At 28.4% G+C, this 56592-nt stretch carries 74 protein-coding genes and 1 riboswitch (2 of these 75 running past the window's edge); of the genes, 64 read left to right on the top strand and 10 right to left on the bottom strand.

Features of this window, described 5'->3' with window-relative positions; all coding sequences use genetic code 11:
- On the top strand, positions 1-67 hold the final stretch of the coding sequence (locus tag ABHC41_RS08790) for an N-acetyltransferase (RefSeq protein WP_166505458.1). The gene continues 461 nt to the left of window position 1, outside the view; 67 of the gene's 528 nt are visible here — the last part of the coding sequence; the start codon falls outside the window, past its left edge; it ends in the stop codon at positions 65-67.
- An 88-nt stretch (positions 68-155) separates the two neighbouring features.
- Here ABHC41_RS08790 and ABHC41_RS08785 read toward each other — a convergent pair whose 3' ends face one another.
- The gene (locus tag ABHC41_RS08785; RefSeq protein WP_092925754.1) at positions 156-1436 is read right to left on the bottom strand and encodes a DEAD/DEAH box helicase; all 1281 of its coding nucleotides are present in this window, start codon (positions 1434-1436) and stop codon (positions 156-158) included.
- Between the two features lie 173 nt (positions 1437-1609).
- Here ABHC41_RS08785 and ABHC41_RS08780 point away from each other — a divergent pair, with 173 nt between their 5' ends.
- Together ABHC41_RS08780 and ABHC41_RS08775 are read left to right on the top strand one after the other, a co-directional pair.
- The gene (locus ABHC41_RS08780) at positions 1610-2428 is read left to right on the top strand and encodes a MerR family transcriptional regulator (protein WP_092925755.1); all 819 of its coding nucleotides are present in this window, start codon (positions 1610-1612) and stop codon (positions 2426-2428) included.
- 71 nt (positions 2429-2499) lie between these two features.
- Positions 2500-3684 (top strand): MFS transporter, encoded by a 1185-nt coding sequence (locus ABHC41_RS08775; protein WP_166505457.1) that lies wholly within the window; start codon positions 2500-2502, stop codon positions 3682-3684.
- Positions 3685-3808: 124 nt separating this feature from the next.
- On the opposite strand, the gene ABHC41_RS08770 is transcribed toward ABHC41_RS08775, so the two are convergent.
- The 3 genes from ABHC41_RS08770 to ABHC41_RS08760 form a co-directional block, all read right to left on the bottom strand.
- Positions 3809-4138, bottom strand: a complete 330-nt coding sequence (locus tag ABHC41_RS08770; RefSeq protein WP_092925758.1) for a hypothetical protein — start codon at positions 4136-4138, stop codon at positions 3809-3811.
- A complete protein-coding gene (locus ABHC41_RS08765; protein WP_092925760.1) occupies positions 4138-4488 on the bottom strand; it encodes a PqqD family protein in 351 nt (116 codons plus the stop codon). Before ABHC41_RS08765 ends, ABHC41_RS08770 begins: the two co-directional genes overlap by 1 nt.
- Before the next feature lie 105 nt (positions 4489-4593).
- On the bottom strand, positions 4594-6513 hold the full coding sequence (locus tag ABHC41_RS08760; protein ID WP_092925762.1) for an oligopeptide transporter, OPT family: 1920 nt from the start codon (positions 6511-6513) through the stop codon (positions 4594-4596).
- 347 nt (positions 6514-6860) lie between these two features.
- Between ABHC41_RS08760 and ABHC41_RS08755 the strand changes: the two genes are divergently transcribed.
- Positions 6861-7547, top strand: a complete 687-nt coding sequence (locus tag ABHC41_RS08755; protein WP_092925764.1) for a ferric reductase-like transmembrane domain-containing protein — start codon at positions 6861-6863, stop codon at positions 7545-7547.
- Positions 7548-7770: 223 nt separating this feature from the next.
- The gene (locus tag ABHC41_RS08750; RefSeq protein ID WP_092925766.1) at positions 7771-8568 is read left to right on the top strand and encodes an HAD family hydrolase; all 798 of its coding nucleotides are present in this window, start codon (positions 7771-7773) and stop codon (positions 8566-8568) included.
- Between the two features lie 62 nt (positions 8569-8630).
- On the opposite strand, the gene nhaA is transcribed toward ABHC41_RS08750, so the two are convergent.
- From nhaA to ABHC41_RS08730, 4 genes are all read right to left on the bottom strand, one after another.
- Positions 8631-9815, bottom strand: a complete 1185-nt coding sequence (nhaA, locus tag ABHC41_RS08745) for a Na+/H+ antiporter NhaA (protein ID WP_271893060.1) — start codon at positions 9813-9815, stop codon at positions 8631-8633.
- A gap of 438 nt (positions 9816-10253) precedes the next feature.
- Positions 10254-11372 (bottom strand): tyrosine-type recombinase/integrase, encoded by a 1119-nt coding sequence (locus tag ABHC41_RS08740; RefSeq protein ID WP_271893058.1) that lies wholly within the window; start codon positions 11370-11372, stop codon positions 10254-10256.
- A complete protein-coding gene (locus ABHC41_RS08735) occupies positions 11362-11886 on the bottom strand; it encodes an ImmA/IrrE family metallo-endopeptidase (RefSeq protein WP_271893056.1) in 525 nt (174 codons plus the stop codon). Before ABHC41_RS08735 ends, ABHC41_RS08740 begins: the two co-directional genes overlap by 11 nt.
- An 81-nt stretch (positions 11887-11967) precedes the next feature.
- Positions 11968-12348, bottom strand: a complete 381-nt coding sequence (locus ABHC41_RS08730; protein ID WP_166505454.1) for a helix-turn-helix domain-containing protein — start codon at positions 12346-12348, stop codon at positions 11968-11970.
- A gap of 161 nt (positions 12349-12509) precedes the next feature.
- Between ABHC41_RS08730 and ABHC41_RS08725 the strand changes: the two genes are divergently transcribed.
- From ABHC41_RS08725 to ABHC41_RS08660, 14 genes are all read left to right on the top strand, one after another.
- Positions 12510-12704: a helix-turn-helix transcriptional regulator gene (locus ABHC41_RS08725; protein WP_271893053.1), complete on the top strand. Its 195-nt coding sequence runs from the start codon at positions 12510-12512 to the stop codon at positions 12702-12704.
- Positions 12705-12787: 83 nt separating this feature from the next.
- A complete protein-coding gene (locus ABHC41_RS08720) occupies positions 12788-13648 on the top strand; it encodes an ORF6N domain-containing protein (RefSeq protein WP_271893052.1) in 861 nt (286 codons plus the stop codon).
- Between the two features lie 15 nt (positions 13649-13663).
- Positions 13664-13972: a hypothetical protein gene (locus ABHC41_RS08715; RefSeq protein WP_166505451.1), complete on the top strand. Its 309-nt coding sequence runs from the start codon at positions 13664-13666 to the stop codon at positions 13970-13972.
- A 219-nt stretch (positions 13973-14191) separates the two neighbouring features.
- Positions 14192-15175: a lambda-exonuclease family protein gene (locus ABHC41_RS08710; RefSeq protein WP_271893051.1), complete on the top strand. Its 984-nt coding sequence runs from the start codon at positions 14192-14194 to the stop codon at positions 15173-15175.
- A gap of 23 nt (positions 15176-15198) precedes the next feature.
- Positions 15199-16023, top strand: coding sequence for a recombination protein RecT (gene recT, locus ABHC41_RS08705; RefSeq protein WP_271893050.1), 825 nt, complete (start codon positions 15199-15201; stop codon positions 16021-16023).
- 175 nt (positions 16024-16198) lie between these two features.
- Positions 16199-17035, top strand: a complete 837-nt coding sequence (locus ABHC41_RS08700) for a hypothetical protein (RefSeq protein WP_271893048.1) — start codon at positions 16199-16201, stop codon at positions 17033-17035.
- 16 nt (positions 17036-17051) lie between these two features.
- The gene (locus ABHC41_RS08695) at positions 17052-17192 is read left to right on the top strand and encodes a hypothetical protein (RefSeq protein WP_271893047.1); all 141 of its coding nucleotides are present in this window, start codon (positions 17052-17054) and stop codon (positions 17190-17192) included.
- Positions 17189-17767 carry a sigma-70 family RNA polymerase sigma factor gene (locus ABHC41_RS08690; protein ID WP_271893045.1) on the top strand — a complete coding sequence of 193 codons (579 nt, stop codon included), beginning with the start codon at positions 17189-17191 and terminating at the stop codon, positions 17765-17767. Before ABHC41_RS08695 ends, ABHC41_RS08690 begins: the two co-directional genes overlap by 4 nt.
- A 6-nt stretch (positions 17768-17773) precedes the next feature.
- Entirely contained in the window at positions 17774-17905 is a 132-nt protein-coding gene (locus tag ABHC41_RS08685) for a hypothetical protein (RefSeq protein ID WP_271893043.1), read from the top strand.
- A gap of 4 nt (positions 17906-17909) precedes the next feature.
- Positions 17910-18407, top strand: coding sequence for a dUTP diphosphatase (locus ABHC41_RS08680; protein ID WP_271893041.1), 498 nt, complete (start codon positions 17910-17912; stop codon positions 18405-18407).
- 12 nt (positions 18408-18419) lie between these two features.
- Positions 18420-18560: a hypothetical protein gene (locus ABHC41_RS08675; RefSeq protein ID WP_271893039.1), complete on the top strand. Its 141-nt coding sequence runs from the start codon at positions 18420-18422 to the stop codon at positions 18558-18560.
- A complete protein-coding gene (locus ABHC41_RS08670; RefSeq protein ID WP_271893038.1) occupies positions 18542-18799 on the top strand; it encodes a hypothetical protein in 258 nt (85 codons plus the stop codon). Before ABHC41_RS08675 ends, ABHC41_RS08670 begins: the two co-directional genes overlap by 19 nt.
- A gap of 19 nt (positions 18800-18818) precedes the next feature.
- Positions 18819-19034 (top strand): hypothetical protein, encoded by a 216-nt coding sequence (locus tag ABHC41_RS08665; RefSeq protein WP_271893036.1) that lies wholly within the window; start codon positions 18819-18821, stop codon positions 19032-19034.
- A 142-nt stretch (positions 19035-19176) separates the two neighbouring features.
- Entirely contained in the window at positions 19177-19359 is a 183-nt protein-coding gene (locus ABHC41_RS08660; protein ID WP_271893035.1) for a hypothetical protein, read from the top strand.
- Positions 19360-19612: 253 nt separating this feature from the next.
- Here the strand turns inward: ABHC41_RS08660 and ABHC41_RS08655 are convergent, their stop codons facing one another.
- Positions 19613-20065, bottom strand: a complete 453-nt coding sequence (locus ABHC41_RS08655; RefSeq protein ID WP_271893033.1) for a hypothetical protein — start codon at positions 20063-20065, stop codon at positions 19613-19615.
- Positions 20066-20301: 236 nt separating this feature from the next.
- Here ABHC41_RS08655 and ABHC41_RS08650 point away from each other — a divergent pair, with 236 nt between their 5' ends.
- From ABHC41_RS08650 to ABHC41_RS08450, 41 genes are all read left to right on the top strand, one after another.
- Complete coding sequence (locus tag ABHC41_RS08650) at positions 20302-20673, top strand: hypothetical protein (RefSeq protein ID WP_271893031.1); 372 nt, start codon at positions 20302-20304, stop codon at positions 20671-20673.
- Between the two features lie 10 nt (positions 20674-20683).
- The gene (locus ABHC41_RS08645; RefSeq protein ID WP_330678007.1) at positions 20684-21115 is read left to right on the top strand and encodes a DUF1064 domain-containing protein; all 432 of its coding nucleotides are present in this window, start codon (positions 20684-20686) and stop codon (positions 21113-21115) included.
- A gap of 23 nt (positions 21116-21138) precedes the next feature.
- Entirely contained in the window at positions 21139-21642 is a 504-nt protein-coding gene (locus ABHC41_RS08640; RefSeq protein ID WP_271893029.1) for a hypothetical protein, read from the top strand.
- Positions 21643-21924: 282 nt separating this feature from the next.
- Positions 21925-22071 (top strand): hypothetical protein, encoded by a 147-nt coding sequence (locus ABHC41_RS08635; protein WP_271893027.1) that lies wholly within the window; start codon positions 21925-21927, stop codon positions 22069-22071.
- Between the two features lie 51 nt (positions 22072-22122).
- Positions 22123-23166, top strand: coding sequence for a hypothetical protein (locus ABHC41_RS08630; protein ID WP_271893026.1), 1044 nt, complete (start codon positions 22123-22125; stop codon positions 23164-23166).
- A 139-nt stretch (positions 23167-23305) separates the two neighbouring features.
- Positions 23306-24064, top strand: a complete 759-nt coding sequence (locus ABHC41_RS08625; RefSeq protein WP_271893025.1) for a hypothetical protein — start codon at positions 23306-23308, stop codon at positions 24062-24064.
- Between the two features lie 55 nt (positions 24065-24119).
- Positions 24120-24563: a terminase small subunit gene (locus tag ABHC41_RS08620; RefSeq protein ID WP_271893024.1), complete on the top strand. Its 444-nt coding sequence runs from the start codon at positions 24120-24122 to the stop codon at positions 24561-24563.
- Positions 24556-25818 (top strand): PBSX family phage terminase large subunit, encoded by a 1263-nt coding sequence (locus ABHC41_RS08615; protein WP_271893022.1) that lies wholly within the window; start codon positions 24556-24558, stop codon positions 25816-25818. Before ABHC41_RS08620 ends, ABHC41_RS08615 begins: the two co-directional genes overlap by 8 nt.
- Positions 25819-25829: 11 nt before the next feature.
- Complete coding sequence (locus tag ABHC41_RS08610) at positions 25830-27281, top strand: phage portal protein (protein WP_271893020.1); 1452 nt, start codon at positions 25830-25832, stop codon at positions 27279-27281.
- Positions 27274-27525, top strand: a complete 252-nt coding sequence (locus ABHC41_RS08605) for a hypothetical protein (RefSeq protein WP_271893018.1) — start codon at positions 27274-27276, stop codon at positions 27523-27525. Before ABHC41_RS08610 ends, ABHC41_RS08605 begins: the two co-directional genes overlap by 8 nt.
- Positions 27525-28460 carry a phage minor head protein gene (locus ABHC41_RS08600; RefSeq protein WP_271893016.1) on the top strand — a complete coding sequence of 312 codons (936 nt, stop codon included), beginning with the start codon at positions 27525-27527 and terminating at the stop codon, positions 28458-28460. Before ABHC41_RS08605 ends, ABHC41_RS08600 begins: the two co-directional genes overlap by 1 nt.
- A gap of 41 nt (positions 28461-28501) precedes the next feature.
- Positions 28502-29068: a phage scaffolding protein gene (locus tag ABHC41_RS08595; RefSeq protein WP_271893014.1), complete on the top strand. Its 567-nt coding sequence runs from the start codon at positions 28502-28504 to the stop codon at positions 29066-29068.
- Positions 29069-29088: 20 nt separating this feature from the next.
- Positions 29089-30012, top strand: a complete 924-nt coding sequence (locus ABHC41_RS08590; RefSeq protein ID WP_271893012.1) for a phage major capsid protein — start codon at positions 29089-29091, stop codon at positions 30010-30012.
- Positions 30013-30144: 132 nt separating this feature from the next.
- The gene (locus ABHC41_RS08585) at positions 30145-30393 is read left to right on the top strand and encodes a hypothetical protein (protein WP_271893010.1); all 249 of its coding nucleotides are present in this window, start codon (positions 30145-30147) and stop codon (positions 30391-30393) included.
- Entirely contained in the window at positions 30390-30746 is a 357-nt protein-coding gene (locus ABHC41_RS08580) for a hypothetical protein (protein ID WP_271893008.1), read from the top strand. Before ABHC41_RS08585 ends, ABHC41_RS08580 begins: the two co-directional genes overlap by 4 nt.
- Entirely contained in the window at positions 30746-31087 is a 342-nt protein-coding gene (locus tag ABHC41_RS08575) for a hypothetical protein (RefSeq protein WP_271893006.1), read from the top strand. The genes ABHC41_RS08580 and ABHC41_RS08575 overlap by 1 nt, the downstream gene beginning before the upstream one ends.
- A gap of 9 nt (positions 31088-31096) precedes the next feature.
- Complete coding sequence (locus ABHC41_RS08570) at positions 31097-31453, top strand: hypothetical protein (RefSeq protein ID WP_271893004.1); 357 nt, start codon at positions 31097-31099, stop codon at positions 31451-31453.
- Positions 31446-32069: a hypothetical protein gene (locus ABHC41_RS08565; protein WP_271893002.1), complete on the top strand. Its 624-nt coding sequence runs from the start codon at positions 31446-31448 to the stop codon at positions 32067-32069. The genes ABHC41_RS08570 and ABHC41_RS08565 overlap by 8 nt, the downstream gene beginning before the upstream one ends.
- 55 nt (positions 32070-32124) lie before the next feature.
- On the top strand, positions 32125-32571 hold the full coding sequence (locus tag ABHC41_RS08560; protein WP_271893000.1) for a hypothetical protein: 447 nt from the start codon (positions 32125-32127) through the stop codon (positions 32569-32571).
- On the top strand, positions 32522-32764 hold the full coding sequence (locus tag ABHC41_RS08555) for a hypothetical protein (protein WP_271899767.1): 243 nt from the start codon (positions 32522-32524) through the stop codon (positions 32762-32764). The genes ABHC41_RS08560 and ABHC41_RS08555 overlap by 50 nt, the downstream gene beginning before the upstream one ends.
- Positions 32761-33150, top strand: a complete 390-nt coding sequence (locus ABHC41_RS08550; protein WP_271892996.1) for a phage tail tape measure protein — start codon at positions 32761-32763, stop codon at positions 33148-33150. Before ABHC41_RS08555 ends, ABHC41_RS08550 begins: the two co-directional genes overlap by 4 nt.
- Positions 33151-33274: 124 nt before the next feature.
- Positions 33275-33970 carry an HNH endonuclease signature motif containing protein gene (locus tag ABHC41_RS08545; protein ID WP_271892994.1) on the top strand — a complete coding sequence of 232 codons (696 nt, stop codon included), beginning with the start codon at positions 33275-33277 and terminating at the stop codon, positions 33968-33970.
- Between the two features lie 212 nt (positions 33971-34182).
- Complete coding sequence (locus ABHC41_RS08540) at positions 34183-37068, top strand: phage tail tape measure protein (RefSeq protein ID WP_271892991.1); 2886 nt, start codon at positions 34183-34185, stop codon at positions 37066-37068.
- Between the two features lie 12 nt (positions 37069-37080).
- A complete protein-coding gene (locus tag ABHC41_RS08535) occupies positions 37081-37965 on the top strand; it encodes a phage tail domain-containing protein (RefSeq protein WP_271892989.1) in 885 nt (294 codons plus the stop codon).
- 3 nt (positions 37966-37968) lie between these two features.
- On the top strand, positions 37969-39078 hold the full coding sequence (locus ABHC41_RS08530; protein WP_271892987.1) for a siphovirus ReqiPepy6 Gp37-like family protein: 1110 nt from the start codon (positions 37969-37971) through the stop codon (positions 39076-39078).
- 4 nt (positions 39079-39082) lie between these two features.
- The gene (locus ABHC41_RS08525; RefSeq protein WP_271892985.1) at positions 39083-39922 is read left to right on the top strand and encodes a hypothetical protein; all 840 of its coding nucleotides are present in this window, start codon (positions 39083-39085) and stop codon (positions 39920-39922) included.
- Between the two features lie 17 nt (positions 39923-39939).
- On the top strand, positions 39940-40590 hold the full coding sequence (locus ABHC41_RS08520; protein ID WP_271892983.1) for a hypothetical protein: 651 nt from the start codon (positions 39940-39942) through the stop codon (positions 40588-40590).
- A gap of 11 nt (positions 40591-40601) precedes the next feature.
- Positions 40602-41675 carry a hypothetical protein gene (locus ABHC41_RS08515; protein WP_271892981.1) on the top strand — a complete coding sequence of 358 codons (1074 nt, stop codon included), beginning with the start codon at positions 40602-40604 and terminating at the stop codon, positions 41673-41675.
- Positions 41676-41680: 5 nt separating this feature from the next.
- Positions 41681-42022 (top strand): hypothetical protein, encoded by a 342-nt coding sequence (locus tag ABHC41_RS08510; RefSeq protein ID WP_271892979.1) that lies wholly within the window; start codon positions 41681-41683, stop codon positions 42020-42022.
- Entirely contained in the window at positions 42022-42159 is a 138-nt protein-coding gene (locus tag ABHC41_RS08505) for an XkdX family protein (RefSeq protein ID WP_271892978.1), read from the top strand. Before ABHC41_RS08510 ends, ABHC41_RS08505 begins: the two co-directional genes overlap by 1 nt.
- Before the next feature lie 36 nt (positions 42160-42195).
- Positions 42196-42483, top strand: a complete 288-nt coding sequence (locus ABHC41_RS08500; protein WP_271892977.1) for a hypothetical protein — start codon at positions 42196-42198, stop codon at positions 42481-42483.
- A 2-nt stretch (positions 42484-42485) separates the two neighbouring features.
- On the top strand, positions 42486-43274 hold the full coding sequence (locus ABHC41_RS08495) for an N-acetylmuramoyl-L-alanine amidase (protein ID WP_271892976.1): 789 nt from the start codon (positions 42486-42488) through the stop codon (positions 43272-43274).
- 87 nt (positions 43275-43361) lie between these two features.
- A complete protein-coding gene (locus ABHC41_RS08490) occupies positions 43362-44111 on the top strand; it encodes a hypothetical protein (protein ID WP_271892975.1) in 750 nt (249 codons plus the stop codon).
- A 185-nt stretch (positions 44112-44296) separates the two neighbouring features.
- Positions 44297-45727, top strand: coding sequence for a cell wall-binding repeat-containing protein (locus ABHC41_RS08485; RefSeq protein WP_271892973.1), 1431 nt, complete (start codon positions 44297-44299; stop codon positions 45725-45727).
- A 143-nt stretch (positions 45728-45870) separates the two neighbouring features.
- Complete coding sequence (locus tag ABHC41_RS08480) at positions 45871-46050, top strand: hypothetical protein (protein WP_271892971.1); 180 nt, start codon at positions 45871-45873, stop codon at positions 46048-46050.
- 372 nt (positions 46051-46422) lie between these two features.
- The gene (locus ABHC41_RS08475) at positions 46423-46824 is read left to right on the top strand and encodes a hypothetical protein (protein WP_271892969.1); all 402 of its coding nucleotides are present in this window, start codon (positions 46423-46425) and stop codon (positions 46822-46824) included.
- 14 nt (positions 46825-46838) lie between these two features.
- Positions 46839-47069, top strand: a complete 231-nt coding sequence (locus ABHC41_RS08470) for a hypothetical protein (protein ID WP_271892967.1) — start codon at positions 46839-46841, stop codon at positions 47067-47069.
- A gap of 9 nt (positions 47070-47078) precedes the next feature.
- Entirely contained in the window at positions 47079-49427 is a 2349-nt protein-coding gene (locus tag ABHC41_RS08465) for a hypothetical protein (protein WP_271892965.1), read from the top strand.
- Positions 49428-49795: 368 nt separating this feature from the next.
- A riboswitch (PreQ1 riboswitch) is annotated at positions 49796-49839 on the top strand.
- A 98-nt stretch (positions 49840-49937) separates the two neighbouring features.
- Complete coding sequence (locus ABHC41_RS08460; protein ID WP_092925768.1) at positions 49938-50903, top strand: nucleoside hydrolase; 966 nt, start codon at positions 49938-49940, stop codon at positions 50901-50903.
- A gap of 1 nt (position 50904) precedes the next feature.
- A complete protein-coding gene (locus ABHC41_RS08455) occupies positions 50905-51468 on the top strand; it encodes an ECF transporter S component (RefSeq protein ID WP_092925770.1) in 564 nt (187 codons plus the stop codon).
- 107 nt (positions 51469-51575) lie between these two features.
- Positions 51576-52268, top strand: coding sequence for a radical SAM protein (locus ABHC41_RS08450; protein ID WP_092925772.1), 693 nt, complete (start codon positions 51576-51578; stop codon positions 52266-52268).
- A 56-nt stretch (positions 52269-52324) separates the two neighbouring features.
- On the opposite strand, the gene ABHC41_RS08445 is transcribed toward ABHC41_RS08450, so the two are convergent.
- Positions 52325-53671 carry an MATE family efflux transporter gene (locus tag ABHC41_RS08445; protein WP_092925774.1) on the bottom strand — a complete coding sequence of 449 codons (1347 nt, stop codon included), beginning with the start codon at positions 53669-53671 and terminating at the stop codon, positions 52325-52327.
- 303 nt (positions 53672-53974) lie between these two features.
- Between ABHC41_RS08445 and ABHC41_RS08440 the strand changes: the two genes are divergently transcribed.
- The 4 genes from ABHC41_RS08440 to ABHC41_RS08425 form a co-directional block, all read left to right on the top strand.
- Positions 53975-54349 carry a GntR family transcriptional regulator gene (locus tag ABHC41_RS08440; protein ID WP_092925776.1) on the top strand — a complete coding sequence of 125 codons (375 nt, stop codon included), beginning with the start codon at positions 53975-53977 and terminating at the stop codon, positions 54347-54349.
- A gap of 11 nt (positions 54350-54360) precedes the next feature.
- Positions 54361-55215 carry an ABC transporter ATP-binding protein gene (locus ABHC41_RS08435; protein WP_195237766.1) on the top strand — a complete coding sequence of 285 codons (855 nt, stop codon included), beginning with the start codon at positions 54361-54363 and terminating at the stop codon, positions 55213-55215.
- A gap of 1 nt (position 55216) precedes the next feature.
- Positions 55217-55849, top strand: coding sequence for an ABC-2 transporter permease (locus ABHC41_RS08430; RefSeq protein WP_166505409.1), 633 nt, complete (start codon positions 55217-55219; stop codon positions 55847-55849).
- 337 nt (positions 55850-56186) lie between these two features.
- A protein-coding gene (locus ABHC41_RS08425) for a hypothetical protein (protein WP_092925780.1) crosses the window boundary here: on the top strand, positions 56187-56592 show its 5' portion. Its footprint extends 140 nt past the window's final position; the window shows 406 of its 546 coding nt (coding positions 1-406); it begins with the start codon at positions 56187-56189; its stop codon lies beyond the right edge, outside the window.

Raw genomic sequence — 56592 nt, 5'->3', positions numbered from 1 at the left:
ATTAGATGAAGAGAAATTTAAAGGTACAAGCGGAGTAGTAGAGTATTCAAGTGTTTTCTTTGAATAGTAGTATCAAATTAATTTAAAATAATAACTAAGAAAATTCAAAGATAATTATAAAAGACGGTGTCATATTTCACGACACCGTCTTTTGACTATTTTTTCTTATTAAATTTATTATTTGTAGATTTTTTATGTTCATACTTATCTACTTTTTTATTTTTACTTACTTTTTCTTCTTTTTTAGCTTCATTTTCTTTAGATTTTTTTCTAGCTTCTTTTTTCATCTTATCAAAATCAATTTCTACAAACTTGCCATTTTTTAACTCAACAGCTTTCATATCTATTTTAAAATCTCTTCTATAATCTCTTATAGTAGATAAATTTTGATTAGTTATTATAGATATTGCAGTTCCTTTTCTATTTCCTCTAGCACTTCTACCACATCTATGTATATATTCATTTTTACTAGGTGGGAAGTCTAAGTTAAATACATGACTAACCTCGACTATATCTAATCCTCTAGCAGAAAGATCAGAAGATACTAAAATACGAACTTTACCACTTCTAAAAGCACTAAGTGCATTTTTTCTATCTTCTTTAGTCATTTTACCAGATATACAAACAGCTTTATAGCTATGGTAATTAAGTTTTTCAGTTATAACCTCTATACTATCTTCATCATTGACAAACACGATAGCTCTACTTGGATTAGCAGAAGCTAGGGATTTTCTAAGTAATGTAAATTTTTCTCTTCTATCTCCATATAAATACATATGATTTATATTAGGATTTATTATTAATGTATCTTTAGTTTTAATCATTTTCATATCTTTCATTAAGTAATCACACATACTTATAGTATTTTCATTTAAACTAGCTGAAAATCCTAAAAGTTGTCTATCTCTTAATGTAGTCTTTATTATATTTTCAACAACTTCTTCATTTTTACCACTAAGTAAACTATCAACTTCATCAAGTATTATAGTTTTTATAGTATGTGCTTTAAGTTTTTTTTGCTTAATTAAGTCTAAAACTCTACCACAAGTACCAACTACTATATGAGGTTTTATAGTTTTTATATTTTTTATTTGCTTTTGAATATTTACTTCACCTATTATAGAAAAAGCAGTAACATTCATATTAGAATTCTTTGACAAAATTTTAGCTTGTTCAGTTATTTGCATAACTAATTCGTGAGTAGGTGCAAGTATTAACACTTGTGTTTCTCTTTTCGTAGTGTCTATTTTTTCAAACATAGGAAGTAAGTAAGCTAAAGTTTTTCCACTACCCGTTTGAGCGCTTACTAATAAGTCTTTATTATCTAATATATCTTTTATAGTTAAAGATTGAACTTCTGTTGGAGAAGTTATATTTTGTTCTTTAAGTCCTTTTATTAGGTTTTCATTTAAGTCTAATTTTTCAAATGTGTTCATTTTTAACTCCTTTACATATCTTGTAAATTACATTATACACGTATTATATATATTTTTATACAGTATGAGGTAAATTATTTAAGCTTAGGAATAAATTTAGGTAATATAATATTCAAAATTAGTATAGACTGTGGTCTTACACCATAGTTTATAATTATTTTGAGGTGATAAATATGAAACTTTTAACAGGTCAAGTTAGTAAAATTTTTAATATAAGCAAAGATACTTTAAGATATTATGACAAGATGGGACTCTTAAAGCCAGATATAAATAAGTCAAATGGATATAGATATTACTCACAAGAACATATTGATCAGTTAAATTTAATCCTAGCTACTAAGGACCTAGATATATCTTTAGCTGATATAAAAGAAACTATAGAAAGTGAAGAACTGTATAAATATAAAGAATTAGTAAATAAGCAAGAAAAACTAATAGAAGAAAAGATAGAGTCCTTAAAAAGAAAACAAAAACAATTAAAAAAATGGAACGAAATATTAGATATTGTAATAAATTTTGAAAATGAATATGACTTTAATAATATTAAAGTATACAGAGATACATACAGTTTTTATTTAATAAATTTAGATAAAATATTAGAAAAAGACTTTAATAAAGAGTATATAAGGTGCATAGATGAAGTATTAGAATGTATGAATGAAGAATGTTACTACACTATGTACAATTTGAATAATGGCAAAGGTATAGAAGAAGATGAAAGTAATATTCTTATAAAAGAAGATGAGAAAAATATTAGTATAATAAAAAAGTATATGGATAAGAACTTAAATTTAATACATAGAGAAATTAGTGGAGATTTTATTTGTGTAAAATTTTATGGGAATTCTGATGAACTAAATGATTATTTACTAAGGCTTAGTAAACACTTTAACAAAAAAGAAAATAATGAGGTATTTATAAAGTGTGGCTTTTATATACCTAAAAAGAATAACGATGAAAAATATTTTGTAGAAATTTTATTAAAAGTCTAAATCATAGTTGATTATATAGTAGAACCACACATTAGAATAAATTCATCAATAGATCTTAGGAGGTATATATTTTGAATCTAATTAAAAATAAAGTATTTTTAACAATACTTATAACAGATATAATACAGCAAATGGCTATATGGATAAGAAATATAGCTATAATGTTTTTTATAATGGATATAACAAATAGTGATCCATTAGCAATATCATCACTTAATTTTATAGAGTTTTTACCAATGTTTTTACTTACTTTTATAGGAGGAATAATAGCTGATAAGTATAATCCTAAAAAACTAATGATATGTGGAGATTTATTTAGTTTTATATCATTTATAATACTAGGCTTAGCGATATCTAAAGGATATATAATAGCTATATTTTTAGCAGTATTAGTTTCTGCTAGTGTTACACAATTTTCATATCCTGCATCACAAAAATATTTTAAGGAATATATAGATGAAGAATATATAGAAAATGCAGTTGGAATAAATCAACTTTTAAGCTCTGGATTTTTTGTTATAGGACCATTTATAGGATCTTACTTTTACTTTAATTTTGGAATAGGTAAAACATTAATAATATTATCAGGATTGTTTTTAGTATCCATTTTATTATTATTAACATTACCTAATAAGAGTTTTGAAAAAATAGAGAGTAGCGGTATACGTGAAGATATTAAGTTAACTTTTAAATATTTAAATGAAAAAGAGATACTAAAGTTGTTATCTAAAATATTTTTAACAGTAGCCTTTGCTATGGGAATAGCTAATAACCTAGATATATTCTTAGTAACGGAGAGGTTAGGCCTTAGCAAAGAGTTTTATCAGTTCTTTTCAGGGATAGCAGGAGTGGGAGTAATAGTTGGGGGTGGACTATATTTAGTCATATCTAAATATATGAATATGAAAATATTATATAGTCTTATAGGAGTGTTTGCTATAACAGTATTTTTTGAAGGATATTCAATAAACCCAGTATTTACTATGAGCCTTCAATTTATAGATAATATACTTGGTGGAATACTTAGTGGATATGTAATGGCGCTTATAACTAAAGTCACAGACCAAGAATATTTAGGTAAAATAAATGGATTAACATCAACACTTATGACATTAGGTATAATGGGAGGGACTCTTATATCAGGAATTATTATGAAATATTCATCTATAGTAGTTGCCTTTTTAGTAGCAAGTATATCATTTTTAATAAGTTTTATAATACTTTATAAAGGGGTTAACAAAGGATTATTAAAATAATAGGTTAGTGTTTAAAAGTAAATTAGAGTTATACATATAAAAATGAGCTATTTTAAATAGCTCATTTTTTAGTTAAATTAAAAATATTTTTCAGAATATAATTTTAAATCAAATATAGTTTTAACTATTTTAAGCTATATCCGTTAGTAGTTTTTTCTATAACACCATCTTTAAGCATTTTTCCAATAAGTATTTTAGATATATGAGAAGGATCTTTTATAACTAACTTGTCTTTAGAGTAAAATAAAGATGCTTTTAGATTTAAAATTTCATTTTCAATATCTTTTTTAGATAAAGTATTTTTAGTTTTAAAAGCTTTCATAACAGCTTTGTAAGATTTATTATAAAGTAAGTCTAGTAAATCATTAGGTTTATTTCTTTCTTTTATAATTCCCCAAGTATAAATAATTATTGTTGCAATTGCAAATAATAATATGTATATAATAATATCCATTATCTACCATCCTTTTTTAAAGAAATAAATTTATTATCTTTAAGTATAGTAAAATATGTAATCAATCTTTCATATAATGGCTCACAGTCTTTTCCAAATGAAGCTTTAACATATTTAGATATATCGTATATAGAACTTTCACCATCTATATTTTTCCATACACAGCTTCCTAGTTTGTCTAACTTTATGGAACTACTTTTTGGGACTTTAAATAAATTTTGAGCAATCTTATCAAATAATCCTTTTCTCGTGATTTCTAATGTAACTATCCCAAAGTTATCCTCAGACCAAGTTATTTTTGAGTTTTTGATAGGAATAAAGTCTAAGTAATTTTTATCATTTTTTTTCATAATACCACTCCTACAAATTTAGAATAAGCAACTTATTTATAATTAAAGAAATAAGTAGGAGAAAATTTCTCCTACTTAAGTATATGTTTATAGATTTTTTATATTCTATGATGTTTTACTCCTTTTATCTTTATAGGAGATAGTAAACTTAAATAGTGTAATTATTAGTATGATAAATGCTATAATAGAACCTATTTGACCTAAATTAACAGAAGTAGAAAGGTTTATAGTATCAGCAAGTGTTGATTCTCCAACATTTATTATTGCAAATATAGCAAGTAATACCCCAATTAGACCTTCACCTGCTATTAGACCTGAAGTATATAATATACCTCTATCAATTTGTTCTTTTCTATCATCTTCAGATACTTTCTTTCTCTTTTCAAAGAATAATCTAATAATACCACCAACCATTACGCCAGCACTTAAATGTATTGGAAGATATAGTCCAACTGCAAATGGTAGTACAGGTATTCCTATTATTTCAACAGCAACAGCTATTCCTGCACCAGCAAATATTAAAGTCCAAGGAAGATTTCCCTCCATAACACCTTCAACAACTAGTTTCATAAGAGTAGCTTGTGGTGCTGGTATTTCTTTTGAACCAAATCCCCAAGCTGCATTTAGTAAGTATAATACTGCACCTATAGTTATAGCAGAAATTAATACACCTATAAGCTCTCCATATTGTTGTTTCTTAGGAGTTGCACCAACAATATAACCTGTTTTTAAGTCCTGAGAAGCATCTCCAGCAATTGCAGCTATAATACATATTACAGAACCTATAGCTATAGCACCCATCATACCATCTTGGCCAACAAGTCCTGTTGATTTTAATACTATAGTACTTATTAAAAGTGTAGCAATAGCCATACCAGAAACTGGGTTATTACTACTTCCAACTATACCAACAAGTCTTGAAGATACTGTTGCAAAGAAGAAACCAAATACAGCAACTAAAAGTGCTCCAACTAAATTAACTGGAATAGAAGGAACTAGCCATATGGCTATAACTACTAATAAAGATCCAAATAAAACAACCTTCATAGACATATCTTGATCAGTTCTAAGTGAACTTTCAGATTTATCTAAATTAGAATAATCCTTCATAGCTTTTCTAAATGTATCTATTATAAGAGGCAGTGATTTTATTAAACTAATAATACCTCCACAAGCAACAGCTCCTGCACCAATATATCTTATGTAATTATCCCATATATCCCAAAATCCTAGTTCAGTTATAGGAACTGTAGCAGGATAAAGTGTCATATTGGCACCAAATAATGATATTAGTGGAATTAATGCTATCCAACCAACTATAGCACCAGCAAACATATATCCAGATATCTTAAATCCACATATATATCCAACTCCAAGTAATGCAGGTAATACGTCTATACCAAAGGCTCCATTATGATACCCAGGTATTTCCCATTCAATTTCTGTTGGGAATAGTTTTAAACCATCACCTATAAATTTGTATAAACCAGCTATACCAAGACCAGCAAATACTATAGATGCTTTAGATCCACCTTCTTCTCCAGCAAGTAAAACTTCTGCACAAGCAGTACCTTCTGGATAAGGTAATACACCATGTTCTTTTACAATAAGTGCTTTTCTTAGAGGTATCATAAATAATACTCCAAGTATACCACCACATAAAGCTATGATTGCAATTTTAATTAAGCTTGGACTTCCAAGTCCCCAATCTTTCATCCATATAAACATAGCAGGTAATGTAAATATAGCACCAGCGGCCAAAGATTCTCCAGCTGAACCTATTGTTTGCACTATATTATTTTCTAGTATAGAATCTCTTTTCAATATAACCCTTAAAACTCCCATTGATATAACAGCAGCAGGGATTGATGCACTAACTGTCATACCAACTCTAAGACCTAGATAAGCATTTGCAGCACCAAATATTACAGCTAATAAGCCCCCAAGAACTATTGATGTAACAGTAAACTCAGGAACTATTTTATTAGCAGGAATAAATGGCTTAAAATTGTTTTGATTATCCATAAATATTCCCCCTTTTGAGCCATACATTAATAACTCATTTTAATATTAATTTTTTATAATTCATATAAATTTATAAATATGTTATGCAATACTTTTATCATAAGTAAGGTTGGGATTAGGAAAAGATATCTATAGTAGAGTATATACATTTAGAAAATTTATATGAATAAAATTAAAACTATATAGATTAAATTTAAGTAGTTAAAACCTAAAGAAATTTTACAATTTGATGATTCCTAAATTTTTCCACATGTTATTTTATAAGAATTCTAATTAAAATTATTGACAAGGTATTAATGCTAAAATATAATAATGATTATCAATATGAAATGAAAAGGAGAATTAATATGCGATTAGTTTATTCATTAATTTTTATAGTGGCTTTAGCGCTAATTTTTACATCTAGCATAAGAAAACATTCGAGGTTATTTTATTTAATAGCTTCAATAATAGCCACATCAACAGTAATTTATGAAATATTTAGATTAACCTCAGATATAAAATTACAAGGATTTATAGGTGAATTTGAAAAAGCATCTATGAAGGGGAATTTTTCAATAGCATTTTTTATATTAGTAATGTTTGCAGGAGCACTTAACCCAAGGTGGAAAATAACGAAAAAATTGTTAGGAATAAGAGCAGAGGCTGCGATTTTAGGATCTATACTAATATTTCCTCATTGTATAATGTATTTAGTACGTTTTATAGTGAAATTACTTAATTATAAGCCTATAACTACACTTTATATTATATATTTAATTGTTGGTTTAATAGCATTTATAATAATGATTCCATTGTTTATAACGTCTCTCAAAAAAGTAAGAGTTAAAATGCAGTATTTAGAGTGGAAAAAGTTACAAAGATGGGCTTATCCATTTTATGTATTAGTTTATGTACATATAGTACTTTCAATTTTAAATGATGATAAAGTTGATATATTAAAATTAAGTATATATAGTATATTATTTATTGGATACTTTGTATTGAAATTGATAAAGGCCTTAAAAAATAATAAAATTTTATTAAAAAAATAGATACTTTTCAAATAAAATTAAAGTAATAATAGATGTTAAGTATTTTTTATAAGTTATTATTAGATAGATTATTAAAAAGTTCAAAAAAATATGTATTATAATACTTTCTAGTATGTTTACTAGGAAGTATTTTTAGTTTTAAAAAAGTTAATAGGGGTATATGATTTATACATAGGTAGATTTTATGTTAAATTATAAGGATTAGAAATTTTAGGAGGTACAGATGATAAAATTAATTGCATCTGATATGGATGGAACCTTATTAAATTCAAAGAAAAAGATAAACAACGAATTTTATACGATATTAAAACAATTAAAAGAAGATAATATAATATTTACAGCGATAAGTGGAAGAGATATATTTTCTCTAAAGAAAGTATTTAAAGATATAGATGAAGATATTGTATTTGCAGCAAACAATGGAAACTATATAGAATATAAAGGTAAAGTTATTTTTGAGAACTATATACAAAAAGATAAGTTAAAAAATATAGCAATAGTTGTAAGAAAATTTTTTAAGCACAATACACTTTATTGTGGAAAAGATATTATATACAGCGAAAGTAAAGTTGCTAAGTTCATAGGGATTCTATGGGGGCTTAATATAAAATATACTAAAGATATTATGAAAATAAAGGATAATATTATAAAAGTTACGGTTTTTGGAAAACCAAGTGATATTAATAAAAATCGCGAGAAACTTAAAATTTTAAATAATGAGTTTATGGTAACTATATCTGGGAGATTTTCTATTGATATATGTAGATATGGTGGAAATAAGAAAAATGGAATAGAAATAATTAAAAATAAATTTAATATAAAATATGATGAAACTATGGTATTTGGCGATAATATGAATGATTTAGAAATGATGGCATCTGCATATTATAGTTTTGCAATGGAGAATGCTAAAGATAAAGTGAAGTCTAATGCAAGATTCATAGCTAAATCTAATGATGACAACGGAGTAGTTGAAGCCATAAAAGAAGTGGCTTTAGTTAATGAAAAGGCTAAATTGTAAATAAAAAAGGTGTTATCTCAGCAAATAATAGAGATAACACCTTTTATTATGATATGTAATATTTATTTACTAAGGAGCTTTTGTTTTTTAAGCATAAGTTTAAATCTAATATCAAAAAAGCTTATTACAGCTATACTAGATAATATGGATATACAAGAAGATATCAATATAGCTCTTTTTGAAATATCAATTAAAATCATATTATTTATAAATGCAACTTCAGATACAAAGATAGACATTGTAAAACCAACACCTGCAATTAATGATACCAAAAATACAGACAACCAACTTATACTAGAAGGCTTTTCAGAAATTCTAAAAGTACAACCAATAAAACTAAAAAGCACTATTCCTAAAGGTTTCCCTAAACAAAGTCCTAAAATTATACCATAGACTAAAGAATTCGTATCAGAAGTACCTATACTGGAAGTAATAGAAATACCTGTATTAGCAAATGCGAAAAGTGGTATTATAAATAAACTATTAAAAGGAACTAAAATCCTTTGAAGTCGTTCTAAGGTATTGTATCCATTATTATTACGTGAAGGAATTGTGAGAGCTAATAATATCCCACTTATTGTACAGTGAACTCCACTTAAATAAATGAAATACCACAAAAACAAACCAGATACAAGGTAATAATATATGCTGTAAATATTAAATACTTTATTTGCTATAATAAGCAAAAGTACAATTGAAAGTGCTATAGATAAATAGATTAAATTTATATCCAATGAGTAAACTACACCTATAGCTAGTATAGAAATCAAATCATCCACGACTGCTAGGGAAAGTAAAAATACTTTAAGTGATGGATTAAGTTTTTTAGAAAATAGTAAAAATATACCTACTGCAAAGGCTATGTCTGTAGATATAGGTATACAAAATCCACTTAAAAAAGCAGTGTTTTTATTTAAATATATAAATATAGCTGCGGGAACAATAACACCGCCGATAGAAGCTATAACTGGAAAAGATGCCTTTTTAAAAGAGGATAAATTTCCATAAAGTATTTCGTGTTTTATCTCAAGACCTGCTACTAGAAAAAAAATAGCCATTAAAAAATCATTTACAAACATATGAAATGAAAAATTATTTACTATACAAATATCTTTAAATATAAACTCATAAATACTTCTTAAAGGAGTATTGTACATAAAAAGAGCACACATAGTAGCTAAAATTAAAAGTAAACTTGTTAGTACTTCTAATTTTAAAGACTTTTTATAGGTTCTTAATAATCTCAATATATCACCAACTAACTTTAAATTTTTAAACAAGCATATAATAAATCTATGAATAGTGATACATAAATATGAGTCTATAATATTATTAAGTTATCAATATTATCATGAATAATATAAACCTAAAATATAAAAAATTAAATTTTATTTATGTTGAATTATACAACTATTTATTGTAAAATTAAATTTGTCAGTTAGTCATGGATAAGTCAAAAAGACTAGACAAAAGACTAGACAGAAAACTATAATAAACCGTATAAATATTAAAAATACTAGATAGTTTAAAGTTATCTAGGACTTGTTCGAGAAGTTCTTTTTTTTATTTTTTGAATAAAGTGGGTAAGCAGAGGTATTGAAATTACTATACTTACCATTTTATACCAATTACATTTTTACTGACAGTAAACTGACAAAGAGTATTAAACTGACAGTAGACTGACATTATAAAAGTACTTTTTCTATATTTTCAGATGCAGTTTTATCCATTTCTTTAAGAACATGAGAGTAAGTATTCATAGTCATTTTTATATCTGTATGACCTAATCTTTCAGATACAGTTTTCATATCGGTACCAGCTAAAATTAGTAAAGTAGCATGAGAGTGTCTTAATGAATGTGGTCTAATATATCTTACATTTATTCTTTCTAAAAACTTTTTATAAGATGTTAGAAAAGATTCGCTATTTAAATATCTATATTTAGTGTTTATACACACCACATCAAATTCATTATTTAATAAACCTTGTAACTTAAGAATATTTTGCCTTCTTTTTTCCTTTTTTAATAAAGATATAACCTTATCTGGAACAGATATAACTCTAGTACTATTTTTAGTTTTAGTATTTCTAAGATGGTATTTCTTATCTACATAAACTAAATTATTCTTTATATGCAAAGTACTATTCTCAAAATCAACATCTTCCCATAATAGACCTGCAATCTCTCCAAATCTCATACCAGCTAGTAAGAATAAATTCAAAGGAAGTTCTAGTAAAGAGTGATCCTTAACTTCTTCAAGTATTTTCCTAGCTTCATCAATAGAGTAAACATCCTTATTACTATTATCAAACCTTTTAGGATGTATGATAAAATCAGGTATATTTTCGCTAATTTCACGAAGTCTATAACATTCATGAAGAGTTGCATCTGTTTTATTAATTATTTCTTTTATTGTACTAACCTTTAAATCATTTGAATACATATGATTTATAAATTTTTGATATATACTAGCATTTACATCTAATAGCTTTGTGTTTTTAAAAAATGGTTCAACATACTTATTAATTGCTAACTTAGCCCTTTTCAAAGTAGTAGGCGAGTAGTCATTAGACTTATCAGTATAGTACTGTAAACATCTATCTACAAATGTTATTTCAGATGGAGCAGAGATTTTATTATTATTAATAGCAGATTGTAAATCTATTAGATGCTTTTGAGCATCTTTTTTATTTTTATACATAGCTATACTTTTTTGCTTAGTTTTTCCTTCTTCATTTATATATTCCATATACACATTATAGTTATTTCCCCTTTTTCTTATAAATGTTGATTTAATCGACATGGTGACCTCCTATATCTTCATATATATATAAGTTTGGTAAGTTAGTTAGTATTAAATATCTATTTTTATCTAACTCTAGCATTTGTTTTTTTAGTGCTAGATATTTAATCCTTTTAATAAAAAACTCTACACTCACTTCAAAGTAGTCAGCTAGATCAGTAAGTGTAGTTATATTTTTATTTATTGCTTTAATTAATTCTTTTTCACATATTAAGTATTCATAAGCCCATCCATTAGCTTTATTTTCTATTTTATTTTGATTTAACTTGCATCTGTAATTATAACTATTATCTATATTATTTCCTATAGTAGAGAAGTAATGCCCCAACTCATGTGCTAATATTTCTAAATGTAGTTTGTTATTCTGCTTTAATGAATGGTCTAAAAATATCATATGTGGCAGATTATCTTTTTCTATATTTACTCCTAATAGATTTAAATGTTTTAAGTCGAAGAAATGTATATTAACATCATTCCTTTGAGCTAAGTCATATAACCTTTCTAATTTATTCATAGTTCCCCCTAAAATTGATAAAAATGAAATGAATGTTCGATAGATACTTTAAATAAAAGAGCAGTTAATCTGCTCAACATATTATTTGTCTTTATTTTTATACATCATTTCAACCATTTTAATATAATCATTTATTTTTTCAATAGCTTCATCTGGTAAATCTTCATTAATATTTACTTTATGTGCTGCTATTGTTTTTATTCCCTTATCTAACTTCGGTTTTTCTTTATTTAAGTTTCTTTCATCTGTTCTTCCAAGGAGATAATCTACTGATACATCCAATACATCAGAAATATGTTTTGCAACTTCTAAATTAGGGCTTCTTTTTCCTGTTTCATACCCATTATAAGTATTTGAAGGAATATCTAGTTTTTGAGCCATTTCCTTTTGCATTAATCCTAATTTTTCTCGTTCTTGACGCAACCTATTGGCAAATATTAATTTATCTTCAATAAATGTCATGTTATTCACCTCCTATATGCCTATATAATATACTAAAATACTCATAATGAGTATTAAATTCGCAAATTTAGATTTTTTTTCGTAAAACGTATTGACAATTCGCAAAATGGGAATTATACTAATGATATAGAAAGTCGCAAAACGAGAATAGAGGTGAGTACATGAAGAAAAATATATTAAAATCAGAGAGAGTAAAAAATGAACTTACTCAAAAACAAGTAGCTGAAAAACTTGGACTTTCAATAGGAGCTTACTGCGATAAAGAAAATGGCAAAAGAAAATTCACAGTAAGAGAAGCTCTTTTGTTAGAAGATATATTCAATTTTAATATAAGAGAAATTTTTTTGACTAAATAATTCGCATTATGTGAATAAAATTAAACTACTGATTTATATTTTACAAATAGAAGGTTTATATACTTAAACAAAGGAGGTAAAAAATGACAAGTTTAGCAGTAGCTCAAACAGAGATAGAAGTAACTGGAGTTCAAAAATTCTTAGGGAAAGAAATACCAGTTATAGAAGGTGGTTTTGGAAAGGGAGAAAAAGTTGTACTAGCGAAGACGATAGCTGAAATACACGGAGTAGAACTTGGTGAAATAAACAGATTAATAAATGACAATTCAGATGAATTTGAAGAAGGAATAGATATTTTAAACTTAATGGATGAAGAGTTTAAAATGGGTGCTACCCATTTAGGATTTATAAATAGCAATAGACAAAAATATTGCTATTTACTTTCAGAGCAAGGTTACATAGCATTAGTTGGATTAATGAGAACTGATAAAGCAAAAGAACTTAGAAAGAAATTTAGAAGAGAGTACTTTGCAATGAGAAAAGCAATTAAAGAAGAATCAAGCTTAGGTCAATTATCACCGCAATTACAATTGCTAATAAATATGGAGCTAGAGCAAAAAAAGTTAAGACAACAAATAAATGAAGTTAATCATAATGCTTTAGCAGCTAAAGCAGAAATTAAAGAAATTAGGCAAGTTGTTAGCTTAGATACAACTAACTGGAGAAGTGAAACAAGAACATTAATAGCCAAGATAGCAAGAAAACAAGGTGATTTGAAATACATAAGAGATTTTACTAATGAAAGCTATGAACTTCTAAATAAAAGATTTGGTGTAAATCTAGATGTTAGGCTTACTAACAAACGTAGAAGAATGGCTGAAGAAGGTGTATCTAAGAGTAAAAGAGATAACCTTAACAACTTAGATGTAATAGCAGAAGACAAAAAACTTATAGAAGGTTATGTAGCTATTGTAAAAGATATGGCTATAAAATATGGCATATAAATGAAGGAGGACATTATGGCAACAGAAATGCAGAGGTTAATAGTTAGAAATATAGATAGAAATTCGCTGTTAGAAGCTATATCAGAAAGAGATGATGTAGTAGAAGTTATGAAATTATTTAGAGATACATCTGATTTTGCACCAAGAGAATATATGACTGTAAAACAGTTTAAAGAATATATAAAAGCATCGGAGAGTTATGTAAGATCATTAGTAAAATATGCAATAAAAAATAACTCATTCGTAATTACATATGTTGGTAGAGAATGTAGAATAGATAGATTGTCATATGAAAAGTGGGTAAGAAATGGTGGCCGTATGTAAGTGAAAAGTATAAGGAGGGTTAATAGGATGAAGGTTGTTGATATAAAAAATTTATCTTTAGAAATAGCTAATAAGTTTTATAAAGAAAATGGACTAGCATTTATAGTTAAAGATGGTAAAATTAAGGGTTTTACAAGATAAAAAGAAAAGAGTTGCGCCAACAACTCAATTCAAAAACTAAAAACTAAAATTTATTCAATATAAGGAGGATAACACAACATGAATGATGTTGCAATATTATCTCAAGATAAAAAAACTAGGAAATATTTGGAATCTAAAGTAATAGCAGATACAAAGTATATGCCAAAAGAAGAATGGCTTAAACATAGACAAGCAGGCATCGGTGGAAGTGATGCAAGTTGTATAGCAGGATTAAATCCTTGGAAATCATCTATACAGTTATATATGGATAAGAAACAAGATAATCCACAAGAAATTAAAAGCTTAAGAATGGAATTAGGTAATAGATTAGAGGGATTAGTAGCGGAATTATTTACAGAAGAAACAGGGTTAAAAGTTAGAAATGTAAATGGAATACTTAAAAATGAAAAATATCCATTTGCATTAGCAAATATAGATAGAGCAATAGTTGGAGAAAAAGCATTTCTAGAATGTAAGACAACAAATAGTTATGCATTAAAAGAATGGGAAGAAGGGGTACCTGCTTATTATGAAATACAGTGTTTACACTATATGGCTATAACAGGAGCAACACATTGCTATATAGCAGCATTAATAGGTAATAGTGATTTTATATGGCACAAAATAGAAAGAGATGAAGAAACAATAGATTATCTTATGCAAATTGAAAAAGACTTCTGGGAGAATAACATCTTAAAAGATGAAGTACCATTACCAGATGGAAGTGATGCTTATTCAGAATACCTGAAAGAAAAATATAAAAAATCAAACGGACAAGAAATAGAATTACATTTATTAGAAGATGGACCAGGAAAGCTTTTAAGATATGACGAGATAGTATCGGATATAAAGGCATTGGAAAGTGAAAAGAAACTCATAGAACAGGAAATACAGTTTTATATGGAAGAATTTGAAGTAGCCAAGGTAGGGGAGAGAAAAATAACTTGGAAAACTTCAACTAGAAATACGATAGATAGTAAAAGATTGAAAAAAGAAATGCCCGAAATTGTAGAACAATTTATGAAAACTAGTTCAAGTAGAACTTTTAGGATAGGTAAATAAATAAAAAAAGGATGGTAAATAAAATGGCAGATTTAAAAAATAAATTACAAGCTAAAGCAACAGGAACAACAACAGTAAAAAAAGTTAGCCCTAACAAAGCTATGGAGCAATTAATGACACAAATGGCAGGACAAATAAAGAAAGCTTTGCCAGAGCATATGTCTAGTGAAAGATTCCAAAGAGTAGCACTAACTGCATTCGGTAGTAACCCTAAATTTTTAAATTGTGATCCGATGAGTTTCTTAGCTGCAATGATGGATTCAGCTCAATTAGGATTAGAGCCTAATACGCCATTAGGACAAGCTTATATAATACCATATGGCAATAAAGTGCAGTTCCAAGTTGGATATAAGGGTTTACTAGAATTAGCTTTAAGAAGTGGCAAGATAAAGACCTTATATGCGCATGAAGTCAGAGCAAATGATAAGTTTGAGGTTAAATATGGATTACATCAAGATTTAATACATGAGCCAGCTTTAAAAGGTGAAAGAGGAGATGTAATAGGATACTATGCAGTTTATCATCTTGATACTGGAGGACATAGCTTTGTATTCATGACTAAAGAAGAAGTATTAACTCACGCTAGAAATAAAAGTAAAACTTTTAATAATGGCCCTTGGCAATCGGATTTTGATGCAATGGCTAAGAAAACAGTTATAAAGCAGCTTTTAAAATATGCTCCACTTTCTATAGAGATGCAAAGAGCTGTAAGCAGCGATGAAACTGTGAAATCTAAAATAGATGAAGATATGAGTTTGGTAAATGATGAATCAGATAGCTTAGAAGTTGATTATGAAGTTAAGGAAGACGTTCAAGAAGGACAAGGAACATTTGAAGAGGTTAAGTAATGGAATTTATAAAGGAAGTGGTGGTATTTTACACACTACCACTTCTAGCAACACTAATAATAGTTAGGAGCAAAAGATAATGCAATTAATTTATACAGTATTGATTATAGATATAGTGGTTCTATGGTTAGTATATCAAATATATATAAGGTACTTAAGATAAGTAGGTGAGAAAGTGAATGCAGTATTATTTGATGAATTTCCGATACTAGTAGATAGGGTATTAGCTGAAAAAATAGGACTTAATGAAGCTATAGTTATTCAACAGCTACATTATTGGATAATGCAGAATAAAAGACAAAAAAAGAATTTTTATGATGGAATATATTGGACATTTAATAGTTTTAATAAATGGCAAAGTGATACTTTTTACTTTTGGAGTGTTAGAACTTTAACTAGAATTTTTAAAAAGTTAGAAGATGAAGGGATATTGTTGGTTGGAAATTATAATAAAAAAGGCTACGACAGGACTAAATGGTACTCTATAAATTACAAAATATTAAATTCAAAGTGTTGCAATAACTCATTAGGACAACTTGACACAATGGATAATGACAACTTGACATCATCATTAGGACAACTTGACATAATGGATAATGACAATTTGACACAACCTATACCAGATACTACACAAAGACTAAATACAGAGACTACTTATATTAGTACTACGCAGTCAAGTGCTGTAGTAGATACAAATAAGGAATTTATAGAAAGTAAAACCCATTTAAAACTAACTAATAATATGAAAAAGATAGCACAGTCTTGGGACAAAGAAAGGCTATCTAAGGCAATAGAGTTATTTAACTTAAAAGAAGGAAAATACTTTTCTTTGTTAGAGAAAATTTACAAAGATGATGGTAATTTCCTTAATACTAATAGTATTAACTCTAAAAATGTGAATTATACAAATCAAAGCAATAAGTTTGCTAACTTCAATCAAAATTATTTAGATGGATTTGAAAGTGGAGAAGCTTTTGACGAATTTGTAGAGAAGAAATTTAGAAAACAATAACATGGTGGGAATGTTTATGGATCATAAAACACTACAAGAATATTTAGAAGAACAAAGGGAGTTGTATAAAAACTATACAGCTCCTAAAGATAGAGAGCTTATAGCAATATTTGCAGATAAAATCAAAAGAGAAATAGAAAAAGGGGAAAACAAATGAATACTAAGGAATATGTTAATCAACTAGTAAATGAAAATATAAACATCGTAGGATTTGTATTAAACAAATGGTATAAAAATTTTGAAACTAAATATCCAGAGCTAGTAGATGATTTGTATCAGGAGGGGTGTATCGGGTTATTTAGAGCTGCAAGAATATATGATGAAAACAAAGGTAGATTTTCAACAATAGCAGTATCTTTTATCAGATGGGCAATGAATAGCTTTATCGAAAGATATGTTAAAAAGCATTATGAAAATAATAATTGCAGCATTGACGTTGAGGTTTATAACAACGGAAATGCGGATGCTATAAAGCTAATAGATATAATACCTTCTTATGATAAAGAAAGGGATCATAGAATAGAAATTCTTGAAACTAGAGCTAGGTATTCAAATTTAAAAAACATTGAAATTGTACTTAATATGACTAAACTAGGATACTCTCAAAGGGAAATTGGTAAGCATCTGAATATAAGTCAAGTAGAAGTATCGAGAAAATTGAAGAAATTAAGACAAGAATGTGAAATAAGAAGTGAATTTATCAATAAAATTTATGGCTATAAGGTTGGGTAATGCTCTATGGAATTATCAAGAATAAATGAGCTATTAAAATTATCTAAAAAGCTATGGAAAGAAGATGGATATGACATATTAACAGCTATAAAAATAGCTGAGGAAGAATTAACAAAAGATAACACTAAGGGAGATTGATAATATGATTATAGATTTAAGTTATGTAAAAAAGGAACAGGAAAAGTTCTTAGAGCATTTGTCAAATGTTAAAGGATATAACTATCAAAAAGATAGCTTTTGTGTCCCATATTGGATTATATTAGCTCTACAAAGTGAATTAGGAGAAATATTACAAGCAAGTTCAATTCACAAGTGGTGGAGCGATGAAAAAGTAAATAAAGGTCATTTAATAGAAGAGTGTGCAGATTTCTTAGCCCATCTAGGAAATGTTTCAAATATATTAAATGTAGATATGATATTTGAAAATTTAGAAATACAAACAACAGCTCCAGATACTACTTTTAACAAGTTAGCATATAGAATAACAACTCTAAGTGGAAGTAAGAATCAAGCTAGAAATCAACTTATTAACTACCTAGTACCTTTATTTTTAGAATTATTATATAGTTTAGGATTTAATATAGAGCAATTAGAGTGTGCATATGAACACAAAATGAAAAAGAACTATGAAAGGTTCTAATAGGTGAAGCTTATGGAATTATTAAGGGAAGCTGTAGAAGAACTTTTTATACAGTTTGGAAGAAATGAAGTTACAGTTGCTGCTAGTCAAATTTTAGATAGATATATTTCGGAGGAACAAAGGAGGAGATTAGAGTGTTTAAACAAGCAATAAAAGATAGTGCGTTGCAACCTATAGCACCGGATATAAATCTAGACTTTTGGAAATATCAAAATCAAAAAGAATTTAACAGGATAATAGAGGAAGATAAAAAGACAACTATACAGTCTATATTTGAGTTACCTAAGTTTGAAGCTCATGTAAGAAGACATGAGATCATATGGAGAAAACATAGAAAAGATTTTAATACATTTGAGATAGAGTATCTGGAAAAAACTTATTTAGAAAAATAATATTAGGGGGAAATAACAAATGATAATAACTAAGAAAAAACATGAAGGAATAGTAGCTAAGTTAGAAAGAGATTTAGATGCAAAAGAAGATAAAATAATTACACTTGAAAGTGATGCAGCAGCAGATGCAATAGTTATAAGCGGTCTAAGAAATAGATGTGAAGAATTAGTAAATAAAAATGCATTAGCAGAGAATAGAATAGGTGTGTTAAAAAAAGAAATCAAGAGAGTTTGAGAATATCATAATAGATAAAAATAAAGAAACTATTGAGTTAAGGAAAAGAATAAAAGAACTTGAAAATTCATTAAATGAGCAAGTAACTAAAAATGAAGAGCTTAATGAAGATTACATAAAAATAGCTACTGCTAATCTTAAGTTGATAAAGAAAAATGAACTAATTACAGAGCTTAAAAGACAATTTAAAGAGCAAATAGATATCGCTTGTAAATACTCATTTGTAGATAGATACAACGGAATAACTATAGAAAAGCATGACTTAAAGAAGCTAGCAGCAACAGATATAGTAAAATACTATACATTACTTGGATTAATGGATTAGTAGCAATAGCTAAGATGCTGAATGAAGCATATAAAGAAGGGGATAGCAAGTAGTTATTAAAGTATTATGATATTTATGTATATAAAAATGGGTTATGGAATAACAACATTGTGTTATACAAAGAAAGTAAAAAGTGCATGACAATTATTCCTGAAAGTTACGATAAGTGATTTATAGATGATAATAATCAAATATGCATAGCTCCAGAGGAGAACTGAACAATAATTCAGATTATAGAAAAAGCGAGAAATTTTTAACTCGCTTTACCTATAATTGTTCTCAAAACAGATGAAGAGTTATAACCTAGTGAGAAAGAAGTAGTAGCATTTATTAATGCATCAGTATCTTTGTCATTTATAAATTTTTTTACATTTATGATAGATATTTTATAATAATCTAATATAATCTGCATGGATAAAATAACATCATTGTCTTTTTCACCAAGCTTTGAAGTTTTGATAGTTAGATTATTAATTAATGTTTCTATAAATTTAATATCTTTAGAAATTTGATCTTTATCAAGATTTTCTATATAAACAGATTTAACTAAGATGGACATATAATTGTCTATAACTTCTAGTGATTTTATATATTCATTGTCAATGGGGGGTGGAGATATAGTTTTAATAGCATAAGAATTATTGATACTACTTGCAAAGATAATTAAAATTATCGAGAATATAACGCTTAATTTTTTTAAATTCATCGATTCACCTCCTTTAGTAAATAGTATCTGCAAAAGATAAATAAATTATAGATACGAAATATAAAAAATAGAATACCGTTTGTAATTAGTTACAGCACTAGCCATATATTGATAATAAGGATGTATTTGTGAAGTGGGTTAGATAATTAAAACAATAATTTTACATGAAAAGTTATTATTATCAGTGCAGTACCACAATTAAATTGATAATGATAACTATATGATAAGAGGTTGTTATGAAAAATCTAAGATGTAAATATAGAATCGGAAGATCCAAAAGACATGTAGAAATATCATCAAGCAAAGATAAGATAACATATACCTATGAAACTACTGTAGTAACTGAATGTGGAGAGTTTAAAGAAAAAGAATGGGAAAAAGAAGTTGAAAAACAAGCTAAAGATTTACTAGAGCTAGATATATTAGAACTATTAAAAGACTATAGCTTAAAAGAGTTAGCCTGGATAAATACAGATGAAGAAGCTTATAAATATGCATTAGAATTGTATGCATCTAGGATATGGGAAAATAAGCAATGGGTAGGCTATAAAGAATTTAATAATTCATTGAATAAAAATCAGATTATAGAACAAATAAGTTTAATATAGGAGAATGAGCATGAGCAAATATAAATCAAAGAAAGTTACTATAGATGGAATTACATTCGATTCAAAGGATGAAAGTTTATATTATTTATATCTTAAAGATCTTAAAGAAAGAGGTAAGATAAGAGATTTTGGATTACAGGAGAAATTTATATTACAAGATAGTTTTATAAAAGATGGGAAGAAGTATAGAGAAATAACATATACACCAGATTTTGCGATATTCCATAACAACGGAACTGTAGAGTATATAGATGTAAAATCTTTGGGAACTGCAACACAGCAGGGTGAGCTAAGAAGAAAGATGTGGGACTTTCGCTACAGAGATAAAAGATTAACTTGGATATGTAGAAATCTAAAACATGCAACTATTGATGGTCAATGGATAGTGTATGAAGATTTAAAGAAGATATACAGACAGAATAAGAAAGCTAAGGCTATATAACTTTATAAGGGGGTCGATATATTATGAAGAATGAAAATTTAGAAAAGAGTTGTTTTAAGTTTACTGAAAAACTTTTATATAATTATAAAGAGATGGAAAGTCATATAGAGAATTTAGAAGGGCTAAAGAAAGAAATAAAAGCTGAGGATACTATAGCTACAAGAGCAATAACATATGATGATATAAAAGTATCTCCTACATATAAAATAACAAATGCAGTAAGAGATGGGGTAATAGATCCAGTTAAAGTAGTTCAAGAAATAGACATAAATATATATCATGAAAAGAGCTTAAAGAGAAAATTAGACAAAGCTATCAATAACCTTAATCCTATAAGAAAACAAATAATAGAAAAGCGATATGGGGAAGAGATGGGATGGACTGAAATGGCACTAGAATTATATCACGATGAAAAAACATTAAGAAAATATAAAAATCAAGCTGTAAAAAGTATAGCAGTAGAGTTATTTGGGAGTAAAGTATTTAAAGAGGAAGAACCAAACTTATTTGATATGTTAGCTATATGATTTCCCTTTTTTATACCGACATTAATATTAAATATATGAGAAAATAGTATTGTGGTAAAATAATAAATCCTCACATATTCCCTAAACATACCAGGTGGACATCCCCACCACCTGGCAATATGCAAGTAGTAGTATATCAGGTGCAACTCCTGGAACTTGCTAAATACGGACTTAAAGAAAAAAGAGAAATGAGATAAAAGGGGTAGGGTAATGCTCCTCTATCTAATTAAAGAAGGACTAGATTAATTTCTAGTCTTTTTTGTGTCTAAAAGGGTGGGATTAATGGCTAAGGTTTGGAGAGATGCGAATGAAGTAATTAAGATGGTGCATGAATTACCTAGCAATAAATTGAGAGAAATAGACAAAGAAATGGTAAGCATACCTAAATTTAATAAATGTAAGAAAAAAGAAGGAAAAACCTCGAATTAAGTAGAAATATTGCTTATATTGAATTATAAAAATATTTTGGAGGTATGGTTTTTGAAGCAAAAAGAATTAGATTTATTTTATAGCGAAATTAGGGAAATTAGAGATATAGAAATAATAAAAAAAGAAGTTTTAAGAAGATATAAAGGATCTTCTAACCTAGAAATAGTAGATGAGGTTAGTAGATTAAAAATAAAAAGCTTAAAATTTGAACATGAAGGTGTACTATATGCAATTCCAGCAAAGAATTCAGATAAATTACTAAATGATATAAGAAAAAATAATATAAATACATTAGGTTATAAAATGTTAAAAAAGTCCAATGTACCTTTGATTCCATATAGATCAAGGAGTCATATATTTAACATTATTAATGATAAAAATTATTTACATGAATATAAAAAAATGTACACAATGGAATATATGTTAGGTCAATATTACACTGTATATAAAGATATAAAAGAATTTAATAAATTTAATGAATTAATCTTAGAAGCGATAGAATGTTTTATTTTGGGAAAATATGCAGCTTCAATAACATTGATGATAAGTATAATTGAGGGAATATCTAGAAAATACTGCGATAATGAAGGGGTAAGTTATAATAAAAAAGGTTCTCAAAGCTCGTTTAAAGCTCTTATAAAATCAAGACGAGATTTTTATATAGAGAATATACTACTATATGATTTTAACAGTAATAGAAATTATATGATTCCAACAGAATTTAAGTTCTATAAAGATACGAATAGAATAAATAAGTTATTACTATATAATAATGAGATGTTAGATTTATTAGATAGTTTCTATAAATTTGGAGTAGAGTATTTTTATAAAAGTGACTCTGATAATGATTTAAATAGACATTCTATACTTCATGGTATAAATATAAAATATTGTACTGAGCTAAATTTTTATAGGATTTTTTCATGTTTAGAATGCTTAAGTTTAGCTATAACACTAGAGCCATTAGGTAATATTTATGGAGTAGAGTCAAAATTTCATGAAGACTTTTATCATAAATTAGATAATTTATATTGCTTAGATCTTACAAAAAATATTATTAAAAATAAAAGCAATAAAAATATTAATAAATTTTAGAACTCAATAAGGTTCTTTTTTATTTTACAAAACAAACAAATGAGGTGGTGATATGGAAAGTGTAAAAGAAAATATAAAAAAAGAGGAAAACCTCGAATTAAGTAGAATTATATACTTGAAAGAGAGGGGGATTATATTTATGGAAAGGCCTAATTTAGAGCAACTTAATGAAAAACTATTAGGAAGAGATTATTTTGCCGATATCGATCCTAATAATAAATGTTGGAAACTTGATGTATTCTATAAAAGAATGTACGATATATACTACATATTCGCTCAAGCTAATATATATCTTTCAAGAGCTGCAGATCGTAATCTAAATATAGAAGATTGGAGTCTTGATGATGATAGCATTAAAAACACTGTTAGAATTTACGAAAGGGGAAATTATTTAAAGAGTTGTATATTAGCATTTAATTCTATAGAAGATTATATAAATCAAATACTTCCCTTTACATTAAATTTAACTTTGATTAAAAGAGGGAAACATGGTATTAGCTATATTAACTGCGCTGAAATAAAAAGTAATGATGAGTATATTGAAAAGAGTGGACAGATTAATTCTAAACTAGTGAGACATGCGATAAATGATTCAAATTTATTAGAATGTATCAATAATTATAAAAAAGATTTAAAGGAAATACGTGATTATGCAAATAAAATAAAACATAAACATGATATTAGATTTAAAGAATTTCCAAATCCAGAGTATATAGGCTATACTAAGAGAAAACCAGGAACAAACATAATAACTGATTCTTCTGAATGGACAATGATTCAAAGTGAAGGTATTGAAGATATAATAGATAAGTGTTATGCAGTTCACCCTAAAATAAAAAATTATGTTGAAAAAATTTACAATCATATTTCAGAAAAGTATGGTTTAGAAAAAATATAAAAAATTAAAGAACTATAGCAATAGTTTTTTATATAAAAAAATAGGAGGTGGCGTTGTGAAGCTGACACCAAAACAAAAGGCGTTTGCAGACTTTTATATAGAGTTAGGCAACGCCACAGAATCTGCTATCAAAGCAGGATATAGTAAAAAAACAGCTAAAGAGGTAGGATATGAAAACCTCACAAAACCTCATATTAAAAATTACGTAGAAGAAAGAATGAAACAAATAGAAAGTGATAGAATAGCTAAGGCCGAAGAAGTCTTAGCTTTTTTAAGTGCCTCTTTAAGAGGTGAAGTATTAGAGGAGGTTGTATCAACTGAAAGTATAGAAGGTATGGTTAAACCAGTAATACTTAAAAAGCAACTAAGTGCTAAAGATAGAATTAAAGCTGCAGAGTTATTAGGTAAAAGATATGCTTTATTTACTGAAAAAGTAGACCTAGAGGGTAATGTTGGAGTTACTATAATTGACGATATAGGAACGTTAGAAGATGCATAAGAAAATATCAGAGATTATAAATAAAAATTTCTATGAGTTTTGGAGGGTAATTAACTCTAATAAATATTTATTTCATGTTTTAAAAGGTGGAAGAGCTTCTGCTAAGTCTACTCATATAGCAATATGGTTAGTATTAGCGCTTATGAAATACCCTGTAACATGCTTGTGTATACGTAAAGTAGGTAATACATTAGCTGAATCAGTCTTTGAACAACTAAAAGAAGCTATAGAAATATTAAACGTAAGTCATGTATGGAAGGTTCAGAAATCTCCATTACAACTTGTATATATACCAAGAGGTAATAAATTTATATTTAGGGGAGCAGATGATCCAGCTAAGATAAAATCAATTAAGATGTCAAAATTCCCTATAGCTTTTGTATGGTTTGAAGAATTAGCAGAGTTTAAGACAGAAGATGAAGTGTCAACGATAGTTAATTCGGTGTTAAGAGCAGAGCTTCCTCCAGGATTGAGTTATAAGGTTATATATAGTTATAACCCACCTAAGAGAAAGCAATCTTGGGTAAATAAAAAGTTTGAAACACAATTTATACCTGATAATACATATGTATGTCATAGTACTTACTTAGATAATCCTCATATATCTAAAGCTTTTATAGAAGAAGCTAATGAGGTCAAAAAGAAAAATGAATTTAAGTATAGATGGGAATACTTAGGTGAACCAATAGGTTCTGGAGTAGTTCCTTTTTCTAATTTAGTATTTAGAACAATAACAGATGAAGAAGTAGCTTCTTTTGATAACATAAAGCAAGGTAATGACTTTGGTTATGCAACAGACCCTATGGCATTTGTAAGGATTCATTATGATAAAAAGAAAAGAATTATATATTTCTTAGATGAAATATATGGAGTTAAGATGTCTATAAGAGAATTAGCGGATAAGATTAAAATTAAAGGCTATAATGATACTCATGTTACTTGTGATAATGCTGAACCACGTAGTATTGCAGAACTTAGAGAACATGGGATAAAAGCATTGAAAGCTAAAAAGGGGCCTGGCTCTATTGAATTTGGAGAAAACTGGCTTGATGATTTAGAAGCTATCGTCATAGATAATAAAAGAACTCCTAATGTAGCTAAAGAGTTTGAGAATATAGATTATCAAACTGATAAAGATGGAAATATTAGACCTAAATTAGAGGATAAAGATAACCATACTATAGATGCTACTAGATATGCTCTAGAAATGGATATGAAAACACATGGAAGAGAAAGAACTTATAACAGTAGATAGGAGGTGTAAATGTGAATAATATAATAAATGCTGAACTTGGTGGACTATATGGTAGTGAAGTCATAAAAGAAATGAATGAAATAATCAAACTTTATGAAGTATATGATGGTCCAGGACAAAATTGGATAATTGATGAACAAGACTATATTCCAACTAAAAAGAAAACTAATTATATTAAGAAGTTAATCAAAGAAGAAGCTAGGTTTCTATTTGGTAAATCACCTACCTTTACTGTTCAAGTTGAAGAAGATAGTTTGCAAGATCAAGCAGAAGAAATTAATAAATACATCAAAAACCTTCTTAAGACAAATCTATTCGAAGATAAACTTATAAAAGGTGCTAGGGATTGCTTTATAGGAAAAAGAATAGCTATAAAACTTCATGCAGATACAATAACTAAAACTATAAGAGTTATGTTTGTACCTAGTTTAGAGTTTGTATATGAGCCTTTTGATGATAGAGCAGATGAACTTAAAAAGATAATATTTTTCCATCAACTTAATGCAGCTAAGTTAAAACAAGAACAAAGAATATGGAAACAAAAGTATGAGATGGTTGAGTACAAGGATAAGCAAGGTAAAATAGTATCATCAAAATGTATATTGAATGAAGGTATCTATGATGGTTATGGAAATGTAGTTGATATACTAGCAGAAGATGTTGATTTAAAACTATCTGGGATACCTGCATATGTAATATTAAATGATGGACTTAGTGGTGATCTAAAAGGTGAAAGCGATGTTGAAGAAATACTTGATAATGGTATGGCTTACAATAAACTAGCTAGTGAAGATATAGATACACTTAGAAAAGGTATGAATAGAACGATATATGGCATAGACGTAGATAGTGAAGCTAGTAAACATTTTAAATTAAAACCTGGAGCTTATTGGGATGTTGCTACAGATCCTACTGCTGCAGAAGGTAAACAAGCTCAAGTAGGTACTGTAGAAACTGACTTTAATTACAATGAACGTATGGAAAATACACTCAATAGAATTAAATCAGATATGCATGAGGTTTTAAACATACCTATGATTAATAACCAGGACCTAAAAGGTATGATGACATCTGGTAAATCAATGAAAGCTTTATACTGGCAACTTATTACTAGGTGCGAGGAAAAAATGAAAGCTTGGGGTCCTGCTCTTGAATGGATGATAAAAGCTATACTTGAAATAGCAGAAGTTTATAAAATAACTACATTACCTAAGCTAGAAAAATTTGATGTAGTTGTAGAAAATCAATATCCATTACAAGAAGATGAAGATAATGAAAAGACATTGGATATGCAGCAAGTTAATTCTCAAGTTATGAGTAGAAAGTCATATATGAAAAAGTGGGCTAATGCTACTGATGAAATAGCTGATGAAGAATTAAAGCAGATACAACTAGAAAAACAATTATTAGAAGATAGTTATAGCCAATTTGAAACTAATTTGGAGGATGAAATAGATGAATAAGTACAGAAAGAAACATGTAGTAATAGAAGCATGTCAGTTTGATGGAACAGACGAAAGTGTAGAATGGTTATTACCTCAATTAAAAAGTGGGGAAATAGGTAGGAGTTGCAATAAGCTTCACATATCAACTTTAGAGGGTGTTATGCAAGCAAATATAGGTGACTACGTAATAAAGGGTGTTAATGGAGAATTTTATCCATGCAAGCCAGATATATTTGAAAAGACTTATGAAAAAGTTAAATAATGGCTAGCAAAGATTATCTTAGATTATGCGAGGAAGCTCAAAGAAAGAAACTTAAATTAGCTAAGAAGCAGGAGCAACAGATAAAGCAAATATACAATGATATGTATAAGAATTTATCTAAGAAACTTAAGAAAGTCAATTCAGGAACATTAACAGAAAGATACTTGCAAGAACTACAAAAGGAACTAGCTAAAGAGATTAAGAGTATTCATAATAAAGTTGAAAAGATTGTTAAAAAGAATATATATACATCAATAAACCTAGCTAATAATGTACAGCTAGATTTTTTTATGCAAATAAATGAACAACATAGCTTGAACATGAAAGATACTTTTTCGAGTATGTTTTCTAAGATACCTAAAGCTGCTATGGATGAAATATTATATGGAACTGCATATAAAGACCGTAAAGGCTTATCTGAAAGGATATGGCAATATACTAAGAAGTTTGATAAAGACATAGATTATATCATTTCAGAAGGTATAGCAAATAAGAAAAGTACTTACGAAATAGCTAAAGACTTAGAAAAGTATGTTAATCCTAATGCAGCTAAAGATTGGGATTGGAAGAGAGTATACCCTAACAGTAGTAAGAAAGTAGATTATAATGCTCAAAGATTAGCTAGAACTGCTGTTAATCATGCTTTCCAACAAGCACAGAAAAGAAGTTGCGAAAAAAATCCTTATGTTGAAGGTATCAGATGGGTAAGTGCTGGTATTCATGGGCGTACTTGTCAATTATGCAAGGATAGAGATGGACAACTATTTAAAATTAAAGATGTACCACTAGATCATCCAAACGGGTTATGTACTACTATTCCAGATATACCTATGTCATTAGAAGAAATAGGAACAGAGCTTAGAGCCTGGATAGATGGAGCAAGTAATTTAAAACTTGATAAATGGTTTGATGAATATGGAGAGGACTTCTTGTAAGTTCTTTTTTATTGCAATGATATTAGAAATAGGAGGTAACTATGGATTTAAAAGAATTATTAGGTGAGGATTTATACTCACAAGTAACAGAAAAACTCGGTGATAAAAAGATAATGGTTGACGATGGTAATCTTATACCTAAGTCTAAGTTTGACCAGGTTAATGATGATAAGAAAGCATATAAAGGCCAAGTCGAGAAACTTAAAACAGACTTAGAAGATGTAAGAAAGAAAGCTGGTGAAGTAGAAGGTCTTAATACTGTAATAACGGAACTTAAGGAGACTTTAGAAAAAAAAGACAAAGAAATAGCAGATAGAGAATTTAATTATAGTTTAGATAGTGCTTTAAAAGATGCTAAATGTAAGAATACAAAGGCTCTGAAAGCTTTACTTGATATGGATAGTATAAAATATCAAGACGGCAAATTGGATGGTTTAGAAAATCAATTAAATAGCTTAAAAGAAAGTGATAGTTACTTATTCGATATAGAAATGCCAGGCAATACTGGTGGAGTTGGAAATTTTGGAAGAAATAACAATAATCCAACTTGTGGAGATAGTCAAAGTTCATTTATGGAAGCTATAAGAAATAACTCATTAAGAAAATAATAAAAAGGATGGTGCTAAATATGGCAGATAGCAATTACTTAAAAGATAATTTAAAAGGTTTTGTACCTACAGAAGTTGCAGCAGGAATAATGGATGAAATAGCTAGAGGTTCATCTGTATTACAATTATCAGATGTTAAACCTATGAAATCTGATACTATGAAGTTTCAAGTGTGGGCAGACAAACCTGGAGCTTATTGGGTAGGTGAAGGTGAAAGAATAAATACTTCTAAAGCTTCTTGGATATTCCCAGAAATGGTAGCTAAAAAGATAGCTGTAATAATACCAGTTACTAGAGAAAAATTAAATGATACTACAATAGATGTATTTGGAGAGTTAAAGCCGCAGATAGCAGAAGCTTTTTATACTACTTTTGATAAGGCTTGCCTATTTGGAACTAATTCGCCTTTTGAAAAGAATATATTTAAGTCAGCTACAGATGCAAACAATATAGTTACGAGAGATACTCAATCATTAGATTTAGATATATCTGATTTAATGGGAGAAATAGAAGAAAAGAATTTAGATGTTAACGGATTTGCTGGACATTATGGATTAAAGAAAGAATTAAGAAGCTTAAGAGACTCTAATGGAAATCAATTAGCAGTTATGGGAATGAAAGAAAATTCTTTATATGAAAATCCTTTAACTTTTGTTAGAAATGGTGCTTTTGATAATACTAAAGCAGAATTAATAGCGGCAGATTGGTCTAAATCTATAGTAGGTATAAGAGAAGGTATAGAGTTTGAAATATTAAAGGAAGCTACTTTACAATCTGTTACTATGGGGGATGGAAAGCCATTATCATTAGCTGAAAATGATATGATAGCTATAAAAGCTACTATGAGAATTGCTTACTTGCCTATAAAAGATGAAGCATTTGCTATCTTGAAGCCTAAAGCTGCTGTTATGGAAGTTGAAGAAAATGAATTAGTTACACCCTAATAATTCTCTAGACATAGATCTAGAGAATTTAAATGTAAAAGAATTAAAGTCTTTAGCTAAAGAAAAAGGCATAGAAGGATATTCTGATATGAAAAAATCAGAATTAATACAAATATTAAAGTAGGTGCTATTATGGGAGAAATTCAAGAACTTAAAATTAGATTGAGGGAGGAGAGTTCTCCCTTTTTTACTGATGAAGACTTAGCTTATTATTTAAAACAAAATAATAATGACTTAGATAAAACTACTTATGAATGTCTATTACTAAAATCCGAAGATGATAGTATAGCATTGCCAGGCGGATTGCAATTAGCGAATAACAGTAAATACTGGCTTAGACTAGCAAAACAATATAAACCTAATGGGAGCAGAGTTCTATGATAGCAAATAAAATAAAGCCTAAAGTTAAGAAGGTAATAGATAAATTTCCAACTTATGTTGATATTTATAGAGATATTAAAAATGAGTTTGGAGAGCCTGGGGGAAAAGACCTTATATGCAGTGTAAAAGGCTTTTACCATGAAGGGAACAATATGATAAGTGCTATTACTACTGACAAAGGAGAAGTCAAAAGAAGTAAGCAAAAGTTCTTAATGGTTATTTATGATGAAGAAACTATTAAGATAGAAGAAAATGATTATTTCTTACTTGATAGTGTTAAGTATAAAATTAAAGATAAAGGAAATCAAAATAGATTAAATATTTACTTTGATATGCTCCTGGAGGAATGTTAATGAGTTTTAAATTTAATGCTAGCGGACTTATGAAAGGTCTAGCTGAAAGAGAAGTTAAAACTAAAGCAGCAGTTGGTCTATATGCAGATACTACAGCTAAGAAAATGGAAGCACATGCAAAGAGTAATTATAAGTGGACACCTAGAAGTGGCCAAGCTCACCAAACTCTTAATGGTACTTGGAAATGGCATGGTAGTGTAGCTAGAGTAGAGTTAAGTCATGGTGCTAGTTATGGTGTATACCTTGAATTTTGTAATGAGAAACGATATGCAATAGTTAAGCCAACTATAGATTTAATAAGTCCTCAAGCTATTAGAGGTTTAGCGAATATATTAAAATAAGGTGATATTATGTTTGCAAAATTGTACACATATTTGAAAGAAAAAGGATTTGATGTATATTCTATTGGTCAACACCAAGGAACATGCTCAAGTCCTTATTTAGTTATAAAAGAAAATGGAGAAAGTGATATAGCTGGAACATCTTACATTAATGATGTAGTTGAAATATTAGTTTACTATCCTATTGGTAGTTATAGCTTAATGGGCAGTTATACAGATAAGCTAAAAAAAGAAATGAGAGGGTTTAAAGCACTACGTCGTGTTTTAGCACCTATGCCAACTATTATTGATGATGCTAAAAAAGCATATATGACTTCTTATACTTATAGAAAAATAAAAATGAAAGAAGGTAGATTAAATGGCTAATGAATTTACGCAATTACCATTAACGGATGTTGTACTAGTACAATTGGTAACTAAAGAACAACCTCCAAAGACTTTATCGTTTCAAACTTCAGATGAAATAAAGACAGAAGAAGTTATCAAAGAAGGTGAAGCAAAAGAACTAATAATAAAAAATCAGTTGATAGCTAAAAAGGAAGTTCCAGATCTAATGTTAGGATATGATTTAACATTTAAAGATAATGTTATGTCACCAGAAGTTATGCAAGTGGCACAAGGTGGAACAATAGAATATGATCCAGAAACAAGAAAGTTCAAAAAGTACGAACCTTCAGCAATAGGTACAAAACCTAATTTAACTGCTTTTGATACTATAGTATATTCTGAAATAGTTGGAGATGATGGAGCAACAGGCGAATATGCTAAATTTACATTCCCTAACTGTAAAGGTGGAAATGTACCTGTAAACCTAAAGGATGGAGAATATTATTCTAATGAATATAAGGTTAAATCTAGACCAGCTATAGGTCAAAAACCATATACCTTAGAAATAGTTGATGTATTACCAAGTGGAGTAAGAGCATTTGGTTATGATTTTTATGAGGAAGTTGAGCCATTAAAAACAGAAAAAAAGAAGTAGATCATAAGGGTAGAGATTAGATTCTCTATCATTTTTATTTTAAGGAGGAATTAATATGCAAGTAACAAGTTTAGAAGAATTAAAACAGATAGCCAAAAAAGCAAACGGTGAAGTTATAGAAATACCTGGATTTGATGATATGTCTGTATTAAATGTAAAGGTAAAAAGAGTATCATTAACTGATTTAGTACAATGTGATGTATTGCCTAATATTCTTTTATTAGAGGTTCAAAAGATACTTGATAAGAAACAAAAAGGTCATGAAATGAAAGGTAAGGAGTATGAAAGGGCTGTTAAAAATTTAGAGCAATTTACAGAAATAGTTTACAAACAAGCTTTAATAGAGCCTAGTGTTGGTGATTTTGAATCAGTTGGTTTAGAGTTAAATAAAGTTCAGAAATCAATGATTGCAGAGTATGCAATAGGAGATACAAGTAGATTAGAACGATTTCGTGCGTTCAGAGAGAGTCTTAAGAATAATAGCACAAGCAAAGAATTATAATAAACTCCCTAGTGAAATTCTAGGAATTACAAATACATATACAGCTTTTTGTTTTAACGAAGCATGCTTGCATATTCAATTAGCTCTAGAAGATAAAGATGCCAAAGTTATATTTGATGAAAAAAGACTTAAAAAAGATGGAACAAGAAGAACTTTCCTAGACATGGCTCTAGAGAAAGGAGGAAATCTATGAATATAAATGCAGGCACTGCAATGGGGTATTTGGACTTAGATATAAAAGGATTTCAAAATGGAATAAAAACAGCTACCCAACAGTTAGATATATTTAATAATAACACTGCTACTAGTGGTCAAAAAATGGAAGCACTAGGTGGAGTTATGAAAAATGCAGGAGCTAATCTTACTAAGTTCGTTTCAGTACCTTTACTTGGAGTAGGAGCTTTATCTATAAAGACTGCTGGAGATTTTCAAGCTGGAATGAGTAAAGTACAAGCTATAAGTGGTGCAACTAGTGAAGATATGAAGAAACTTGAAAATATGGCTAAAGATATGGGGGCTACTACAAAGTTTAGTGCAAGAGATGCAGCAGATGCTTTAAGTTATATGGGTATGGCTTAAAATAACGGGTCAGCTAGTGAGAAATTGCTAGCAAAAAATATTCGGTGAAAATGGGAACTCTAAGTTTGCAATTACTTCGCATTATGTTATTATTTTAAATAACATAAAATGGCGGGGTGGAAAAATGAAAAAGTGTTCTAAATGTGGTGAATATAAAAAATTTGAATTATTTCATAGAGACAAGAACAGTAAAGATGGATATAAAACATGGTGTAAGGATTGTAGAAAAAAAGAAACAAAAGAATACAGAGAAAAACATAGAGAAAAAGTGCTTGAAGCTAAAAGGAAATGGTACAAGAAAACTAAAACAGAAATTGAAATTAGAAATAAAAGAGCACTAGAATTAATAGAAAAAAAATGTACCAGTTGTGAAGAAATAAAAGAGATTAAACAATTTAGACAAAGAGCTAATGGTGGATACTACTCTGTATGTAAACAATGTGAAAATAAAAAGAATAAAGAGTATAGAAAAAACAATCCTGATAAAATAAATGAGTTAAAAGTTATTTCAGAGAATAGAAGAAGGTATCAAAAGAGTAAGCTTGATAAGAGTTTAACCTCTAAAGAATGGAATGAATGTAAAAAGTTCTTTAATAATGAATGTGCTTACTGTGGAAGAAAAATGAATAACTTAACTCAAGACCATTTTATACCTCTTAGTAAAGATGGAGAATACTCTAAGAAAAATATAATTCCTTCTTGTAGGAGTTGTAATTCAAGGAAAAATAATAAAGATTTTTATGAATGGTACAAAGAAGATATTCACTACTCAAAAGAAAGATTAAATAAGATAGAAGAGTACTTTGGAAGCTTGTCATAGCTTCTTTTTTATTGCAAATATGATAATCCATTACCAAGCTATCGAAAGCAAATAAAAGTAGATAGAAGGTCTAGAGACTAGGTGTTGAGTTATTGTAAACAATAATACACCCACGAGCGCCGAACACCCTAACGTAAAGTCGAGGGTGAAGAGATAGTCCGATACTTAGGGGAAACTTTAAGAGTATAGGATAAAGAGCCTATACATAACAAATGGGTTGGAAAACAGAGGATATGATGAACGGTCTTCCAGGCATACTTGATTTAGCAGCTGCAGGAGGAACAGATCTAGCTTTAACATCCGACATCGTAACCGATGGACTTACAGGATTAGGACTTACTGCAAAAGATACAGGTATGTTTGTTGATATAATGGCAGCTACTTGCGCAAACTCAAATACTAGTGTTGAGCTTATGGGAGAAACGTTAAAGTATGTTGGACCAGTTGCAGGAACCTTAGGTATAGAAATGGATGATTTATCTGTAGCTATAGGGCTTATGGGGAATGCTGGAATAAAGGGTGGACAAGCAGGAACAGCATTAAGAGCTGGACTCGCTAACTTAGTAAAACCCACTAAAGAAATGCAAGTTGCTATGAACAAGTATGGGGTAGAACTTGTTAAAAATTCTGATGGCTCAGTAGACCTTATGGGCACTATGGAGAATCTTAGAAGTACACTAGGAGGATTAGATCAAGCGACACAAGCACAAGCATTAGCAACTATATTTGGCAAAGAAGCGATGTCAGGTTGGGCAGCTATTGTAAATGCAAGTGAAGGTGATTTTGATAAACTTACAGAGGCTATAGCAAACTCAGAAGGTAAGGCCAAAGATATGGCAACTACTATGCAAGATAACCTAAAAGGAGCTATAGATAATTTAAAATCTGCTTTTGAAGGTGCTTGTATTGTTATCGGTGAAAGATTAATACCTATATTTCAAGGTGTAGTAGAGTGGTTAACAAATGCTCTTACATGGTTTAATAACTTAGATGAAGGAACTCAAACACTTATTATATCTATTGGTGGATTAGTTGCTGCTATTGGTCCGATGTTAATGATAGGAGGAACTCTCCTTACAATGTTACCAAATATGGTAACTGGATTTGGCATGGCTAAAACGGCCACATTAGCATTGACAGGAGCTATAACTGCTACACCGATAGCAATAGGAGCATTGGTTGCAGCTGCAGTTGGGTTGATAGCTGTTATAGGTGATAATGCAAATGCTCTAAACTTCTTACAAGAGAAATTTGGTGTATTTGGAACTATTTTAGGCGCTATATGTGAGTTTATAGCAGGAGTTGTTCAGTTGACATTTGGAAACATGATTATAATAATAACTACTGCAGCAGAAGCTATAGGAGCTATATTAACAGGTAAGTTTAGCAAAGTAGATGATATAGTCAAAGAAGGATGGGTCAAAGTTGAAAATAATACTGCAAAAGCTATGAGTAATATAGTAGCAGAAACGTCTAGTGCATTAGAAAAAATTAAAAATTCAACTGAACAAGATTTACAGGGAGTAGTTAATACTTTTGATTTAGCTATGCAAGAATTACCTAATCTTACAAGAGATAATGCTAGTCAAATAGCTAAAATATTTACAGAGAACATGCAAAATTTAGATGAACAATCTCTTACAATTTTAAGAGGTACATCTGATAGTATGGCCGTGTTATTCGAAGGAATAACTACAAAGATGGATAATGAGCAAGCTACTAAAAAGTTTACAGCTAACTTAGAAAGTATGGCTACTAGCGGTAAATTTAGCGCAGATACACTTCAACAAGATATAGATAAAGCTTTAAAATTAATAAATGAAAACATGCTAATTGAAGGTGAAGCATTTAAACAAACTGCTACAAATGTATTTAATCAATTTAAAACAATAGGTCAACAAGGCGCTAGTGAAATGGCTGATAACGTAGTAGCTGAATTACAAGGTATGGACCAGGAAACTTTTACACAATTAACTAGCATGGGTTCAACATGGAGTGGTATATTTAACGGTATAAGTTTAGATGGATCTATGAATACACAACAAATGAAAAATGCTATATTAAATAATCTTAATAGTATGGGTATTGATGGAGCTACACTTATAAATCAACTTAGAACAGAAAGTACAAATCATATGAATAATATGTCTAATGAAGCTGATAAAGCTACTAAAGATATGAGTTCTAAAGTTGATGCTAATACTAAAAGCGCAAAAGATAAAGCTTCAAAAAATACAAAAGATCTAGCTACTGATGTAGATAAGAACACAAAGGATGCAAAAGATAAGGCCAATACCAATACTAAAGGAATAGCAACTGATACGGATACAAATACGAAAAAAGCTGCTTCTAGTGCCAATAAGAATACTGCAGAAGGTGCTAAATCTGTAGAACAAAATATGTCTAAAATGTCAAAAGATGCTAAGACTAATACTTCTAAGATTGCAACTGATACAGATGCTGATTTTAAAAAAGCTAATAGAAGTATTCAACAAGAAGCTACTAATATGTATAACGGTGCAAAACAGTCATTTACTAAGCTTGCAGAAGTAGCAAAACAGTCTGGAACTGATATGTATAATGGTGTTAGAGTTTCTGCTGAAAAGATGTCTAGCAGTGCAAAAACAAGTGCTAGCAATATGTATAGGGGGGTTACGACTAGTACTAGATTAATGGCCAATAATGCAATATCTGATTGGAATAGAATTAGAAATGCTTATTCAGTGCCTATAACAGGGAAAATAAATATAACAAAGACTACAACAGAGGTTAAAGTACAAAAAGAAGCTCCTGCTTCACTAGGTAAAGGCATACTTAATAAAGAGGTTTACAAAAGAGCCATATTAGCAGATGAAAATTTAAATACAGCTTTTTATAGTGGGCAAGTAGCAAATGAAACTACTGTAAGTTCAATAAAGAAAGAAATAATATTGAAACTTAAGGATGATAGTAAGCCTAGAGAAAAAGAAACTAGAAATGAAGAAAAGAAAATAATTATAAATAATACGTACAATAGTCCTAAACCGACAAGTATAAAAGATTTAAAACGTCAAGATGAAATACAAATGAGACGTTTGGCGATGCAATTAGGATTTTAAGGAGGTGCTAACTTGATTAATAAAATAGTATATGAAAATGAAAGAGGTATATCTATTGAATTAAATCGTGATGGCCCTCTTTTTTTATTTTCCGCAAAAGGTTTTGATGGACTAGAAGCAGATGTAGTAAGCTCTAAAAGTGCTTATCAAGATGGAGTAAGTATATCTAAGACTATATTGAAAAGTAGAGTATTAACTCTTAATTGTTATCTAGAAGTTGATAATGAACAACAAAGAGATATATTAAAAAGAAAATTATATAATGCATTTAATCCTAAATTAAAAGGATATATGAAAATATATACAGATGCTAATAAACTAAGAGGAGCAAGTAATTTAAGAGTTATACAAGCTCCTATATTTGATGATGACTATGAATCTTTGAATGAACTTGTAGGTTTTCAAATTCAGTTATCTATGCCATTACCTTACTTCGAGGATATAAATGAAAATAGAGTAGATTTTGGGAATGATATAGGAAACTTCTTTTTTGATTTAGAAATAGAAGAAGAAGGAAAAGAATTATCTATAAAAAATAATTCTATAGTAACTAATATAGCTAATATGGGAGATGCGGAAACTCCTATAAAAGTTGTATTTAAAGCTAAGTCAGAGTTGAAAAATCCTAGTATATACAATGTTTACAATAAAGAATATATTAAGATTAATCGCACAATGCAAGAAGGTGAAGAGATAATAGTAACTACACATAAAGGTAATAAAAGAGTTGAGAGTTATCTAAATGGTATAACTAGCAATATATTTAATGATTTAGACTTAGGGAGTAGTTTTATATGGCTAGATGTAGGTGACAATGTTATAAGGTATGATGCAGAAACTATGATAGAACAGTTAGAAGTATATATATACTACACAAACTACTACTTGGGTGTTTAGCATATGGAGCTATATGTATTAGAATCAGACTTTACAGTGCTAGGAATAATAGATAATTATGATTGTTTAGTGTGGCAACGTAGTTACTATAAACCTGGTACTTTTTCTATGCAAATAATACCTAATTTTCACCAATTCCAACTTCTAAAAAAGGGAAATATACTTCTTAAAAATGATAATACAAAAGAAGCTATGTATATAGATCATAGAGAGTTAAAAGAAAACGAAGAGGGTATAGAAGTATTAGTAGTTAGTGGATATTCTTTAACTCAATGGATAGATAGGAGAATAACTTTATACAAAGAATTAGAAAAAGGAAATGCAGAAACAGTTATAAGAAACTATGTAAACAGGCACTGTATAAATCCATCAGAAGAACATAGGAAATTTAATAACTTAATTCAAGGAATTAATAATAATTTAGGTAAACAAGTAGACTATTCAAGTCACTATAAGCCATTACTTGAAGAATTAGAAGTGATAGCAACTATTAGTGAGTTAGGGTACAAGATAGATTTAGATTTACTTAACAAAAAATATATATTTGATGTTTATGAAGGATTAGATAGAACTATTAATCAACAAGTAAATTCAAAGGCTATATTTAGTACAGAATTTGAAAATGTATCTAATCAAAAATACATAGATAGTGATAATAACTATAGAAATATGGTACTAGTTGCAGGAGCTGGAGAAAATGAAAATAGAAAAACTTTATCTTTAGGATCTTCTAATAGCGGACTTAATAGATATGAGCTATTTGTTGATGCTAGAGATATATCTGATACTAAACAAGAAGATGATAATGAAGTTAGTATACCTTTATCGGAGTATAACAAACTTTTAGAAGCTAGGGGAAAAGAAAAACTTAGTGAATGCACTAGAATAGAAACTTTTGATTGTACATTAGACAATGCTAATAATCTTAAATATAGAGAAGACTTTGATTTAGGGGATAAAGTTAGCATTATAAATAAAAAATGGGGACTAGTATTACATGAAAGAATTGTAGGTATAGAAGAAACTTATGACACAGAGGGATTAAATATAGAAATAAAAATAGGTAATAATATACCAACTTTAATAGATAAAATAAAGCAAAGAATGAGGTGATAGTATGGCAGAAAAATCTAGTTTTTTTACCTCTTTAAATGGTGATAGAAAATATAAGAGCACTGATTTTGCAGAGTACTTTAGCACATTTATAGGCAATGGTGTTTTTCCTAATCCAAGTACTAATTTACAAGTAATAGCTAATGGAGATATGACAGTAACTTTACTACCTGGTCCAGCTTGGATAAATGGATATATGTATTATAATACAGACAATTTAACGCTAAAAGTAGAACATGCAGATAGTGCATTAAAAAGGATTGATAGAGTTGTATTAAGATGTGATTTTATAGAAAGAGAAATAAAGGCTTATATTAAAAAAGGTGTATTCTCTACCAAACCTGTGGCACCTAACTTAGAACGTGGAGTAAATGCTTATGAAATAAGTGTTTCTGATATACTAGTTGAAAATGGAATTGTATCTATACAACAAAGCAAGATAACTGACACAAGGCTAGATACAACTGTTTGTGGAATAGTAACACAGACGGTAGAAACTATTGATACAACAACATTATTTAATAAGCTAGAAACATATATAGATGAAGTGGGTCAAGATGTAAAAGGTTGGATGGATAAGGCTACATCACAGTGGGAATTAGATTTTAATACCTGGTTTAATACTATAAAAGGCATATTAGATGGAGATATAGCAGGAAACTTAGCTAATAGAATACTAGAGTTAGAAAATAAAAAAGTTGATATAGTTGTTACAGAAGATAAAAATATAGTTAGAAAAGATAAGACATTCTATTTTATAGTAACGGATGAACAAAGCACAGGCGGTTCTAATGTAAGTGGAGATATAAAAGTAAGTCCTAATATGGGTATAAAAATAGTTTAATTTAGGAGGGTTATATTATGGGATTAAAAAAAGTTAGAGTACAACTGTTGAATGAAGAAACAGGAGCAGTTATAGAGGAAGTTGATGTTGTTACTTCAGCAGATGCAGTTACATTCGCTGACGGAGAAACATTCCAACAAAAACTAAATGCTGGTAAGTTAACAGGGCCAAAAGGTGCAACAGGAGAAAGAGGTATTCAAGGAGCAACTGGTTCACAAGGTCCAGCAGGTCCACAAGGTCCAAAAGGGGATAAAGGTGATGCAGGTTCTCAAGGATCAAAAGGGAATACAGGTACATCAATGAGATTTAAAGGTGCTTGGAGTTCCTCTGTTGCATATGTTTGTGATTCTAATTATGTAGATATAGTAACAAGTGGTGGGAATACTTATAGATGCAAAACTTCTAATACAAATCAAGCAGTAACGAATACTACTTATTGGGAATTAATATCACAAAGAGGAAGTGACGGAGCAAAAGGTGCAACAGGAGAAAGGGGTCCAGCAGGTGTGCAAGGTACTAAAGGGGATACAGGTTTACAAGGTCCTAAGGGAGACAAAGGAGATAGAGGACCACAAGGCCCAGCAGGACAAGATGGTGCTGGTGTAAGTATTGGTACAAGTTTAGGTTCGGCTACTCAAGGTAAATTATTTTTTAAAATAATAGGATAGGAGGTGCTAATATGTCTATAAAAAAAGTTGAAATACAGGACCACGAGGGTAATGTATATCATCCACATACAGATGCAAAAGTTGTATTCACCAGTGATGGTAAAACAGTTGAAGAAAAACTTGAAAGTTTAAAGCAGAGTGCCAATAACGGGAAAAATATAGTTGCGAACGCTATTGGCTCACCGTTAGAAAATACGGACACATTCGCAACTATGGGAACTAAGATAGATGCACTTACACAAACTTTCCAAAATACACTAACTGAAAAAGGTATAGAAGTACTACCTAATGATAAAATGTCAAGTTTGATAGGTAAGGTTAATTCAATTGAAAAGTGTGATATTGTAAAGACAGAAGATACTAATTTTTTTGTATCTTTGAGGAGTACTTCAAGTAAACATATGTGCAAAACATCTTTTAATACTCTCGGATTGATTAACTTTGGGAAAGCTGATTTAGTTAATATTGGTGGGGGATTCGATGGTGTTAAGCCAAGGTTATTTTCTGTATCAAGTTCTATGACGTCACTATATGAAATAGATATTGATACTTTTGCTATTATAAATACAACAGATATATCCTCTATGAAATTCTGTTGCATCGGAGTAGGGTTTGATGGAGTAAAATCTAGGTATTTTATTGGATATGGTTCATCGAAAAGTGGATTATCTGAAATAGATATTGAAACATTAACTATAATTAAGAATTTTTCTCTAAATGGAATAACATTTATAAAATCAATTAATTTTATAAATGACGAAGATTCAAATAAGTTATATACCTATAATGATAATGGTAGATTTATAGAAGAATATAATGTTGAAACATATTCGTATTTAAAAGGTACTAGAATAAGTAATACAAATACTGCATTTGCTATTGGATCTAGAAATGGTAAGAAAAAAGCATTCGAGGTAGAAGGTAATGTAAATATATATGAAGTTGAACCACAAACTTATACTAAATTAGAGTGGATACCTTTAGGATTTAGAAATATTGATATGATATATATGACAAGCGCTAGTTCATACATAGATGCATTAAAATATAAAAATAATATATATATTAAGTTAGAAGGAGAATAATTATTATGAAATTATATACTAATAAAGAATTAGTTGATGTTTTTGATTTATCTAGTAAAGGATTACTTGATTGTGGGATTTCGAGAAATATAATTCAAGTAACAGTTAAAGGTGTAGTACATACATTTTTAGAAGTTGTTGATAAAGAAATTTTTGATAGTTCTAAGAAATGTGAATTAGAAGAATTAACTTTAGAACAGGCTAATGCTAAAATAACAGAATTGAAAGAAATAGAAAAGAGAGAGCAAGAAGAAGCATATAAACAAACTGATGCTTATAAAATATCCATTTTAGAACAAGGACTTGCAAATGCAGAATATAGCTTAATGATGGGAGGATTGTTATAATGCTAGATTTTAAAAAAATAAAATATTATTACGATAATAAATTATGGACTAAAGAAATGGTTAAAAATGCAGTCAAAGTGAATAAAATAACTGAAGAACAATATAAAGAAATAACAAATGAGGACTACACTGTATAGTTCTTTTTTTATACAGAAATTTAAAGGAGGTATCGTATGGAGCAAATGATAACTGAGTTTGCTGGACTTGGAATAGTTGGATTAATAGGTGGATACTTATTTACAACTTTTATGAAAGAGAGAGCCGAAGAACGTAAAGTAAACATGGAAAATCAAAAAGAAGATAGAGAATTATTTAGAAAGTCAGTCGAAACTTTTACAGAAACTTCAAAAACATATGCAGAAAGTATAACAAGTTTAACTATTAGAGTTGAAAATGTAGAAGATGGTATAACTAGAACAGAATCAAAAGTAGATAAAATATTAGAAAAGGTTGGTGTATAAATATGAAAATATGTATAACAGTAGGACATAGTATATTAAAAAATGGAAATTGTACAAGTGCTGGTGGATATGTACAAGAATACAAATACTGCAAAGAATTAGCACCATTAATAGCTAACTATCTTAAGCAAGAAAAGCATACAGTAGATGTTATTGTATGTCCAGAAAGACAATTTAGTAAAGCATATGAAGAAAAGACATATAAACTTAGCAAAGTTAATAAAAAGGGATATGACTTATTAGTAGAGTTGCATTTAAATGCTTTTAATGGTTCTGCTAAGGGAACAGAAGTGTTGTATTATTCAGATAGAGGTAAGACATATGCTCAAAGAGTTAATGATAAGTTAGATGATATATTTACTGATAGAGGGATAAAAAAGAGAACTGATTTATACATATTAAGAGATACAGATTGTCCTGCAATACTTGTAGAAGCTTTCTTCTGCGATAATAAAGAAGATTATCAAAAGGCAGATGAAGTTCATGAAAAGGACTTGATAGCTAAAAAAATAGCAGAGGGGATATTAAATCGATCTTTAACATCTACTACTCAACCTCAACAACATATTTTTAATAATGGTAGTTATAAAGGTAGAAGAGCTAGAGTTACAGCTAATGTATTAAAAGTTAGATGGGATAGAGGTACAAATCATAAAGTTATAGGAAAACTTAATAAAGGATATATAGTAAAATTAAATTATTGCTTAAATAGTTGGATGTCTATAGACGGTTTTAAAGGTAATAAAGGACTAGGGTATGTTAGTACTGATTATATAGAGTTAATACAATAATGTATGTAATGTCAGTTATGGTAGATTTTTGAGATTATTTGAAATATAATATTATTAAATAATAAATCTTATCAGGGGGCATGCATAATGGATGTAAAGAAAAAATTAAAGGAATATTATGGTGATATGGCTTTATTCTATATTAAGTTTACAAGAAAAAAGCAATGGGCAGAAGATATATTAGATGGAAAACTATTTATGAATAAAATAGACTACTATAGAAACTTGGAATTAAATAGTGGTATTAAAGGGCAAGGTGACATAGATGAATTAAAAGCCACATTAGAATTGGCTAAAGTAGAATTAATAAATGAAGAAGAAAATATAACAATACCTATAGATGCATCAAATTTAAAATTTGAACTCAGTGATGATAAAGATAAACCAGTTTTTTGTTTGACTGGTTTTACTATAGATGATCTTATAATTGATAGTTATGGAGAAAACTCAGTTGACTTAAAATTCCCATATAAAATAGAAGATATTGATGCTTTAAAAAGTGAATTTGGAGAGTACATGGTAATACTAGCACATTCAGAATTTGAATCCAAAATAAAAGATGCAGCGAATAGGGAAAATATAAATGGTCTATTTGGCAAAGTTAAGTATGTTCATAAAAATTCAATGGAGAGATTGAGGGCATATCAAAATAAAAGTGCTGATAGATTTTTCTATAAAGATTTAGAATTTAAGCATCAAAATGAATATAGAGTAGTATTAGATGAAAATATAGAGAACACGAAAATATTTGATATTGGACCTATAGAATTTAATATGGGAGTTAAAAAAATTGATGAACTATTTGATATAAAAATAACTATAAATGATATTAAATAAAATCATATTATTTTAACATAATTAATCAAAGCAAATGCATGTAATTTAAGAATGAATATCAGAGAAGATAGCTTAGTTGAATAGCTGCCTTTTATTTTTTGTAGAAAAATAAATATAGTTAAGAAAATTTAACAAAATATATTATATAATTTTATTGATTGAAAAAATAATTCTGGGGGGATAGAATGTCTTTATTAAAAAACACAAAAGTTAAAGCTTTAATTTTAGGATTAGCTATATCTACACAATTTGTAGGTATATCACATGCAAATGGAGTATGGGGAGTAGATAGAATACAAGGTGACAATATCTATAAAACATCTGCTATGTTATCAGAGTATTTTGGTGAATATGATACAGTTATACTAATTAATGTAGATAATACTACTGCGGATGGATTAAGTGCTGCAGGATTAAGTGGAGCAGTTAATGCACCTATATTCGCAGTAAAAAAAGATAGTATACCTTATGAAGTGTCACGTAAAGTAAATGATGATAATGTAAAAAAGGTATATATTATAGGTGGGGAGAATTCGATAAGTCAAGATGCAATAGATGATTTATATTATGGTCAAGAAATTGTTAGATTATCTGGAGATGATAGAATTAAAACTTCTTATAAAGTAGCTAATGAAGTTTCAAATATAACAAATGTTAATAAAGTATTCTATGCTAATGCTTGGAGAGGAGAGCCTGATACAATGTCAGTGTCTTCTGTAGCAGCAAGAGAAAAAGCACCTATAATTCAGACTGATGGAAAGGATATACCATTTACTGAAAATATACAAAGCTATGTGGTTGGTGGTAGTTCTACAATGTCTGATAATATAGTTAAAAAAACACAAAGTGAGAGGATAGGTGGAGTTGACAGATTTGACACTAATAAATTTATAATACAAAAGTTTTATCCAAATGCAGATTTATTTCATATAACAAAAGCATATGATTTAAAAGATGCTATGATAGCTGCACCTGTGGCTAATAAGTTAAATAAACCAGTCGTGCTAGTACATTATGGTAGTGATAAATCTATATTAAAAGGTGCAAGAAATATAACTGCTATTGGAAATGTTACTCATCAAATAAGAGAAGAAGCTCATGAAGCATCAAGAGGGGCAACATCTAAACCAATACACGCTACTTTCAAACCAGGAACATATCTAATAGGTAGAGATTTAGATCCGGGAGAATACTTAATAACTTCTAATAAGAATGATTTAGGTTATTACGAAGTTAAGAATGGAACATCTTCAAATGCAGATATAATAGATAATGGATTCGCTAGTCCAAATACATATGTAACAGTTGAAAAAGGTCAATACTTAGAAATTCAAAGAGCTACTGCTAAGATAGCAAGATTTAATTCATTACAATCTAATCAAACTAGTGTTAAAGATGGCATGTATATAGTTGGCAAAGATATAAAAGCAGGGGAATATAAAGTTCAAGCTAAAGCAGGAAAATCTGCATACTGGAGTATATCTAAAAATAGTGATGCAAAAGATCGTAATAAATTATTAGCAAATAGCTTATTCGAAGGTACTACATATGTAACTGTAGAAGATGGAGAGTACTTAGAATTAAGAGATATATTACAAGCTACCAAAATTAAATAAAATATAAATAAGATAATTCTATTAATTTAGGATTATCTTATTTTTTATGTTTTAATATTAATTAAAAATTTTCATTGGACAGGCAAGTTTATGCTCCCATCAACATAGAATGGAGTATACTGATAAAGAAAGGAGCATATAAATTGGCAAATACAAGACAGAAAAGTGAACTTAGAGAAGATTTAAGGATAAATGTATCTTTTAAAAGTTTAAATCCAGATGAAGTTGAACTATATGAATGGATAAAAAATAAATCTAAAGGCATAGGACCAAGTGGATTTATAAAGATGCATTTGTTTGAACTAATGAATAAAGAAAAATAAATTAAAAGAGCCCCAGGATGGCAGTCCTTAGAGCTCAAACCTCAGTGAACTATAAAAATTATATAATTCTATAATAAATTTCTATAAATATTATTTAAACCCTTCAAATTAAATCTAAAAATCCACTCTAATAACCATGCCTGTGCTATTCATATCTGCAATTATACTAAAGAAGATAAACACATTAGAAGTTCTTAAGAAGTTTATATTAGAAATTGTTTTAGAATTTAAAAAGAGATTTATTTAATTAACATTTCTACAATAGTTCCTATTGTTCCAAATGCTGTAAACCAAAGAAAATTACCCATATAAATTACCTCCAGATAAATTAATTATAAGAATATTATTTACAAATTTAAGGGGGATTATACCATGTTACTAGGAAAATATAGAGTAAAAACATATAAGTTCAGAGCGTTTAGAAAAGAAGATATTACGTTAGTAGAAAAGATGTTAGATCATATCAAGGAAAATAAAGTTATGCATGTAAAGTTAGTATTTATGGTAGTTTTAATGCTACATATAGATATAAATGTATACGGGAATGAGTTTGCATCTAGCTTAGATAGAGTAGGAAATCAAATAATAGATATGCTATCAAGTTTTGCTAAATGGGGATGTATAGGCATGGGTACTAAGACTATGATAGTAACACTTTTGAACGGTGGAAATATGAAGCAGGCTATGACAGAAGGAATACAGTACTGGATAGGATTTTTGTTCATACAATTTTATCCTCAATTATTCGAAATGTTTAATGGAATTAAATTTTAAAGGAGGGATAGTGTATGTTTAAAAAGTTATTTGAAGCTGTAAATCCTTGGAATTATATTGAAGAATGGTTACTAGAAGTGGGAAGAGACATAGTATTATCTAGTCAGTATATATGTGTTATAACAGGTATGATAGGACTTATATTATATTTGTTTGGATGCAATAAAGGAAAAACAGTAGCATCTATATCGCCTGTAATATATGTAATAATTAGAATTTTAGGCTCTGTACTTTTAGGTATATAGGAGGTTTATATGTTTAAAAGAAACGTAGAAAGCATAAAGCTTAGCAAATTAATAGAAGTGAAGAGAGCGGAATATACAGTAGTTCAATTAATACCCACTAAAAGTAATAAGAACAATTCAACTCATAGTATTGCTAATCTTATTAATAAGATGTATATGAAAACTAGTAAATTAATTAGAGTTGAAAATAAGAAACTTATCATAGAAACACAACTAAAAGCTTCTTATTATATACATGTCACTAAAAAAGAAGTACAATTCTTTTTCATAATACCTAGTATTCATCTAATGAAGTTCAAATCTAAGTTTACGGAGACTTGGAAGAACATAGAGATAAGAGAAGTAGATAAATTACCTATCAATCTAAATGAATGTACTAAGTATCAACTAAGATATAAAATGAATGATGCGTTAAGCCTAAATGTAGATAAGAGAAGCAATGATCTTCTTAATGCAAATATGTCAGTTCTAGAAATTTTAGAAGAAAATGAAAGTGTAGGGATATTATATAATTTTATCCCAACAGCAGAAAAAGAAAGTAATTATTTCAAAATAACATATAAGGAAGCTATCCAAAGATATAGAAAAGGAGAAAATCTAAAAAAGAGTAAAAATATAGTAGATTTAGGCATAATAACACTAAAATTTCTAATTCAATTTTTAGATGACTTTATAGGAGCGATTCTAAGTAATAATAAAACAACTCAACAATTGTTTATATATACAAATAAAGAGCCTTCTCCTAGCACTATTAGAAAAGCTAAAAGTGATATATGTAAAACTCAAGTGGTTATTTTAAGCAAATCTAAGGAAAAAGAGCGAGAAAAACAACTAGCTATATCTACATGTAACACTTTTAAGTCTATAACAGATGATAATGAACTAGTTGGTAATGAAATAAAGCAAAATCTAAATGAATATACAACACAGTTAAATAATGTGAAAGTATTAAATACTACAGAAGAAGAGTTAGGAAATTGCATTGCATTACCAGGTCGAGAAATAATAGATACTTATAAAGTTATAGAACATATAGAAACAAAAGAAAATCCAGTACCAGAAGAATTAAAAGATGGTGTTGTTAATTTAGGTGTAGTTAAATATAAAGATAATAAAGATTGTGCATACTTAAGCAATGAAGAAAATCTACAATCATTACCTTTAGCAATAATGGGAGGTTCTCGAAGTGGTAAGTCTACTTTTAGTATAAATATGTGTAAAAATATAATTGATGCAGAAGAAGGTCTTATAGTAATAGATTTTATTAAGAATACAGAACTTTCAGAAGATATAAAAAGTATTACACCTAAAAATAGGCTTATAGAAATTGACTTATCTAATCCAAAACATGTCCAATCACTTGCATATAATGAGTTAAAAATAAAAGAAGGTATGAATAAAGATGTAATACTTAAAATAGCTAGAAGGCAGGCAAATTTCATATTACAATTAGTAAATATTATGAATGGTGATGATAAACAGTTAGCTCCTAAGATGCGAAAATATTTAGGTGCAGCTGCAAGGATAGCATTTTGCAATACTAATACAAGTTTTAAAGACATATTGAGAATATTACAAAATCACATTTATAGACATGATTACATTAATAACCTAACAGAAGAATTAAAAGTGGATTTAGAGGATAGTATACTGGCATTAAATGAGTTAGATGAATATAGTAAAGTAACAAAAGATAGCCCTATATCAAAAGTATGTGGCACTAAAGATAATAAGATAGAAGGTATAATAGATAGAATTGATTTATTAAGAGAAAACCTAGTACTAGATAGTATGCTATCAAAGGATCCTAAAGACAATATAAATTTTATTGAAGCTATGGAAGAAGGTAAGGTAGTTTTGATAAGAATGAGAGATACGGATTTTGATGATGATATTTCTATAGATATACTTACGACTTTCTTTATCCAAAAGATTTGGATAGCTACTAAAGAGAGAGGTACTATGCATGACTTACCAAGACGTTGTACAGTTTTAATAGATGAAATATTCCAATCACCTACAAGTCAAAAGATATTAACTAAGACTTTTGTTCAAAGTGCTAAATTTGGATTGAAATATGTATTAACATTACATTATATGGACCAACTCACTAAAGACGCTCAAGCAGCACTTAAAAATTCTAATGCATCGTATATGTTAATTAGTGGAGTAGATAAGAAAGCATATGAAGCTCTAGAAGAGGAATTTAATGTACATGGATATTCATTGGATGATCTATTAAACCTTAAACAGTACCATAGTTTAAATTTAATTAAGTCTAAAGATAGTTATAAGTCCTTTATAACTCACTTACCTCCAAAGTTAAAAGTTAAAGATGAAGAACAAAATATTGCATAAAAATAGGAGAGCAGACACTCTCCTATTAATTTTGAGATATGTTTATAATAGGTTAGACTCTGGCTAAGGTGCTAAGGCTAACATAACCGCTTCACTCATATTCCGTCAAGCTCACTACGTTTCACTTGCTACATATTCGCTACGCATGTTATAGCATATGCAAATAGCATCGTAAAAGTTGCATGTCCTTATATAAAAAATAATTTTCATATTTAAACTAAATAAGATATTGTATAATATACAAAATTCATGTTAAAATAAAAACTGTTAGTAAGTTGTGGATAAATAATTGAAACTGACAACGAACTGACAGTTTTGCAAATATAAAATCTTATAAGTATTGAAAATACTAGATAGTTTAAAGTTATCTAGGACTTGTTCGAGAACTCCAAGTATAAAAAACTAGGGATTTATATAGTGGCAGTATATAGACGTATCCTAGATACGCTTTTTTAATGCACTAAATAAAAGCGTATAGTTCTCCATTAAATGTTTATGGAGGAGATTAAAATGAAAAAAAGAAAAGTAATAATTGATTGTGATCCAGGAATTGACGATTCATTAGCAATACTTCTAGCATTAAATTCACCAGAATTAGAAGTATTAGGGATTACCGTATGTAGTGGAAATGTACCTGCAAACTTAGGAGCAAAAAATGCTCTAAAAGCACTTCAAATGTGTTCTTCGCTAGATGTACCTGTATATATAGGAGAAGAGCTACCTTTAAAAAAAGAACTTATAACAGCACAAGATACTCATGGAGAAGATGGTATAGGAGAAAATTTTTATGAAGAAGTTGATGCTAAAATTTTACATGGTGGAGTAGACTTTATAATAGATACTTTAAATAGAAATAAAGACGTATCTATTATAGCATTAGGTCCGCTTACCAATATAGCTAAAGCATTAATTAAAGATAAGAAAGCCTTCGATAACTTAGATGAGTTTGTTTCCATGGGAGGAACTTACAAAAGTCATGGGAACTGTTCACCAGTAGCAGAATTTAATTATTGGGTAGATCCACATGCTGCTGAATATGTTTATAAAAACTTACCTAAAAAAATTCATATGATAGGACTTGATGTAACTAGAAAAATAGTATTAACACCAAATATTATTGAATTTATAAACAAACTAGATAAAGATGTATCTAAATATATAACAGAAATAACTAGATTTTATATAGATTTTCATTGGAATCAAGAAGGCATAATAGGTTGTGTAATAAATGATCCATTAGCAGTCGCATATTTTATAGACAGAAATCTATGCAACGGATTTGATTCTTACGTTGAAATAGTAGAAGAAGGAAAAGCCATAGGTCAAACTATAGTAGATGCATATGATTTTTATAAAAAGAAACATAATGCACATATACTGACAGAAGTAGATGCAAAAGCTTTTATGAAGATGTTTATAAAAAATATATTTAAGGATAAAGGTAATATTATAGACTCTATAAAAGGAGTGATATAATATGGAAAAGAAATTAAACGTTAGAAACTTAACTTTAATAAGCTTTGGAATAGCTTTAAATGTAGTAGGAGCATTTATAGCCTATTCTTTAAGACTTCCTATATATATGGACTCTATAGGAACAATATTTATAGCCTGTTTACTTGGACCTAAATATGCCGTAATAACAGGTCTATGTGGAAGCTTAGTAAGTGGAATGACTTTTGATATATATTCAATATACTTTGCTCCTGTTCAAATAAGTACAGGGTATTTAGCTGGTTTGATGTATAAAAAAGGATTCTTAAAAGGTATAAAAACTCCTCTTGGAGTGTTTATATTCACATTACCAACATCTATAATAAGTGCCATGATAAGTGCATTTTTATTTGGAGGTATAACATCATCGGGTTCATCATATATTGTTCAAGTACTAAGTGTAATTGGAGTTCCAGATGTATTAAGTGTATTTATAACACAAATATTTACAGATTATGCTGATAAATTTGTGGCAGTACTATTAATAGGGGGTTGTGTTAATGCACTTCCTAGAAATGTAAAATCACAAATATTATTAAATAGATAAAATTCATAATAACTAATTTTTATAAATTTAAATTAAACATAGATTGGAATATATCAAATTAGGTATTATATTATGTATAATACCTAATTTATTATAAAGGAGAAAAAATGGACAGATATAGTGAAATAACTAATAAAAACCAAAGAGAAATAGTACTACTTAAAAGTTTTCCATGCGTATGGGGAAAATGTAGTTTCTGTGATTATATATTAGATAACTCAAAATCAGAAGAGGAAATAAATAAATTAAATTTTAAAGTACTTGAAAATATAACAGGAAAATACAAAGTTTTAGAAGTTATAAACTCAGGAAGTTGTTTTGAACTTCCGAAAGCTACACTTGATAAAATAAAAGATATAATAAAAGACAAAAATATTGAAAAACTATTTTTAGAAAGTCATTGGTCATATAAAAATAAAATACAAGATATGAGAGAATATTTTGAAATACCTATAACTTTTAAAATAGGTGTAGAAAGTTTTGATTATGACTTTAGAAATAATTTTCTAAATAAAAATGCTAAATTTAAAAGTGTAGAAGAACTTAAAACTTATTTTGATTCTCCATGCATGATGGTAGGTATAAAAGGTCAGACAAAAGAAATGATAGATAAAGATATGGATATAGTTTTAAATAATTTTGATCATGCTACTATAAATGTTTTTGTAAATAATACATCAGATATTAAAAGAGATGATGAGATAGTTAATTGGTTTGTAGATAAATATAAAGACTTACTAGATAAAAATCCTAATATAGAAGTATTATATAATAATACTGATTTTGGAGTAGGAGAATAAAAAGCTAGCTTAAATTTTTAAGCTAGCTTTTTAAATGTAGATTTGTCTTATAATTTTTATGATGAGTAACACTCTGAAGAATTTATACTATTAACTTTTTTATGATAGTCAATAAATAACGGTATAGATGCTGCAAGCCAAGCCATAGGACCTGCTAAACAAATACCAGTATAACCAATAGCTAAAGGTAATGTAAATGCAACAATAGTTCTGGCAAGTAATTCGTAAACACCAGCCATCATAGGCACGAAAGTATATCCCATACCCTGAAGTGCATTTCTGTATATAAATATTAAGCTAAGAGGTATAAAGAAGAAAGAAACTGTAGTTAGATATTTAGTAGCGTATGATATTACATTTGGATCTGAATTTGATACAAATAGCTTAACAAAATATTCACCAAGTGTCATAAGTATAATTCCACCAATAACACCAATAGCTATATTTATTAATGTACACTTTTTAACTCCCTCTTTAATTCGTTCGATATTATTAGCACCAAGATTTTGAGCACAATAAGTTGCCATAGTAACACCAAATGTTACACTTGGCTGCATAACAAGTTGTTCAACCCTAGAAGCAGCAGTATATGCAGCAACAATAGTTGATCCAAATGAATTAACAGCACCCTGAAGTATTACTGCTCCGACAGCAGTTATTGAAAATTGAAGAGCCATTGGGATTCCTATATTTAAGTGTTTCTTATAAAAGTCTAAGTTGAAGCTAAAATGTCTTTTTTCAAGTCTTAATATAGGAAATTTTTTAGCAGTATAAATTAAGCATAGTATACCTGAAACTCCTTGGGAAATAACAGTAGCATAAGCAGCTCCTTTAACTCCCATAGAGAATTTAACTATAAACATCAAATCTAGTATTATATTTAAAATGGATGCAACAATTAAGAAATATAAAGGAGTTTTACTATCTCCAAGTGCACGAAGTATACTTGCAATTATATTATAGAAAAATGTAACAAATATACCTCCGTATATAATTATTATATATGAATAAGCTTCATCTATTATATCATGTGGAGTTTTCATTAAATTTAAAAGTGGTTTAGTAAAAAATATACTTAAAATAGTAATTATAATAGTCATAATTACAGACAGTACAATTGCACTACCTACGGCTTTTTTAACACCTTCTTCATCATTTGCTCCAAACCTTTGTGAAACTAATACGGAAAAACCAGATGCAAGGCCTAATATAAATCCTATTATTAAAAAAATCATAGAACTTGTTGATCCAACAGCTGCTAGAGCTTTAACACCTAAAAATCTTCCAACAATTATTGTATCTACCATACTATAGAATTGTTGAAAAATATTTCCTATAAGTAATGGTATAGAAAAATATAAAATTAATTTTACTGGATTACCAGTAGTCATATCTTTAGTCATAAACATTCCCCCCTTTTATGTAAGACATATCCATCAGCATATACTAACATTATTTAAAACCATATACAATAGATTATAAAAAAGTTATTAAAAATGATACTATATTTTTATTATATTACAATAGTATTTAATTTATTGTTACAGAACAATTCTATAAAACTTACATTTAAATAAAAATCATTAAGTATATATTTTTTTAATTAATTTTGAAAATAGGTTGACATGAAGTGTACATAAAGTGTATATATATAATATATACATTTTATATACACTAAATATTAAGTAAGGAAGAGAGGTGTAAAATTGAATATAAATATAAGTAATACATCAACAATACCCTTGTATGAACAAATAAAAAGCCAGATACAAAATCAGATATTAGACTCAACATTAAAGCCAGGGGAAGGTCTCCCATCTATAAGAAATTTCGCAAAAGAATTAAAGGTTAGCATAATAACCATAAAAAGAGCCTATGAAGAACTTGAGAAAGAAGGATTTATAGAGACTGTTACAGGGCGAGGAACTTTTGTATCAACAAAAAATACAGATCGATTAAGAGAAATAGCTTTATATGAAATAGAAAATAAATTAGAGGATATTATAAGGCAAGTAAAATCAGTAGGTATAACATTAGAAGAAGGACTAGAAATATTTAAAAGTATATATGAAGAAATATAAGGAGGTATATTATGAATGCAATAGAGATTAGAAATTTGAAGAAAAATTTAGATACATTTAATTTATGTATAGATAATTTAGATATAAAAAAGGGATATATAACAGGGTTTATAGGTCCAAATGGATCAGGAAAAACTACCACAATAAAATTAATTATGAATATGATATTTAAAGATAGTGGTAGTATAAAAATATTTGGAAAAGAATATAAAAAAAATGATATAAATACAAAAGAATTAATAGGTTATATTGGTGATGTTCCTGGTTACTTAAATGAATCTAAACTTAAGGATATAAAAAAGTCAGTATCTTTTTTTTATAAGAATTGGGATGAATCATTGTATAGAAGATATATACAAAAATTTAAATTAGATGAAAATAAAATATATAAGAAACTTTCAAAGGGACAACAGAAAAAGTTTGAATTAACAATGGCGCTGTCTCATCATCCAAAACTTATAATAATGGATGAACCAACAGCAAATTTAGACCCTTTAGTCAGAAATGAATTTTTAGATATACTTCAAGAACATATAGAAAAAGAAGAAGCTACTGTATTTTATTCTACTCATATAACATCTGATTTAGATAAAGTCTCAGACTATTTAGTATTTATATATGATGGGAAAATAATACTAAGCGGAGATAAAGATAGCATATTAGAAAGACATAGTATGATAAGAGGTGGGAAAAATTTATTAGACAATGAAACTAAAAGAGCATTAGTAGCATTTAATGAAAATTCATTTGGATTTGAAGGATTAACATCAAATGTAAAACATGCATACGAAATATTTGGGGAAGAAGTTGTTTATGACAAAGTTAATTTAGAAGATATACTAATGTATTATACTAGGGGGTATTAATATGAATAATATAATGAATCTTACTAAAATGAGTTTAATAAATTTTAAAGCAATACTTAAGCAAGTTGGTATAATAATTATAATGTGGTTATTTGTATCAGCAATCAATCCTTCATTTATAGGTGCTTTATCTTCAATGATTACAATTGTTGGTGTACCACAGCTTATGTCTTATGAAGATGTAAGTGGTATAGATAATTTGATAGGAGTAATTCCTGTAAAAAGAAGTGAGTACGTTATATCGAGATATGTAATTGGTATTATAACAATGATATCATCAATGCTTATAGTAAGTGTTATATACCATATAATAGAAGTTGATATAAATTTAGATTTACTATTAACTACAGTAATATTATCATCTACATTAATTATTAGTATGTTAATTCCAACAATGATTAAATATGGTGCAATAAAGGGAAAATTCATAACTATGGCTATAACTTTAGCTACAATATTTTGTTCAATGCCAATTGTAGATATACTTCAAAATCCTTCAAAACAGCTAAAAAATATAATAGACTATATAAATAATATAAATCCTTTAATAGTATCAATAATTATAAGTATTTTAACTATTTTAATATCTATGATAATATCCATAAAGATATATGATAAAAAAGAGTTCAAATAATTTGAATTAATAAAAAGAGCCTGTATTAAATTTCTAAATAAGGGCTCTTTTTATATTATTATATTTACTACAATTATAGTTTTTTTCATATTTTAGTTGACTGTATATATTAATTCATTATTTGTAGAAACGCTCCATTATTCAAATTCTCTTATATTATTGAAAGATATAGTTGAGATTAATAAGAAAAAAGGAGCATATAAAAAAACATATATTCAAAGTGAATTAATAGTATGATATATTATATAAGTATTAAAAATATACAAACATATTTTAAATTAAATTTGATTTTTAGCATAACAAAGATTTGACGAATTAGTATAGAAAGGACATAAATATGCAAGCTATAAGAATAAAACCAGAAGAGTTTAGATTAGAAAATTTTATAAATTATTATAAGGATAATTGTGATGAATTATTATATGATTATCCAGATTATGTATCAAGAGTATGTTTGATAGATAGAGACTATATGGATGTAATAACTTTTGATGAAGATTATGAAGATATAAATGATGCAAGTGATTATGCTAATTTATTGTTAGGAGAAGAGTATGCACTCCATTTTGCTATAGGTAAGACTAATGAAGATTTAGATAAGGTAGAATTTTTAGATGGAAAGATATATAATTTAAGAAGTTATGGTGATGATGAGTATGAGGATTATAATATAAGAGACATTGGGGACTTTAGACTAGATTTAAATAACCTAGTAGGTTTAACACTTGACTTTGACTATGAAG

Origin of the sequence: Romboutsia sp. 1001216sp1 (assembly GCF_039841805.1) — a bacterium.
Classification (GTDB): Bacteria; Bacillota; Clostridia; order Peptostreptococcales; family Peptostreptococcaceae; genus Romboutsia_C; species Romboutsia_C hominis.
The sequence above is the reverse complement of the archived record's forward strand: the minus strand, read 5'-3'. Positions and strand labels throughout refer to the sequence as shown.

What these genes read in the sequence shown, in the direction of transcription:
- ABHC41_RS08785 (WP_092925754.1), bottom strand. Translation starts at nt 1,436, where the DNA reads ATGAACACATTTGAAAAATTAGACTTAAATGAAAACCTAATAAAAGGA.
- ABHC41_RS08780 (WP_092925755.1), top strand. Translation starts at nt 1,610, where the DNA reads ATGAAACTTTTAACAGGTCAAGTTAGTAAAATTTTTAATATAAGCAAA.
- ABHC41_RS08770 (WP_092925758.1), bottom strand. Translation starts at nt 4,138, where the DNA reads ATGGATATTATTATATACATATTATTATTTGCAATTGCAACAATAATT.
- ABHC41_RS08765 (WP_092925760.1), bottom strand. Translation starts at nt 4,488, where the DNA reads ATGAAAAAAAATGATAAAAATTACTTAGACTTTATTCCTATCAAAAAC.
- ABHC41_RS08760 (WP_092925762.1), bottom strand. Translation starts at nt 6,513, where the DNA reads ATGGATAATCAAAACAATTTTAAGCCATTTATTCCTGCTAATAAAATA.
- ABHC41_RS08755 (WP_092925764.1), top strand. Translation starts at nt 6,861, where the DNA reads ATGCGATTAGTTTATTCATTAATTTTTATAGTGGCTTTAGCGCTAATT.
- ABHC41_RS08750 (WP_092925766.1), top strand. Translation starts at nt 7,771, where the DNA reads ATGATAAAATTAATTGCATCTGATATGGATGGAACCTTATTAAATTCA.
- ABHC41_RS08740 (WP_271893058.1), bottom strand. Translation starts at nt 11,372, where the DNA reads ATGTCGATTAAATCAACATTTATAAGAAAAAGGGGAAATAACTATAAT.
- ABHC41_RS08735 (WP_271893056.1), bottom strand. Translation starts at nt 11,886, where the DNA reads ATGAATAAATTAGAAAGGTTATATGACTTAGCTCAAAGGAATGATGTT.
- ABHC41_RS08730 (WP_166505454.1), bottom strand. Translation starts at nt 12,348, where the DNA reads ATGACATTTATTGAAGATAAATTAATATTTGCCAATAGGTTGCGTCAA.
- ABHC41_RS08725 (WP_271893053.1), top strand. Translation starts at nt 12,510, where the DNA reads ATGAAGAAAAATATATTAAAATCAGAGAGAGTAAAAAATGAACTTACT.
- ABHC41_RS08720 (WP_271893052.1), top strand. Translation starts at nt 12,788, where the DNA reads ATGACAAGTTTAGCAGTAGCTCAAACAGAGATAGAAGTAACTGGAGTT.
- ABHC41_RS08715 (WP_166505451.1), top strand. Translation starts at nt 13,664, where the DNA reads ATGGCAACAGAAATGCAGAGGTTAATAGTTAGAAATATAGATAGAAAT.
- ABHC41_RS08710 (WP_271893051.1), top strand. Translation starts at nt 14,192, where the DNA reads ATGAATGATGTTGCAATATTATCTCAAGATAAAAAAACTAGGAAATAT.
- recT (WP_271893050.1), top strand. Translation starts at nt 15,199, where the DNA reads ATGGCAGATTTAAAAAATAAATTACAAGCTAAAGCAACAGGAACAACA.
- ABHC41_RS08695 (WP_271893047.1), top strand. Translation starts at nt 17,052, where the DNA reads ATGGATCATAAAACACTACAAGAATATTTAGAAGAACAAAGGGAGTTG.
- ABHC41_RS08690 (WP_271893045.1), top strand. Translation starts at nt 17,189, where the DNA reads ATGAATACTAAGGAATATGTTAATCAACTAGTAAATGAAAATATAAAC.
- ABHC41_RS08685 (WP_271893043.1), top strand. Translation starts at nt 17,774, where the DNA reads ATGGAATTATCAAGAATAAATGAGCTATTAAAATTATCTAAAAAGCTA.
- ABHC41_RS08680 (WP_271893041.1), top strand. Translation starts at nt 17,910, where the DNA reads ATGATTATAGATTTAAGTTATGTAAAAAAGGAACAGGAAAAGTTCTTA.
- ABHC41_RS08675 (WP_271893039.1), top strand. Translation starts at nt 18,420, where the DNA reads ATGGAATTATTAAGGGAAGCTGTAGAAGAACTTTTTATACAGTTTGGA.
- ABHC41_RS08665 (WP_271893036.1), top strand. Translation starts at nt 18,819, where the DNA reads ATGATAATAACTAAGAAAAAACATGAAGGAATAGTAGCTAAGTTAGAA.
- ABHC41_RS08655 (WP_271893033.1), bottom strand. Translation starts at nt 20,065, where the DNA reads ATGAATTTAAAAAAATTAAGCGTTATATTCTCGATAATTTTAATTATC.
- ABHC41_RS08650 (WP_271893031.1), top strand. Translation starts at nt 20,302, where the DNA reads ATGAAAAATCTAAGATGTAAATATAGAATCGGAAGATCCAAAAGACAT.
- ABHC41_RS08645 (WP_330678007.1), top strand. Translation starts at nt 20,684, where the DNA reads ATGAGCAAATATAAATCAAAGAAAGTTACTATAGATGGAATTACATTC.
- ABHC41_RS08640 (WP_271893029.1), top strand. Translation starts at nt 21,139, where the DNA reads ATGAAGAATGAAAATTTAGAAAAGAGTTGTTTTAAGTTTACTGAAAAA.
- ABHC41_RS08635 (WP_271893027.1), top strand. Translation starts at nt 21,925, where the DNA reads ATGGCTAAGGTTTGGAGAGATGCGAATGAAGTAATTAAGATGGTGCAT.
- ABHC41_RS08625 (WP_271893025.1), top strand. Translation starts at nt 23,306, where the DNA reads ATGGAAAGGCCTAATTTAGAGCAACTTAATGAAAAACTATTAGGAAGA.
- ABHC41_RS08615 (WP_271893022.1), top strand. Translation starts at nt 24,556, where the DNA reads ATGCATAAGAAAATATCAGAGATTATAAATAAAAATTTCTATGAGTTT.
- ABHC41_RS08605 (WP_271893018.1), top strand. Translation starts at nt 27,274, where the DNA reads ATGAATAAGTACAGAAAGAAACATGTAGTAATAGAAGCATGTCAGTTT.
- ABHC41_RS08600 (WP_271893016.1), top strand. Translation starts at nt 27,525, where the DNA reads ATGGCTAGCAAAGATTATCTTAGATTATGCGAGGAAGCTCAAAGAAAG.
- ABHC41_RS08595 (WP_271893014.1), top strand. Translation starts at nt 28,502, where the DNA reads ATGGATTTAAAAGAATTATTAGGTGAGGATTTATACTCACAAGTAACA.
- ABHC41_RS08590 (WP_271893012.1), top strand. Translation starts at nt 29,089, where the DNA reads ATGGCAGATAGCAATTACTTAAAAGATAATTTAAAAGGTTTTGTACCT.
- ABHC41_RS08585 (WP_271893010.1), top strand. Translation starts at nt 30,145, where the DNA reads ATGGGAGAAATTCAAGAACTTAAAATTAGATTGAGGGAGGAGAGTTCT.
- ABHC41_RS08580 (WP_271893008.1), top strand. Translation starts at nt 30,390, where the DNA reads ATGATAGCAAATAAAATAAAGCCTAAAGTTAAGAAGGTAATAGATAAA.
- ABHC41_RS08575 (WP_271893006.1), top strand. Translation starts at nt 30,746, where the DNA reads ATGAGTTTTAAATTTAATGCTAGCGGACTTATGAAAGGTCTAGCTGAA.
- ABHC41_RS08570 (WP_271893004.1), top strand. Translation starts at nt 31,097, where the DNA reads ATGTTTGCAAAATTGTACACATATTTGAAAGAAAAAGGATTTGATGTA.
- ABHC41_RS08565 (WP_271893002.1), top strand. Translation starts at nt 31,446, where the DNA reads ATGGCTAATGAATTTACGCAATTACCATTAACGGATGTTGTACTAGTA.
- ABHC41_RS08560 (WP_271893000.1), top strand. Translation starts at nt 32,125, where the DNA reads ATGCAAGTAACAAGTTTAGAAGAATTAAAACAGATAGCCAAAAAAGCA.
- ABHC41_RS08550 (WP_271892996.1), top strand. Translation starts at nt 32,761, where the DNA reads ATGAATATAAATGCAGGCACTGCAATGGGGTATTTGGACTTAGATATA.
- ABHC41_RS08545 (WP_271892994.1), top strand. Translation starts at nt 33,275, where the DNA reads ATGAAAAAGTGTTCTAAATGTGGTGAATATAAAAAATTTGAATTATTT.
- ABHC41_RS08540 (WP_271892991.1), top strand. Translation starts at nt 34,183, where the DNA reads ATGGGTTGGAAAACAGAGGATATGATGAACGGTCTTCCAGGCATACTT.
- ABHC41_RS08530 (WP_271892987.1), top strand. Translation starts at nt 37,969, where the DNA reads ATGGAGCTATATGTATTAGAATCAGACTTTACAGTGCTAGGAATAATA.
- ABHC41_RS08525 (WP_271892985.1), top strand. Translation starts at nt 39,083, where the DNA reads ATGGCAGAAAAATCTAGTTTTTTTACCTCTTTAAATGGTGATAGAAAA.
- ABHC41_RS08520 (WP_271892983.1), top strand. Translation starts at nt 39,940, where the DNA reads ATGGGATTAAAAAAAGTTAGAGTACAACTGTTGAATGAAGAAACAGGA.
- ABHC41_RS08515 (WP_271892981.1), top strand. Translation starts at nt 40,602, where the DNA reads ATGTCTATAAAAAAAGTTGAAATACAGGACCACGAGGGTAATGTATAT.
- ABHC41_RS08510 (WP_271892979.1), top strand. Translation starts at nt 41,681, where the DNA reads ATGAAATTATATACTAATAAAGAATTAGTTGATGTTTTTGATTTATCT.
- ABHC41_RS08505 (WP_271892978.1), top strand. Translation starts at nt 42,022, where the DNA reads ATGCTAGATTTTAAAAAAATAAAATATTATTACGATAATAAATTATGG.
- ABHC41_RS08500 (WP_271892977.1), top strand. Translation starts at nt 42,196, where the DNA reads ATGGAGCAAATGATAACTGAGTTTGCTGGACTTGGAATAGTTGGATTA.
- ABHC41_RS08495 (WP_271892976.1), top strand. Translation starts at nt 42,486, where the DNA reads ATGAAAATATGTATAACAGTAGGACATAGTATATTAAAAAATGGAAAT.
- ABHC41_RS08490 (WP_271892975.1), top strand. Translation starts at nt 43,362, where the DNA reads ATGGATGTAAAGAAAAAATTAAAGGAATATTATGGTGATATGGCTTTA.
- ABHC41_RS08485 (WP_271892973.1), top strand. Translation starts at nt 44,297, where the DNA reads ATGTCTTTATTAAAAAACACAAAAGTTAAAGCTTTAATTTTAGGATTA.
- ABHC41_RS08475 (WP_271892969.1), top strand. Translation starts at nt 46,423, where the DNA reads ATGTTACTAGGAAAATATAGAGTAAAAACATATAAGTTCAGAGCGTTT.
- ABHC41_RS08470 (WP_271892967.1), top strand. Translation starts at nt 46,839, where the DNA reads ATGTTTAAAAAGTTATTTGAAGCTGTAAATCCTTGGAATTATATTGAA.
- ABHC41_RS08465 (WP_271892965.1), top strand. Translation starts at nt 47,079, where the DNA reads ATGTTTAAAAGAAACGTAGAAAGCATAAAGCTTAGCAAATTAATAGAA.
- ABHC41_RS08460 (WP_092925768.1), top strand. Translation starts at nt 49,938, where the DNA reads ATGAAAAAAAGAAAAGTAATAATTGATTGTGATCCAGGAATTGACGAT.
- ABHC41_RS08455 (WP_092925770.1), top strand. Translation starts at nt 50,905, where the DNA reads ATGGAAAAGAAATTAAACGTTAGAAACTTAACTTTAATAAGCTTTGGA.
- ABHC41_RS08450 (WP_092925772.1), top strand. Translation starts at nt 51,576, where the DNA reads ATGGACAGATATAGTGAAATAACTAATAAAAACCAAAGAGAAATAGTA.
- ABHC41_RS08445 (WP_092925774.1), bottom strand. Translation starts at nt 53,671, where the DNA reads ATGACTAAAGATATGACTACTGGTAATCCAGTAAAATTAATTTTATAT.
- ABHC41_RS08435 (WP_195237766.1), top strand. Translation starts at nt 54,361, where the DNA reads ATGAATGCAATAGAGATTAGAAATTTGAAGAAAAATTTAGATACATTT.
- ABHC41_RS08430 (WP_166505409.1), top strand. Translation starts at nt 55,217, where the DNA reads ATGAATAATATAATGAATCTTACTAAAATGAGTTTAATAAATTTTAAA.